General features: G+C 71.5%; 54 protein-coding genes and 1 pseudogene (1 of these 55 only partly in view). 24 read left to right on the plus strand and 31 right to left on the minus strand.

Annotation, left to right across the window (positions count from 1 at the left end; all coding sequences use genetic code 11):
* Both AB0A90_RS29040 and AB0A90_RS29045 read left to right on the plus strand, forming a co-directional pair.
* Positions 1–240, plus strand: a 240-nt coding sequence (locus tag AB0A90_RS29040; protein ID WP_357254123.1) for a hypothetical protein, incomplete at its 5' end; no start/stop codon positions are given.
* A 9-nt stretch (positions 241–249) separates the two neighbouring features.
* Positions 250–1,524: a cupin domain-containing protein gene (locus AB0A90_RS29045; protein ID WP_357254125.1), complete on the plus strand. Its 1,275-nt coding sequence runs from the start codon at positions 250–252 to the stop codon at positions 1,522–1,524.
* A gap of 219 nt (positions 1,525–1,743) precedes the next feature.
* Here the strand turns inward: AB0A90_RS29045 and AB0A90_RS29050 are convergent, their stop codons facing one another.
* From AB0A90_RS29050 to AB0A90_RS29070, 5 genes are all read right to left on the minus strand, one after another.
* Positions 1,744–2,406, minus strand: a complete 663-nt coding sequence (locus AB0A90_RS29050) for a hypothetical protein (RefSeq protein WP_357254127.1) — start codon at positions 2,404–2,406, stop codon at positions 1,744–1,746.
* Positions 2,403–5,078, minus strand: a complete 2,676-nt coding sequence (locus tag AB0A90_RS29055; RefSeq protein WP_357254129.1) for an FtsK/SpoIIIE domain-containing protein — start codon at positions 5,076–5,078, stop codon at positions 2,403–2,405. The genes AB0A90_RS29050 and AB0A90_RS29055 overlap by 4 nt, the downstream gene beginning before the upstream one ends.
* Positions 5,071–6,189: a hypothetical protein gene (locus AB0A90_RS29060; protein ID WP_357254131.1), complete on the minus strand. Its 1,119-nt coding sequence runs from the start codon at positions 6,187–6,189 to the stop codon at positions 5,071–5,073. Before AB0A90_RS29060 ends, AB0A90_RS29055 begins: the two co-directional genes overlap by 8 nt.
* A 6-nt stretch (positions 6,190–6,195) precedes the next feature.
* Positions 6,196–6,456: a hypothetical protein gene (locus AB0A90_RS29065; RefSeq protein ID WP_030504016.1), complete on the minus strand. Its 261-nt coding sequence runs from the start codon at positions 6,454–6,456 to the stop codon at positions 6,196–6,198.
* Positions 6,457–6,608: 152 nt separating this feature from the next.
* The gene (locus AB0A90_RS29070) at positions 6,609–6,989 is read right to left on the minus strand and encodes a hypothetical protein (RefSeq protein WP_357254133.1); all 381 of its coding nucleotides are present in this window, start codon (positions 6,987–6,989) and stop codon (positions 6,609–6,611) included.
* A 141-nt stretch (positions 6,990–7,130) separates the two neighbouring features.
* Between AB0A90_RS29070 and AB0A90_RS29075 the strand changes: the two genes are divergently transcribed.
* Genes AB0A90_RS29075 through AB0A90_RS29085 form a run of 3 tightly spaced genes read left to right on the plus strand, consistent with a single transcriptional unit; the run spans position 7,131 to position 10,239 of the window.
* On the plus strand, positions 7,131–9,689 hold the full coding sequence (locus AB0A90_RS29075; protein WP_357254135.1) for an ATP-dependent Clp protease ATP-binding subunit: 2,559 nt from the start codon (positions 7,131–7,133) through the stop codon (positions 9,687–9,689).
* Positions 9,686–9,889: a hypothetical protein gene (locus tag AB0A90_RS29080; RefSeq protein ID WP_357254137.1), complete on the plus strand. Its 204-nt coding sequence runs from the start codon at positions 9,686–9,688 to the stop codon at positions 9,887–9,889. The genes AB0A90_RS29075 and AB0A90_RS29080 overlap by 4 nt, the downstream gene beginning before the upstream one ends.
* On the plus strand, positions 9,889–10,239 hold the full coding sequence (locus AB0A90_RS29085) for a DUF3140 domain-containing protein (RefSeq protein WP_357254139.1): 351 nt from the start codon (positions 9,889–9,891) through the stop codon (positions 10,237–10,239). The genes AB0A90_RS29080 and AB0A90_RS29085 overlap by 1 nt, the downstream gene beginning before the upstream one ends.
* Before the next feature lie 58 nt (positions 10,240–10,297).
* Here the strand turns inward: AB0A90_RS29085 and AB0A90_RS29090 are convergent, their stop codons facing one another.
* The 3 genes from AB0A90_RS29090 to AB0A90_RS29100 form a co-directional block, all read right to left on the minus strand.
* Positions 10,298–10,543, minus strand: coding sequence for a hypothetical protein (locus AB0A90_RS29090; RefSeq protein ID WP_357254141.1), 246 nt, complete (start codon positions 10,541–10,543; stop codon positions 10,298–10,300).
* A gap of 58 nt (positions 10,544–10,601) precedes the next feature.
* On the minus strand, positions 10,602–11,582 hold the full coding sequence (locus tag AB0A90_RS29095; RefSeq protein ID WP_357254143.1) for a LysR family transcriptional regulator: 981 nt from the start codon (positions 11,580–11,582) through the stop codon (positions 10,602–10,604).
* An 85-nt stretch (positions 11,583–11,667) separates the two neighbouring features.
* A complete protein-coding gene (locus AB0A90_RS29100) occupies positions 11,668–12,276 on the minus strand; it encodes a hemerythrin domain-containing protein (RefSeq protein ID WP_357254145.1) in 609 nt (202 codons plus the stop codon).
* 183 nt (positions 12,277–12,459) lie between these two features.
* On the opposite strand from AB0A90_RS29100, the gene AB0A90_RS29105 reads away from it, so the two are divergent.
* Both AB0A90_RS29105 and AB0A90_RS29110 read left to right on the plus strand, forming a co-directional pair.
* Positions 12,460–13,788: a M20/M25/M40 family metallo-hydrolase gene (locus tag AB0A90_RS29105; RefSeq protein ID WP_357254147.1), complete on the plus strand. Its 1,329-nt coding sequence runs from the start codon at positions 12,460–12,462 to the stop codon at positions 13,786–13,788.
* Positions 13,789–13,845: 57 nt separating this feature from the next.
* Positions 13,846–14,508 carry a hypothetical protein gene (locus tag AB0A90_RS29110; protein ID WP_357254149.1) on the plus strand — a complete coding sequence of 221 codons (663 nt, stop codon included), beginning with the start codon at positions 13,846–13,848 and terminating at the stop codon, positions 14,506–14,508.
* 55 nt (positions 14,509–14,563) lie between these two features.
* On the opposite strand, the gene AB0A90_RS29115 is transcribed toward AB0A90_RS29110, so the two are convergent.
* Positions 14,564–14,755 (minus strand): DUF5703 family protein, encoded by a 192-nt coding sequence (locus AB0A90_RS29115; RefSeq protein WP_013734349.1) that lies wholly within the window; start codon positions 14,753–14,755, stop codon positions 14,564–14,566.
* A 189-nt stretch (positions 14,756–14,944) separates the two neighbouring features.
* On the opposite strand from AB0A90_RS29115, the gene AB0A90_RS29120 reads away from it, so the two are divergent.
* On the plus strand, positions 14,945–15,100 hold the full coding sequence (locus tag AB0A90_RS29120) for a hypothetical protein (RefSeq protein ID WP_357254151.1): 156 nt from the start codon (positions 14,945–14,947) through the stop codon (positions 15,098–15,100).
* A complete protein-coding gene (locus tag AB0A90_RS29125) occupies positions 15,100–16,005 on the plus strand; it encodes a hypothetical protein (protein WP_357254153.1) in 906 nt (301 codons plus the stop codon). The genes AB0A90_RS29120 and AB0A90_RS29125 overlap by 1 nt, the downstream gene beginning before the upstream one ends.
* A gap of 172 nt (positions 16,006–16,177) precedes the next feature.
* Here AB0A90_RS29125 and AB0A90_RS29130 read toward each other — a convergent pair whose 3' ends face one another.
* On the minus strand, positions 16,178–17,149 hold the full coding sequence (locus AB0A90_RS29130) for an aldo/keto reductase (RefSeq protein WP_357254155.1): 972 nt from the start codon (positions 17,147–17,149) through the stop codon (positions 16,178–16,180).
* A gap of 185 nt (positions 17,150–17,334) precedes the next feature.
* On the opposite strand from AB0A90_RS29130, the gene AB0A90_RS29135 reads away from it, so the two are divergent.
* From AB0A90_RS29135 to mshC, 6 genes are all read left to right on the plus strand, one after another.
* Entirely contained in the window at positions 17,335–18,387 is a 1,053-nt protein-coding gene (locus AB0A90_RS29135) for an LLM class F420-dependent oxidoreductase (RefSeq protein WP_357254157.1), read from the plus strand.
* The gene (locus AB0A90_RS29140) at positions 18,384–19,220 is read left to right on the plus strand and encodes an undecaprenyl-diphosphate phosphatase (RefSeq protein WP_357254159.1); all 837 of its coding nucleotides are present in this window, start codon (positions 18,384–18,386) and stop codon (positions 19,218–19,220) included. Before AB0A90_RS29135 ends, AB0A90_RS29140 begins: the two co-directional genes overlap by 4 nt.
* Positions 19,221–19,325: 105 nt before the next feature.
* Positions 19,326–20,039, plus strand: coding sequence for an MSMEG_4193 family putative phosphomutase (locus tag AB0A90_RS29145; protein WP_357254161.1), 714 nt, complete (start codon positions 19,326–19,328; stop codon positions 20,037–20,039).
* A gap of 157 nt (positions 20,040–20,196) precedes the next feature.
* On the plus strand, positions 20,197–20,787 hold the full coding sequence (locus AB0A90_RS29150) for a DUF3090 domain-containing protein (RefSeq protein ID WP_357254163.1): 591 nt from the start codon (positions 20,197–20,199) through the stop codon (positions 20,785–20,787).
* On the plus strand, positions 20,784–21,602 hold the full coding sequence (locus AB0A90_RS29155; protein WP_357254165.1) for an SCO1664 family protein: 819 nt from the start codon (positions 20,784–20,786) through the stop codon (positions 21,600–21,602). Before AB0A90_RS29150 ends, AB0A90_RS29155 begins: the two co-directional genes overlap by 4 nt.
* A 66-nt stretch (positions 21,603–21,668) precedes the next feature.
* On the plus strand, positions 21,669–22,907 hold the full coding sequence (gene mshC, locus AB0A90_RS29160; RefSeq protein ID WP_357254167.1) for a cysteine--1-D-myo-inosityl 2-amino-2-deoxy-alpha-D-glucopyranoside ligase: 1,239 nt from the start codon (positions 21,669–21,671) through the stop codon (positions 22,905–22,907).
* 204 nt (positions 22,908–23,111) lie between these two features.
* On the opposite strand, the gene AB0A90_RS29165 is transcribed toward mshC, so the two are convergent.
* The 5 genes from AB0A90_RS29165 to AB0A90_RS29185 all read right to left on the minus strand — a co-directional run bounded on the left by AB0A90_RS29165 (position 23,112) and on the right by AB0A90_RS29185 (position 27,602).
* Positions 23,112–24,317, minus strand: a complete 1,206-nt coding sequence (locus AB0A90_RS29165) for an acetylhydrolase (RefSeq protein ID WP_357254169.1) — start codon at positions 24,315–24,317, stop codon at positions 23,112–23,114.
* 220 nt (positions 24,318–24,537) lie between these two features.
* Positions 24,538–24,870, minus strand: a complete 333-nt coding sequence (locus AB0A90_RS29170) for a transcriptional regulator (RefSeq protein WP_357254171.1) — start codon at positions 24,868–24,870, stop codon at positions 24,538–24,540.
* Entirely contained in the window at positions 24,867–25,601 is a 735-nt protein-coding gene (locus tag AB0A90_RS29175; RefSeq protein ID WP_357254173.1) for a hypothetical protein, read from the minus strand. The genes AB0A90_RS29170 and AB0A90_RS29175 overlap by 4 nt, the downstream gene beginning before the upstream one ends.
* A 217-nt stretch (positions 25,602–25,818) precedes the next feature.
* Complete coding sequence (locus tag AB0A90_RS29180) at positions 25,819–26,610, minus strand: GntR family transcriptional regulator (RefSeq protein ID WP_357254175.1); 792 nt, start codon at positions 26,608–26,610, stop codon at positions 25,819–25,821.
* A gap of 122 nt (positions 26,611–26,732) precedes the next feature.
* Positions 26,733–27,602: a PAC2 family protein gene (locus AB0A90_RS29185; protein WP_357254177.1), complete on the minus strand. Its 870-nt coding sequence runs from the start codon at positions 27,600–27,602 to the stop codon at positions 26,733–26,735.
* Positions 27,603–27,864: 262 nt separating this feature from the next.
* On the opposite strand from AB0A90_RS29185, the gene metH reads away from it, so the two are divergent.
* Positions 27,865–31,380 (plus strand): methionine synthase, encoded by a 3,516-nt coding sequence (gene metH, locus AB0A90_RS29190; protein WP_357254179.1) that lies wholly within the window; start codon positions 27,865–27,867, stop codon positions 31,378–31,380.
* A 54-nt stretch (positions 31,381–31,434) separates the two neighbouring features.
* Here the strand turns inward: metH and AB0A90_RS29195 are convergent, their stop codons facing one another.
* The 3 genes from AB0A90_RS29195 to AB0A90_RS29205 all read right to left on the minus strand — a co-directional run bounded on the left by AB0A90_RS29195 (position 31,435) and on the right by AB0A90_RS29205 (position 33,428).
* On the minus strand, positions 31,435–31,857 hold the full coding sequence (locus AB0A90_RS29195; protein WP_357254181.1) for a hypothetical protein: 423 nt from the start codon (positions 31,855–31,857) through the stop codon (positions 31,435–31,437).
* A 199-nt stretch (positions 31,858–32,056) separates the two neighbouring features.
* Positions 32,057–32,386, minus strand: a complete 330-nt coding sequence (locus tag AB0A90_RS29200) for a hypothetical protein (protein ID WP_357254183.1) — start codon at positions 32,384–32,386, stop codon at positions 32,057–32,059.
* A gap of 181 nt (positions 32,387–32,567) precedes the next feature.
* Positions 32,568–33,428 (minus strand): class I SAM-dependent methyltransferase, encoded by an 861-nt coding sequence (locus AB0A90_RS29205; protein ID WP_357254185.1) that lies wholly within the window; start codon positions 33,426–33,428, stop codon positions 32,568–32,570.
* Between the two features lie 327 nt (positions 33,429–33,755).
* Here AB0A90_RS29205 and AB0A90_RS29210 point away from each other — a divergent pair, with 327 nt between their 5' ends.
* The gene (locus AB0A90_RS29210) at positions 33,756–36,245 is read left to right on the plus strand and encodes a helix-turn-helix domain-containing protein (RefSeq protein WP_357254187.1); all 2,490 of its coding nucleotides are present in this window, start codon (positions 33,756–33,758) and stop codon (positions 36,243–36,245) included.
* A 61-nt stretch (positions 36,246–36,306) separates the two neighbouring features.
* Here the strand turns inward: AB0A90_RS29210 and AB0A90_RS29215 are convergent, their stop codons facing one another.
* The 4 genes from AB0A90_RS29215 to AB0A90_RS29230 all read right to left on the minus strand — a co-directional run bounded on the left by AB0A90_RS29215 (position 36,307) and on the right by AB0A90_RS29230 (position 40,879).
* Complete coding sequence (locus tag AB0A90_RS29215; RefSeq protein ID WP_357254189.1) at positions 36,307–37,815, minus strand: cellulose binding domain-containing protein; 1,509 nt, start codon at positions 37,813–37,815, stop codon at positions 36,307–36,309.
* A 221-nt stretch (positions 37,816–38,036) separates the two neighbouring features.
* Positions 38,037–39,413 carry a hypothetical protein gene (locus AB0A90_RS29220; RefSeq protein ID WP_357254190.1) on the minus strand — a complete coding sequence of 459 codons (1,377 nt, stop codon included), beginning with the start codon at positions 39,411–39,413 and terminating at the stop codon, positions 38,037–38,039.
* Positions 39,414–39,677: 264 nt separating this feature from the next.
* On the minus strand, positions 39,678–40,550 hold the full coding sequence (locus AB0A90_RS29225) for a PhzF family phenazine biosynthesis protein (RefSeq protein ID WP_357254192.1): 873 nt from the start codon (positions 40,548–40,550) through the stop codon (positions 39,678–39,680).
* 20 nt (positions 40,551–40,570) lie between these two features.
* Positions 40,571–40,879 (minus strand): helix-turn-helix domain-containing protein, encoded by a 309-nt coding sequence (locus AB0A90_RS29230; protein WP_357254194.1) that lies wholly within the window; start codon positions 40,877–40,879, stop codon positions 40,571–40,573.
* A 149-nt stretch (positions 40,880–41,028) separates the two neighbouring features.
* Here AB0A90_RS29230 and AB0A90_RS29235 point away from each other — a divergent pair, with 149 nt between their 5' ends.
* Together AB0A90_RS29235 and AB0A90_RS29240 are read left to right on the plus strand one after the other, a co-directional pair.
* Positions 41,029–42,060 (plus strand): nitronate monooxygenase, encoded by a 1,032-nt coding sequence (locus AB0A90_RS29235; RefSeq protein ID WP_357254196.1) that lies wholly within the window; start codon positions 41,029–41,031, stop codon positions 42,058–42,060.
* Positions 42,057–42,725: an HAD-IA family hydrolase gene (locus AB0A90_RS29240; protein WP_357254198.1), complete on the plus strand. Its 669-nt coding sequence runs from the start codon at positions 42,057–42,059 to the stop codon at positions 42,723–42,725. The genes AB0A90_RS29235 and AB0A90_RS29240 overlap by 4 nt, the downstream gene beginning before the upstream one ends.
* Before the next feature lie 94 nt (positions 42,726–42,819).
* Here the strand turns inward: AB0A90_RS29240 and AB0A90_RS29245 are convergent, their stop codons facing one another.
* Positions 42,820–43,572, minus strand: coding sequence for an ATP-grasp domain-containing protein (locus AB0A90_RS29245; RefSeq protein WP_357254200.1), 753 nt, complete (start codon positions 43,570–43,572; stop codon positions 42,820–42,822).
* Positions 43,573–43,680: 108 nt separating this feature from the next.
* Between AB0A90_RS29245 and AB0A90_RS29250 the strand changes: the two genes are divergently transcribed.
* Positions 43,681–43,944, plus strand: a complete 264-nt coding sequence (locus tag AB0A90_RS29250; RefSeq protein ID WP_357254201.1) for a hypothetical protein — start codon at positions 43,681–43,683, stop codon at positions 43,942–43,944.
* Between the two features lie 43 nt (positions 43,945–43,987).
* Here AB0A90_RS29250 and AB0A90_RS29255 read toward each other — a convergent pair whose 3' ends face one another.
* The 3 genes from AB0A90_RS29255 to AB0A90_RS29265 form a co-directional block, all read right to left on the minus strand.
* Positions 43,988–44,404: a hypothetical protein gene (locus tag AB0A90_RS29255; protein ID WP_357254203.1), complete on the minus strand. Its 417-nt coding sequence runs from the start codon at positions 44,402–44,404 to the stop codon at positions 43,988–43,990.
* Positions 44,405–44,527: 123 nt separating this feature from the next.
* Positions 44,528–45,403, minus strand: a complete 876-nt coding sequence (locus AB0A90_RS29260; protein ID WP_357254205.1) for an alpha/beta hydrolase — start codon at positions 45,401–45,403, stop codon at positions 44,528–44,530.
* A gap of 195 nt (positions 45,404–45,598) precedes the next feature.
* A complete protein-coding gene (locus AB0A90_RS29265; RefSeq protein WP_357254206.1) occupies positions 45,599–47,053 on the minus strand; it encodes an MFS transporter in 1,455 nt (484 codons plus the stop codon).
* 122 nt (positions 47,054–47,175) lie between these two features.
* On the opposite strand from AB0A90_RS29265, the gene AB0A90_RS29270 reads away from it, so the two are divergent.
* Positions 47,176–47,823, plus strand: coding sequence for a TetR family transcriptional regulator (locus AB0A90_RS29270; RefSeq protein ID WP_357254208.1), 648 nt, complete (start codon positions 47,176–47,178; stop codon positions 47,821–47,823).
* Between the two features lie 91 nt (positions 47,824–47,914).
* Positions 47,915–48,355, plus strand: coding sequence for a VOC family protein (locus AB0A90_RS29275; protein WP_357254210.1), 441 nt, complete (start codon positions 47,915–47,917; stop codon positions 48,353–48,355).
* A gap of 18 nt (positions 48,356–48,373) precedes the next feature.
* On the opposite strand, the gene AB0A90_RS29280 is transcribed toward AB0A90_RS29275, so the two are convergent.
* Positions 48,374–48,868, minus strand: a complete 495-nt coding sequence (locus AB0A90_RS29280; RefSeq protein WP_357254212.1) for a GNAT family N-acetyltransferase — start codon at positions 48,866–48,868, stop codon at positions 48,374–48,376.
* A gap of 218 nt (positions 48,869–49,086) precedes the next feature.
* On the opposite strand from AB0A90_RS29280, the gene AB0A90_RS29285 reads away from it, so the two are divergent.
* Together AB0A90_RS29285 and AB0A90_RS29290 are read left to right on the plus strand one after the other, a co-directional pair.
* Positions 49,087–49,290 (plus strand): hypothetical protein, encoded by a 204-nt coding sequence (locus AB0A90_RS29285; RefSeq protein WP_357254214.1) that lies wholly within the window; start codon positions 49,087–49,089, stop codon positions 49,288–49,290.
* Between the two features lie 57 nt (positions 49,291–49,347).
* The gene (locus tag AB0A90_RS29290; RefSeq protein WP_357254216.1) at positions 49,348–49,842 is read left to right on the plus strand and encodes a GNAT family N-acetyltransferase; all 495 of its coding nucleotides are present in this window, start codon (positions 49,348–49,350) and stop codon (positions 49,840–49,842) included.
* On the opposite strand, the gene AB0A90_RS29295 is transcribed toward AB0A90_RS29290, so the two are convergent.
* From AB0A90_RS29295 to AB0A90_RS29310, 4 genes and pseudogenes are all read right to left on the minus strand, one after another.
* The gene (locus tag AB0A90_RS29295; protein WP_357254218.1) at positions 49,839–50,747 is read right to left on the minus strand and encodes an NAD-dependent epimerase/dehydratase family protein; all 909 of its coding nucleotides are present in this window, start codon (positions 50,745–50,747) and stop codon (positions 49,839–49,841) included. The two genes, AB0A90_RS29290 and AB0A90_RS29295, sit on opposite strands and share 4 nt — an antisense overlap.
* A 214-nt stretch (positions 50,748–50,961) precedes the next feature.
* A complete protein-coding gene (locus AB0A90_RS29300; protein WP_357254220.1) occupies positions 50,962–53,790 on the minus strand; it encodes a PQQ-dependent sugar dehydrogenase in 2,829 nt (942 codons plus the stop codon).
* A 588-nt stretch (positions 53,791–54,378) separates the two neighbouring features.
* Positions 54,379–55,146 (minus strand): annotated as a pseudogene (locus AB0A90_RS29305) (ThuA domain-containing protein); the annotation flags it as partial.
* Positions 55,147–55,546: 400 nt separating this feature from the next.
* On the minus strand, positions 55,547–56,060 hold the 3' portion of the coding sequence (locus AB0A90_RS29310) for an alpha/beta hydrolase (protein ID WP_357254222.1). Its footprint extends 215 nt past the window's final position; only the last 514 of its 729 coding nucleotides appear in the window; its start codon lies beyond the right edge, outside the window — the gene reads right to left on this strand; it ends in the stop codon at positions 55,547–55,549.

Genomic DNA, 56,060 nt, shown 5'->3' on the forward strand with positions numbered 1-56,060 from the left:
GGCGCGACCCCCGGTCACCAGGACGGTGGCGCGGACGGTGGCGCGGAGGGCCCGGCCGACGGTGGCGCGACCCCCGGTCACCAGGACGGTGGCGCGGACGGTGGCGCGGAGGGCCCGGCCGACGGTGGCGCGACCCCCGGTCACCAGGACGGTGGCGCCGATGGTGGCGCGGAGGGTCCCGCCGACGGCGGTGCGACGCCGGGTCACCAGGACGGTGGCGCCGACGGCAGCGCGCGGTAGCGGCACACCATGACGCACCTCGATCCGCCGGGCGGCCACGGCCGCCCGGCGGTTCCGTCCGCATCCGCCGCCGCGGCGCTGGCCCGTTGCGTCTCGGTCGAACCGGCCAAGTTCGCCGCCGCGCACTGGGGACACACGCCGCTGCTGTCCCGCGCCGCCGAGCTGCCCGACCCGGCCGGCTTCACCGACCTGCTCAGCCCCGCCGACGCCGACGAGCTGCTGAGCCGGCGCGGTCTGCGTACCCCGTTCCTGCGGGTCGCCAGGGACGGCCAGTTGGTGCCGGCGGCGCGCTGGACCGGCGGCGGCGGTGCCGGCGCCGAGATCGGCGACCAGGTGCTCGACGAGCGGGTCCTGGAGCAGTACGCCGCTGGCGCCACCCTTGTGTTGCAGGGTCTGCACCGGATCTGGCCGCCGCTCGTCGACTTCGCCCGCGACCTGGGCCTCGCGCTCAACCAGCCGTTGCAGATCAACGCCTACCTGACGCCGGCCGGCAGTCAGGGATTCGCCACCCACTACGACACGCACGACGTGTTCGTCCTCCAGGTGGACGGCCGCAAGCACTGGCGGATCCACCCGCCGGTGCTGCCCGACCCGCTGGAGAAGCAGCCGTGGGGTGGCCGGGCCGACGAGGTCGGCGCGACCGCGCAGGGCCCCGCCGCGCTGGACGTGGTGCTCGCCCCCGGCGACGCCCTCTACCTGCCCCGGGGTTGGCTGCACAGCGCGCAGGCACAGGACGCCAGCTCCCTGCACCTGACCGTGGGCATTCGGGCGCTCACCCGGTACGCCCTGGTCGAGGAGCTGCTCGCGCTGGCCGCCGAGGACCAGCGGCTGCGGGCCACCCTGCCGTTCGGCACCGACGTCGCCGACCCGGACGCCATCGAGCCGGAGCTGACCGAGACGGTGGAGGCGCTGCGGGACTGGCTGCTGCGCGCCGACCCGGGCGCGGTCGCCGCGCGACTGCGCCAGCGGGCCTGGCCGGCTGCCCGCCCGGCACCCATCCGACCGCTCGCCCAGGCCGACGCGGTGGCCGCGCTGGACGCCGACGCCCGGGTCACCCTGCGGCCCGGCCTGCGCTGGCAACTGGTGCCGCACGGCTCGGACACGGTGGCGCTGCGGCTGTTCGACCGCACGATCACCCTGCCTGGTGACTGCGAGGCGGCGGCTCGTGTCCTGCTCAGCGGCGCGGTCACCCGGGTCGGTGACCTGCCCGGCCTGCCCGACGACGCCGACCGGGTCACCCTGACCCGCCGCCTGCTCCGCGAGGCCGTCCTGGTCCCGGCCTGACGGCCCGGCCCGCCGTCGCCGGACCGGTGTGGCGCGGCCTGGTGTGGCGCGGCCTGGTCCGGTGTGGCGCGGCGGGTGATCGACTCGGCTTTCTTGAAGTCGCGGGGTCCGGGCGGCGGGGATGGCCCGTCTTTCCGGACCCGAGTCCATCATCGCCGGCCGCGGCGCCCCGTGGAAGACCGCGGCGACGGCCGGCGGACCCCCGCTGGACGACCGCGCTCAGCGGCCGAGCGCCAGCAGCAATGCGGTCGTGACCAACCCCGCGCCGAGCACCACGATGATCGGCCGGGGTCCGAGCACCGCGTGCCGCCGGTCGGCCAGCACCCGCGCCGGCGCCAGCCCGACCAACGGCCCGAACAGGGTCACCACCAGCGCCAGCACCGGCATCCCGACCGCCAGGTCGCCGCCGTACCCGACGCCCAACGCCCGTGCCCCGGCCCCCAGCGCGTACGCGAACACCGCACCGCCCACCCCGCAGAGCGCCAGCAGGGGGTTGACCGAACCCGGCAGCTCACCCGGCTGGCCGGCCCGGTCGAGCAGGTCCCGGGCCCGGGTGAGGAGCGCCAGCGCGTCGGTGGCCCCGCCGCTGTTCGCCGGAGCGGGCGGGCCGCCGAGACGACGGGCGCCGAGGCGGGTACGCACCTGCTGCCACAGGTGCGCCACCTCGGCGTCGACGCGTTCCTGCTGCTCGCGCGCCTCGACGAGTTCCACCTCGGCGTGCTGGACCTGCTCGGCGGCTTCGGCGACGGCCCGCTCGGCAGCCGCGCACTGCCGCTCGTACCAGGTGTGCGCCTCGGCGCGCTGCTCACCCACCCGTGCGGTCAGCTCGGCCAGTCGCCGCAACTGCGCCGCGTACGTCTCGCTGGCCACTGGTTCGTTCATCGCGACGGTCCGTAAGGGATGATCACCTGTCCGGTGCGGTGGACCGCCCGGTCGAAGAAGAGCCCGCGCCACGGGCGGGGATACCAGTCCGGGCCGCCGGTGCCGGGGTAGAGCGAGGAGCCCAGCTCGCCGCCGTGCGCGTCCAGCGCCACCCAGGCGCCGATCTGGTCGGTGCGGGCGGCCGGACCACCGAGGTCGGCGCGCATCCGGGCCACACCCCGCCACCAGGCCAGCACGTGCGTCCGTCGTTCCGGCCCGTCGTGCAGGATCCGGCGTAGCTGTTCCAGGCCGGTGCGCCGGCCAGCGCGGGCGGCCAGCGCGCCGGCCGCCGCGTCGACCGCGAACAGCAGCAGGTAGTGCGGGCTTCCCGGCCCGGTCAGCCCGTCGGCCGTCTCGGCCATCAGCTCGCCCACGGTCTCCTCGTCGTACCAGGCGGCGTCGTCGGCCAGGTCGTCGTAGAGGGCGCGGGCCATCGGGTCGGCGTCCGCGTCGAGGCAGGCGATGGAGAACCGGGCGGTGCCGGGCGGATGTTGGCGGGCCAGTGACCGGGCCGCCGCGTCCAGTACCGCGCACGCCTCGTCCACCCGGGTGCCGAGCACGGCGAGGTTACGCCCCGGGGCGCGCGGCAGGCGCAGCGCCGCCGAGCGGGACTGCACGTCGATGATCTCGCCGAGCAGGGCCACCGGGCTGCGCGGCACGCTCCCGTCCGGGGGTGCGGCGAGCGCCCGGAAGTCCGGGGCGTCCGCCAGCCGGGGGATCGCGTCGCCGTCGAAGAGTCGGGCCGGCGCCGCGTCGGGCGGGCGCATCCGCCACAGCCGGTGCTGCAACCCGCTCCACGTCTCCCAGTCGCTGGCCGACGGGATCCGGGCGACCTCGTTGCCCTCCACCATCCCCGACTCGGCGTTGACGACCGCGTGCCAGCGGGGCAGCGACTGTGCCGCGTCGTTGCGTTCGGCGAGGATCCGCAGCGCCTTGGGCAGCGCGATGCGCAGGGTGAACTGGGCGACGAGCGCGGGCCGCCCCCACAGCGCCTCGATGCCCCGCACGTCCTGCGAGGCGAGCACGAGGTGGATGCCCTGCGACCGGCCGCGCCGGGCCAGGTCCTCCAGCAGGTCGGCCGCCTCCCGGGCGACCACGTCCCGACCGGCCAGCAGCATCTGGAACTCGTCGACCACCGCGACGATCCGCGGCCAGTGCCCGGTCGGGTCGACCGCCCGCAGCTCGGCCAGCTTGGTGACCTCGTGCTTCTTGGCCGCGTCGGCGCGCCGGCGCAGCTCCTCGGCGAGGAACCGCAGCAGCGCCAGGCCGAACTCCCGGTCGGTGTTCACGTTGATGCCGACCAGGCGCATGTGCGGCAACCAGCTCGGGTCACGGCGGCCCTGCGCGAACCGCGCGAAGGACACCCCCTCCTTGAAGTCCAGCAGATAGAACTCCAGCTCGGCGGGGGAGTAGCGGGCGGCGAGCGCGCCGATCCACGCGAAGATCAGGTTGGTCTTGCCGGTGCCGGACGGCCCACCGATAAGCGCGTGCGGCGGGTAGTCGCCCAACGACAGCCGTACCGGTCGACCCTGCGGCCCCTCACCGATCGGGGCGGTCAACCCGTCGGCGGAATCCTCCCGCCACATCAGCTCGGGCGGGGGCAGCAGGTCCGCGAACGGGGTCGGCGGCGGGCCGGCGTTCACCTGGACGGCGATCTCCCGGCACGTCTCGGTGACGAGCGTCGCCGGTGGCGGCGGATCCAGCCGGACCGGCAGCCCGGCCGACCCGCCGATGCGCGCACCGGCGGCCCCGGCGACCACCCGGGTCACCGTCGGGTCCTCCGGCACCGGCACCCCGTGTACCACCAGGTGCACCCCGCAGGCCGCGCCGGCACGGACCACCCGGTCCAGTTGGCCGCGCTCGTGCCGGTTGAGTTCGTCGCCGCCGAGCAGCACCGCCACCCGCCACGGTTCGGGTCGCCGGCCGGTCGCGGCGGCCAGTTCCCGTAGCGAGGCGTACTCACCGGCGAGCACCGTCTCGTTGATCCGGCGGATCTGCTCCACCAGGTCGTCGAGCAGGGGACCCAGCCCACCGGGGCCGACGAAGGTGAGCAGCCCCGCCGTGCCCAGCGGCGCGAACCCGGCCAGGCCGCCGCCGAGCTGCTCCGGGTCGTACCCGACCAGCCGTACCGCCCCGGGGTCGGCGCGGCCGGCGGCCCGCAGCAGCAACGCGGACACCACCGCGTCGCAGCCGGCCCGATCGTCTCCGGAGAGGTGGACGTGGCCGGCGTCGAGCAGCGGCACCAGCGCGGGCACCGGATCGACGCCGTCGATCCGGACCGTGCCGACCCGCAGCGCGCCGGGCGGCTCCGCGCGCCGCGTCGGCGTCGGCGCCCACCCCACCCAGTCGGCCCCCGCGCAGCCGGGCGCCTCCTGCCGGGCCGCCTCGGCGGCGCGCCGGGCCAGCTCGGCGATCCGGGCGGAGTAGCGGGCGTCGATCTCGGCGATGCGGCGGTCCCGCTGGGCGCCCACCCGCTCCGGTACGGCGGCTGCCGCCCGCTGGACGCGGGCCAGCCGTTCCCGCCCGGCGGTCAGTTCCGCCTGGGCGGCGGACAGCCGGGTACGGGTGGCTCCCAGCGCCTCGGCCAGGCTGTCCCGGATTCGCCCGGCCAGCTGACCACGCCGGTCAGCCATCGGAGCTCCGACGCGTCGGCGCGTCCCGCCACGGGCTGCCCGAACGCGGCGGCAACCCACCGGAGCGCTGTCCACCCGCATCCCCCGGCCGCCGAACCGCACCACCAGGACGCGCACCCACGCCGCCGTGCTGACCCGCTCCGCCGTGTTGACCCGCGCGGCCCGCACCGCGTTGCTGGCCCGCGCCGCCCGGTTGGCCCGCGCCGCCCGATTGGCCCGCGCCGCCCGGTTGACCCGCTCCGCGTTGGTCGCCCGCGCCGGCTGGTTGGCCCGCGCCGGAGGGCAGGTCCCGGCCGAGACGGGCGAGCAGCAGCCCGGTCGCCACACCGGCGGTCACCGCGGAGTCGGCGGCGTGCGGCGGCTCCCCGGAGGCACGCGGCGGCGGCATCCGGCACACCCGGGTCAGCAGCGTCTCCAGCACCGGCGGCGGCAGCCCGGGCAGCAGGTCGCGGACCCGCCCGTCCAACTCCCCGCGCAACCGACCGAGGTCGGCGGCGCGCGGCGGATGCCCCAGCAACTCACCGGCCAGCTCGCGCAGCAGCGGCGGCGCCAGCGCCGCCATCCCCAGCCCCACGTCGGCCGGCGCCCGCCGCAGCTCCGTGCGGAGCCGGTCCCGGTCGCCGGAGCGGACACCACCCACCACTCGGCGCAGCAGTTCCTGGGAGTCGTTCACCCGCTCGTCGGGCTCGTCGTCGGCGCCCTCGCGCCCGCCGGTCAGCTCCGCCACCCGCACCGACCACCAGCGGCGCATCCGGACCTGCTCGGTCGGCTCCGGGGCGACCGCGCTGGGACCGGCCGCCGGCGGCGTGTCGTGTCGGGGAGCGCGTTGCTCAGGGCGGGGCGCCGGAGCGCCGTCCGCGCCCAACCCGATCGCCGCCAGATACGCCGAGAGCTGCTCCTGCGCCACCCGTAGCGCGTAGCCGGCGCTCTCGGCGTGCTCGGTCGCGGCGGACAACTCCGGCACCCCCATCGGGTTGGCCGACTCCTGACGGACCCAGCGCAGTCGCTCCGCGGCCAGGCCGAACTTCTCCAACGCCTGTCCGAGCAGGGCCAGCGGGAACTCCTCGCTGGCGGCGCGGACCTGCCCACCGACGTCCTCGATGATGGACATGGCGGCCTACAGGGTCGCGACGTAGAGCTGCGCCTGCTCGACCGCGACAAGTGTCGCGGCGAGACACTCCTCCAGCTCCTGGCTGGCCTGTGTCAGCGACGCCTGGGCCGCCTCCACTGTCTCGTGCCCGCTGCCCTCCAGCGCGCCGGCCAGGGTCTGCTGCGCCTCGGCCAGTTTCTCGCCGGCCGCCTGCACGGCTGTCTGCCCGTCACCGATCTGTTGGAGGGCGACATCGATGGCAGCCTTCAGCTCGGCGACGCTCGCCACGGCGGAACCTCCTGGGGGCGGGGAGATCTCCATTAGAGCCTATCGGCCGCCGCGAAAGAACATCCGCCCTGTCGGTGTTCCTGCCCGCCTGTCCGGAAGGCACCTGGAAGTGCCGGGAGTCCGTTGTGTGGGACTCCCAGTGCGAGAACTTCTCAGTTCTCCCGGAGCCAGCGCGGTCCGTACACCTCCGCGCCCAGGGCCGTGACCCGCTCGCGCAGCTCCCGGTCCGCGGTGACCACCAACCGACGCCGAAGCGGTGCGCCCGCGACCAGGTCGACCACGCTGTCGTCGCCGGAGCCGGGTGCGGAGACCACCCGGACGCCGTCGGTCCCGGGTACGTCCCGCGCGGCACCCTCGACCACCAGCACCACCTCCACCGGTGCCGGCAGTCGGGCCGGCAACCCGATGGTCGCCACCGGCGCGAGCGAGTCGCGCAGACGGGCGGCCGCACCGGCCCGGTCACGCCACCACCCGTTCGGGCGGGAGCCCACCACGTTGGCGCCATCCACGATCAGCAGCGGGGTCTCATCCATCCGGCCAGCCTGCCACCAAACGGCCTGTCCCGACCCGACGCCACTCCCGGGATGCCGGTACGCCGTCTCCCGCGGCGTTTGTCGGGGCGCGCGCCGGGTAGCCCCTGCCGACCGTGCCGCGCCCGACTGCGGAGGACAGACATGATGGGACCCGGTGACACCGGCTCCGACCCGTGGGACGAATTCCTGGCCAGGTACTTCGGTCGGGGCGAGGGAGGACGCCGACCGCCGCACCGGGTCGACATCACCCGACTCATGACCGCGGACGCCCGGGAAATGCTGGCCGACGCGGCCCGACGGGCCGCGCAACGCCACAGCAACGACCTGGACACCGACCACCTGCTCTGGGCGGCGCTGCAACGCGAACCGCTACGTGACCTGGTACGCCGGGCCGGAGCAGACCCGGACACCCTGCTCAACGCGCTCGGCGGCAAGGGCGACGGCGCGCCACGCGGAGAGGTGCCGCCCAACCTGTCGCTGACCCCGGCCGCCAAGCGGGCGCTGCTCGACGCCCACCAACTGTCCCGGGCGATGGGCGCCAACTACATCGGCCCCGAGCACATCCTGATGGCGCTGCCGCTCAACCCGGAGTCGCCGGCCGGTCGGATGCTGGCCGCCGGCCGGATCCAACCCGAGTCGCTGCAGGCCGCCAACGCCGAGCGTGGACCGATGACCGGGCCCAAGCCGGATCGCGGCACGCCCACCCTCGACCAGTACGGGCAGGACCTCACCGAGCTGGCGCGGATGGACCAGATCGACCCGGTGGTGGGACGCGCCGACGAGATCGAGCAGGCCATCGAGATCCTGTCCCGGCGCACCAAGAACAACCCGGTGCTGATCGGGGAGGCCGGCGTCGGCAAGACCGCCATCGTGGAGGGGCTGGCCGAACGGATCTGCGACGGGGACGTGCCGCAGACCCTGCTCGGCAAGCGGGTCGTCCAACTCGACCTGGCGGGCCTGGTCGCCGGCACCCGCTACCGGGGCGACTTCGAGGAACGGCTGAAGAAGGTGATCGACGAGATCCGGGCGCACCGGGACGAGCTGATCATCTTCATGGACGAGATCCACACGCTGGTCGGGGCGGGCGGCGCCGGCAGCGAGGGCGGCATGGACGCGTCCAACATGCTCAAACCCGCCCTCGCCCGCGGCGAGCTGCGGGTGATCGGCGCGACCACCCTCGACGAGTACCGCAAGAGCATCGAGAAGGACGCCGCGCTGGCCCGACGCTTCCAACCGGTGCTGGTGCCCGAGCCCAGCGTCGACGACACCATCGCGATCCTGCGTGGCCTGCGCGACAGGTACGAGGCCCACCACCAGGTGCGCTTCAGCGACGAGGCGCTCGTCGCCGCCGCCGAGCTGTCCGACCGGTACGTCACCGACCGGTTCCTGCCCGACAAGGCCATCGACCTGATCGACCAGGCCGGCGCCCGGGTGCGGTTGCGGACCCGTACGCCCGCCTCCGACGTGCGGGAACTGGAGCAGGAGCTCGACGAGGTACGCCGGGACAAGGAACAGGCCGTCACCGACGAGCAGTACGAGCGCGCGTCCGCCCTGCGGGACCGGATCTCCGAGCTGGAGGGAGACATCCGTCGCGCGAACGGTGACGACGGCTCGTCCGCCTCGCAGGTGCCCGAGGTGGGTCCGCAGGAGATCGCCGAGGTGGTCTCCCGGGCCACCGGCATCCCGGTCAGCCAGCTGACCGAGGAGGAACGCGACCGGCTGCTGCGCCTGGAGGGGCACCTGCACCAGAAGGTGGTCGGCCAGGACGACGCGGTCACCGCCGTCGCCGAGGCCGTCCGTCGCTCCCGGGCCGGGCTGGCCGACCCGGAACGACCGATGGGCAGCTTCCTGTTCCTCGGCCCGACGGGTGTCGGCAAGACCGAGCTGGCCCGTGCCCTGGCCGAGGCGCTGTTCGGCGAGGCGGACCGGATGGTCCGGGTGGACATGAGCGAGTTCCAGGAACGGCACACGGTCAGTCGACTGGTCGGCGCTCCACCCGGATACGTCGGCTACGAGGAGGCCGGTCAGCTCACCGAGGCGGTGCGTCGCCGCCCGTACGCGGTGGTGCTGCTCGACGAGATCGAGAAGGCCCACCCGGACGTGTTCAACATCCTGCTCCAGGTGCTCGACGACGGGCGGCTGACCGACAGTCAGGGTCGCACGGTGAACTTCAAGAACACCGTACTGATCATGACGAGCAACCTCGGTTCGGAGCTGATCACCGGCGCCCAGCGCTCGGTCGGCTTCGGCAGCGGGGACGTGGGCAGCGAGCAGGAGAACGACGAACTGCGGGAGCGACTGATGCGCCGCCTGCAGGAGAACTTCCGCCCGGAGTTCCTCAACCGCATCGACGAGGTCATCATCTTCCGCCGGCTGGAGGCCGAGCAGCTGCGCGACATCACCGCGCTGCTGTTGGAGGAGACCCGCCGCCGCATGCACGCCCAGGACCTCCAGGTGGAGTTCACCACCGCCGGCATCGACTGGCTCGCCGAGCACGGCTACCAGCCGGAGTTCGGCGCCCGTCCGCTGCGTCGGGTCATCCAGCGGGAGGTCGACAACCACCTGTCCCGGATGCTGCTGGAGTCGGCGATCTCACCGGGGCAGAAGGTCACGGTGGACGTCCGCGACGGGGCGCTCACCTTCGACGTGACCGCGGGCGAGCGGGGGTACACCGCCGCCACGACCACCCACCCGCGATGAGCGGGCCGGCGCGACGAGACGAGCACGAGGACCCGCACGAGCCCACGAAAGCCCGGGACGAGGACGACCATCCCGACCCGATCCTGGCGCCGCCCACCGCGAACCCCCGCCGTACGCGGGTGCCCGCGGAGGGCCTGCATCCCAAGACCGACCAGGACGACCCGGAGACGTCCGGGAAACCGCCCGGAGAGGAGACCTGATGGTACGCGAAGCGCGGCTCGACCCCGAGGTGGAAGTCCTCTGGGAGGACTTCCACGCCGAGGTCAACGTCCCGTCGGAGCAACTGCGGACGTGGTTGCTGACCAGAGGTTCCGGGGAGGAGTCGTTCAGCCCGAACCCGAACCTCGACCTGCCCCAGCCGGGCCGGGAGATCCTCAAGGTGCTGAACAAGCGCAAGGTCGACCTCACCCCGGAGGACATCGAGGTGATGCGGGAGGCGGTCGAGCGGATCCGCGAGCTGATGGACGCCAAGCCGTCGCGCGGCAACGCCGACGACACCTGGCGGCACTCGCTGCTCGACCTCGGACACGACCCGCTCGTCGAACTCTGAACGACACCACGCGCGAACGGTGCCGTCCCGGCCGGGGACGGCACCGATCGCGTCTGCGCTACTGGCCCTGGTCCGGTTCCAGGCTGGCGATGGTCAGGCCCGCCGCGTCGGCGGCGGCGTCGCGGTCGGTGCGGGTCTGGTCCTCCCGGGTGAGCAGGTTGGCGTACTCGGTGACGGCGGCCGGGTCGGGCACCTGCGGCAGGCGGCGCAGGAACGCCTCCACCGCACGGGTGGCGGCGGTGTGCGCGGCGGCCGCCTCGCGGAGCAGTTCCCGGTCGTCGGCGGGCGGGTAGAGGTCGGTCATGTCCGCCAGATACCCGGCCCACGGCGGTTCGCACCGCCACCGGCCGGTTACCTCCCGCTCAGCCCGGTCGGACCCCGGTGGGCTGCCGGACGCCGAACGCCGGGTGACGCAGCAGCCAGTCCAGGTACGCGGGATGCGGGGCCAACGAGTCGACGTACGCCGCCTTCGCCGTCTGCACCATCAGGTCGGCCTCCCGGGCGGCGGGGGAGTCCGGATGCCAGCCGAGCAGGAGCCGCCAGCGCAGCGGTACGCCGGCGAGACGGCGGGTGACCAACCCGGCCACCGGGCGGAACGTCGCCTGGCACAGCGCGATCGCCACCCCGGCCTCCACCAGGTCGACGCAGCCGCGGATGTCGGTCTCGTACACCTTGCGGGGGGTGAATCCGGCGCGCGCGCAGGCGGTGGCGAAGCAGTCGGCGAAGCAGCCGTCGCCCGGGGCGGCCACCCACTGCTCGTGCCGCAGGTCCGCCAGGCGCACCTCGTCGTGCGCGGCGAGGGGGTGCGTCTCGGGCAGCAGCACCAGCACCGGGTCGATGGCCACCTCCTGCCAGCTCAACCCGAACCCCGCCGACGGGCTGGCGTCGCCGCACACCCCGGTGAGGGCGAAGTCCAGTCGGCCGCCCGCCACCAACTGCGCCAGCTCGTCCACCGACCAGGAGGCGAGCGTGGTGATCTGGGCCGGCGGCTGCTCGGCCGCCAGACGGTGCACCATCCGGCCCAGGATCGGGCTGTTCACCCCACCGAACCGGTAGCACGGCGGCGCGTCGCCGGCCCCGGCCAGCCGGGCCGCCTCGTCCTGCAACCCCTTCATCGCCGGCAGCAGCACCCGAGCCCGAGCCAGCACCAGCTCACCGAGAGCGGTGGGCCGGGCGCCGCGCCGGTCCCGGTCGAACAGCGGGCCGCCCAGGGTCCGCTCGATGCGCTGGAGCTGGGCGGTCAGCGCCGGCTGGGCCAGGCCGAGCGCCGACGCCGCCTTCGTCACACTCCCCGTCTCCGCGATCGCGCAGACCACCCGCAGGTGACGCAGCTCCAGGTTCATACCGTGACGGTAGGACTACACGTCAGTCGGCGGAATAGCCCGAGCGGATCGGTGATAATGAATGCACCTGGGATCGCCGCCGCCGTCAGTCCCGCGGCGACTCCGGCAGGTCCGCCAGGTACGTCGGCCGGCGGGTCACCGCGTCGAGCACCTTGTCCACCACCCCGACCGCCGGCTCCACGATCCGGTTCCACGGAGGGGTGGCCGGAGTGCCCGGGTGCGGCCGGGTCGGCGCGGCCTCCTCGGCGATCTCCAGCCGGTTGCCCAGCCGGATCAGCTCCTCCTGGGTCGCGACCGCGCGCAGCTCGGTGACGAGCGCACCCACCCCGTCGACGTGGTGGCGGACCCGCTCGGCGATCTCGGCCAACGCCTCGTCGGTCGCGCCCTTCAGGGCGCTGAGCAGACTGGCGTCGGCGTTGATCTCGGCGTCCACCCGCTCGGCGGCCGCCGGCAGCGCGGCGCGTACCGCCGGCAGCAGGTACTGCTCCTCGGCGGAGAGGTGCCGCGACAACGCGGCGGTGAGCACCGGCAGCCCTTCCCGCGGTGTGGCGTCCGGGCCGGTCAGCTGGTCCAGCAGCGCCACCAGTTGACGGTGCTCCCGATCGACGATGTCGGCGATGTTGCGGCCACCGGGTCGGTAGCCCTCCTCGGGTGCGGGTGCGGGCGGCAGCGGCGGCAGGGGAACGGCGGACATGGTGCCCTCCTCGACTGGCGGGCGGAAGCTCCGGCAGGGATGTGCGGTCGTGGGCGGCGGTACCCGAACCCGCTCCCGGCGAAACCGGGCCCGTCGATGCGCCGGCGCGTGGCCACCGGTGTGCCGGCCCGCGTGCACCGGTGCGCCGCCCGGCCGACCGGGGCCGGCTGGTATGAAGAGGCGATGACGAGCGATGCGGCCTCCACCCGACCCGACCCCAGCGCGGAGGTCGTGGACCTCTGCCGCGACCTGCTGCGCATCGACACCACCAACACGGGGGACAACGACACGAGCGTCGGCGAGCGCCGCGCCGCCGAGTACGTGGCGGAGAAGCTCGCCGAGGTGGGCGTGGAGTCCGTCCTGCACGAGGCCGCGCCGGGCCGGGCGAACGTGGTGGCCCGCATCCCCGGCACCGACCCGAGCCGGGGCGCGCTGCTGGTGCACGGCCACCTGGATGTGGTGCCCGCCGACGCCGACGAGTGGTCGGTGCACCCGTTCTCCGGCGAGCTGCGCGACGGTTACCTCTGGGGCCGCGGCGCGATCGACATGAAGGACTTCGACGCGATGGTGCTCGCCGTGGTGCGGCACTGGCAGCGCACCGGCGTACGGCCACCGCGGGACATCGTGCTCGCGTACACCGCCGACGAGGAGGCGGGCAGCGACTACGGCGCGCGTTTCCTGGTGGAGAACCACCAGGACCTCTTCGACGGCTGCACGGAGGCGATCGGGGAGGTCGGCGGTTTCTCCTACTCGGTCAACGACAGCCAGCGGCTCTACCTGATCGAGACCGCCGAGAAGGGCATCGACTGGCTGCGGCTGCACGCCAAGGGTCGCCCCGGGCACGGCTCGATGGTGCACGACGACAACGCGGTCACCGCGCTCGCCGAGGCGGTCGCCCGGATCGGCCGGCACCGCTTCCCGGTGGTGGTCACCGACACCGTGCGGGCCTTCCTGGAGGAGGTCTCCGACCTGCTCGGCGTCGAGCTCGACCCGGAGGACCCGGAGACGGCCATCGCGAAACTCGGCCCGATCGCCAACATCATCGGGGCGACCATCCGCAACACCGCCAACCCGACCCGGCTCGACGCCGGCTACAAGGACAACGTCATCCCCGGCCGGGCCACCGCCACGATCGACTGCCGCAGCCTGCCCGGCCAGTCCGAGCTGCTGGAGCGGCAGCTGCGGGAGCTCGTCGGCCCGGACATCGCGATCGAGTACATCCAGCGGCAGCCCGCGCTGGAGACCACCTTCGACGGCGACCTCGTCGAGGCCATGTCGGCGGCGCTGCGCGCCGAGGACCCGGGGGCGCGTCCGGTCCCGTACATGCTCTCCGGCGGCACCGACGCCAAGGCGTTCTCCCAGCTCGGCATCCGCTGCTTCGGTTTCGCACCGCTGCGGCTGCCCGCCGACCTGAACTTCTCGGCGTTGTTCCACGGCATCGACGAGCGCGTTCCGGTCGACGGACTACAGTTCGGCGTGCGGGTTCTCGACCGGTTCCTCCGCACCTGCTAGCCGCGCCCGGCGCTGCATCCGGCGCGCGACCTCCCCAACGTGAAGGGACTGCCCCACATGACCGACCAGCACGGTGAGCTGGACGCCGCTCTCGAGCGGGTGATCGAAGCGGCCCGCCACCACCTGGCCGCCGTACGCGCCGCGCAGGGCCGCGTCGACGACGACGACGTCTGGCAGGCGTACGTGGCGTTGAACAACGCCTCCTTCGCGTACGACGAGCGGTTGCTCGACGCCTTCGGCGAGGTGACGCCGTGGGATGTCGACTCGATCGACCCGGACGAGGCCGACGAGCGCTTCGGCGGCCCGGAGGGTTCCGAGGCCAGCGACCCGCACCCCCGGGTGATCTCGGTGCGGCAGCGTCGCGACTACCGGGTGCCGAGCGTCGCCGCGCTGCTGCGGGTGGCCGAGGCGGCCCGCCGCGAGGGCACCCCGGAGGACGACGAGCCGGCGCCGGTGGAGGGCGTCGGCGAGGCGGTGCTGGAGTTGCTGCAGAGCGGCGACGGCTCGCTCGGCGCGCTGGACGTCCCCGAGCTGGAGCCCCTCGACGGGGTGGTGATGGTCAGCGAGGTGGGCACGCCGGTCGATCTGGAGTCGTTCGACGACGATGACGCGGTCGGTCCGTTCCAGCCGGCGGTCGACGACCGACTGGTCGGCCGGCTCGACGAGCACCCGTTCGTGGAGCTCGACGACGATCACGACCACGCCGGGCACCAGCACTAGGGCGCACCAAGGCCGTTCGACGCCCGGGGTCCACGTGGCCCCGGGCGTCCGGCCGTCAGTACGACAGGCCCGGCTGCGGCTGGTTGACCCGCCGCCGCCGCAGCACCACCTGCCGCGTGCCGTCCCGGTACAACCGCACCCGGGCCAACTCCCATCCGGAGAACTCCGCCTGGATCGCCAACTGCGCCGCCGCGGTCAACCGGTCGACGTTCGGCGGCAGCCGCAGTGGCGCGTATTCGTAGTCCATGCCATCCATGCTGCCCAGCCCAGCGGCTGTTCGCCACCCCCTTGGGGGTGACCAACGACGCTGCCGTGGGGTGGTTCGTGCCGACCTGTGCGCCCCTGCCCCGTGCAGCGTGCTGTCCGTGCCACGGGGTGGTGCCGGGTGGCCGGGAATCGTATCGTCGGTGCGCTCGACTCGTGGGGGAGGAACGGCATGCCACCGGATATCGACGTCGACGTGCGGGCGGTCCGTCGACTGGAGACCGCCGCCCGCCGCCTCGACAGCTCGCTCGCCGCGGTCGAGGCGGACTGGATCAACCAGCGTGTCTTCGGGCAACCGCCGGCGGGCCGGTCGCGAGGGGACGCGTGATGTCGGAGGAGCGGGGCCGGCTGGGTCGGTTCACCGACGCGGTGCTCGGCGGCGCGCGGGCGGCCCGGGACAAGGCCCGTGAGCTGCGCGACGAGTTCCGCACGAGCGACGAACCCGAACGGGCCCTCGTCGCGCCACTGCTGCCCGGGCAGGAGCTGCGGTACGTGGGGCTCGGCCCGGTCGGCGCCCCGCAGACCCACAAGGCCGGGCGGCAGCTCGCCGGTGTGATGGCCGACGAGTTCGTCGACTCGCTCGACCCGAAGGTGCTGTTCGGGTTGCTCAACATCGTCAACCCGGTGGTCTGGGTGGACGCGGTGCTGACGCCGGTCCGGCTGGCGGCGGGCCTGCTGCTGCTGCCCGCCAAGGCCGCTGCCGTCGCGGCCGGTGTGCCGGAGGCGGCCGAACCGGAGCCGGTCCCACCACCGCAGCGGGCGCAGCGGGATCCCATCCCGCTCACCGAGGAACAGGAGGCGTTCCGCGCCCTGTTCCGGCTCAGCCTGTACCGCCCGCTGGCCGACCAGCTCGCCGAGATCGCCTACCGCCGCCGGTACGTCTTCAGCGGCGACCTCGCCACCCTCGCCGGCAGCCTGCTGCTCTTCCTGGAGCGGTACAACGGCACCCCGCTGGCGGTGACCGACACCCATCTGCACCTGCTGCGGATGGGTCCCCGCCCGGACGCCGACCGCCCCGACCGGCGCCAACCGCGGGTCCTGTGGAGTGTGCGACGTGACCGGGTGGCCCGGATCGACTCGGAGCGCGGCGCGGCCGGGTTCGTGCAGCTGACCTCCACGTTCGTCTTCGACGACGACTCGTGGATCCGACTCACCCAGCCCGCGGTCCGCGACGACCAGTCGCGCTTCCTGACCGCGATCCACGACCTCCCCGGGCAGCGCCCGTCGCCCTGACGCCCTGCCCCGGCATGCACCTGCCGCCGTGCCGCGCCCAAGATCGCGCCGTGCCCAGGATCCCGCTCGATCCACGATGTAGTGGCTACGTCGTCGTCGTGGGATGCCACCGCATCCAGGATCGAGCACGATCTTGCCGAGTGCCGCAACCGGGGGCGAGGAACAGCGCCGGTCAGCCGTCGCGTTCGGGGTAGCCCAACGGCACCGCCGAGACGTCGTCCAGCGCGGTGGTGATCTCCTCCGGCAGGGTGATCCGTTCCACGGGCAGCGCGCCGAGCAGTTGGCCGACCGTGCGTGCGCCGAGGATCGGCGCGGTCACCCCAGGCCGGTCCCGGATCCACGCCAATGCCACCTCCAGCGGTGACACCCCCAGGCCGCCAGCCGCGGTGGCCACCGCCTCCACGATGCTGGAGCAGCGCGGCTCCAGGTACGTCGAGACGAACCGCTCGAAGTGCGGCGACGCGGCTCGGGAGTCCGCGGGACGGCCGTGCCGGTACTTGCCGGTCAGCACGCCCCGACCCAGCGGTGACCAGGGCAGCAGGCCGAGGCCGAGCGCGTCGCACGCGGGCAGCACCTCCCGCTCCACGCCCCGCTCCAGCAGCGAGTACTCCACCTGGGTGGCGACCACGGGTGCCCGCCCCGGCCAGGCGGTCTGCCAGGCGGCGGCGCGTGCGGTCTGCCAGCCGGAGAAGTTCGACACGCCGACGTAGCGAACCTTGCCGCTGGCCACCGCGTGGTCCAACGCCGCGAGGGTCTCCTCCAGCGGGGTGTCCGGGTCGTACCCGTGCACCTGGAACAGGTCGACGTGGTCGGTGCCGAGGCGGCGCAGCGACGCGTCCAACGTCCGCAGCAGGTGCCCCCGGGAGCCGTCGCGACGTCGACCACTGCCCGGGCGCAGCCCCGCCTTGGTGGCGATCAGCAGCTCGTCGCGGGGCACGAGGGTGCCCAGCAGCGACCCGATCACCGACTCGGCGTCGCCGTCGCCGTACACGTCGGCGGTGTCGATCAGGTTGCCGCCCGCGTCCAGGTAACTCTTCAGCTGGGCGGCCGCGTCGTCGGCGTCGGTGTCCCGGCCCCAGGTCATGGTGCCGAGCGCGAGCCGGGAAACCGCCAGCCCGCTTCGGCCGAGCGGTCGCTGTTGCATGGGTGAACCTTATTTCGAACCTGCCGCCACGGATATCCTCGCTCCCGTATCTCTGCCGGTTCTGCCGGTTCCGCCGCCGTGGGCTGCCCCGATGGAGGGGGAGCGAAGGTGTCGAGCCGGTGATCGAGTCCGTTTTCGGCATTGCGTAACCTGGTGCGACCTGTGCCACGGATGGGGGAGGACCAGTGCGACTCGGGCTCAGTCTCGGATACCAGACAGCGTGGAGCACACCGGCCGACCACCTGGCCCTCGCCCAGGAGGCGGACCGGCTGGGCTACTCGGTGGTGTGGGCGGCGGAGGCCTACGGCTCCGACTCGCCCAGCATGCTCGCCTGGATGGCCGGCCAGACCGAACGGATCGACGTCGGCGCCGCGGTGATGCAGATCCCCGCCCGTACGCCGGCCGCCACCGCCATGACCGCCGCCACCATCGACGCGCTCTCCGGTGGCCGGTTCCGGCTCGGCCTGGGTGTCTCCGGTCCGCAGGTGTCGGAGGGCTGGCACGGTGTGCGCTTCGCCAAGCCCCTCGCGCGGACCCGCGAGTTCGTCGACATCGTGAAGCTGGCCATCGCCCGCAAGGAGGTGGCCTACGACGGGCAGCACTACAAGCTGCCGCTGCCGGACGGCCCGGGTAAGGCCCTGCGGTTGGGTTTCCATCCACCCCGCGAGCACATACCGATCTACCTGGCGGCGGTCGGCCCGAAGAACCTGGAGCTGGCGGGTGAGATCGCCGACGGCTGGCTGGCCGTGTTCTACGCCCCGGAGTTCGCCGAGGAGCAGCTCGCCTCGGTCCGCGCCGGTCGGGCGAAGGTCGGCAAGGAGTTGGCCGGGTTCGACGTGGTGCCCTCGGTGCCCGTGGTGATCGGCGACGACGTGGCCTCCTGCGCCGAGCTGGTCCGCTGGTACGCGGCGCTGTACGTGGGCGGCATGGGCAGCCGCGAGCAGAACTTCTACAACCAGCTCGCCACCCGGATGGGGTACGGCGACGCCGCCCGCGACGTGCAGGACCTGTACCTGGCCAAGCGGCAGCGCGACGCCGCCGCGGCCGTACCCATGGAGTTCATCGACCGCACCTCACTGCTCGGCCCGAAGGAGCGCGTCGCCGAGCGGATGCGGGAGTACGCTGCCGCCGGCGTCACCACGCTGTCGGTGAGCCTGTTCGTCGCCGACCGGGACAGCGGTGTGCAGACCCTGCGTACCGTCGCCGAGGCACTGGAGCTTTCGGGAGTCGGCGAGTGACCTGGGTTGAGGCCATCGTCCTGGGCATCGTCCAGGGACTGACCGAGTTTCTTCCGGTCAGCTCGTCGGGGCATCTGCGGATCACCTCGGCGATCTTCTTCGACCGGGACGCCGGCGCGTCGTTCACCGCGGTCACCCAGCTCGGCACCGAGGCGGCCGTGCTGATCTACTTCGCCAAGGACATCTGGCGGATCACCCGGACCTGGCTGGTGGGCATCCGGGACACGTCGGTCCGCTCCAGCCTCGACTACCGGATGGGCTGGTACGTGATCGTCGGCTCGATTCCGATCGGGTTGTTCGGTTTCCTGTTCAAGGACCAGATCAAGACCGCGGGGCGCAACCTGTGGGTCGTGGCGACCACGCTCATCGTGTTCGCCTTCGTGCTGGCGTTCGCGGAGTACTGGGGGCGGCAGACCCGCACCCTGGAGAACTTCCGGATGAAGGACGGCATCGTGATGGGCTTCGCCCAGGCGATGGCGCTGGTCCCCGGGGTGTCCCGCTCCGGTGGCACGCTCACCGCCGGCCTGCTGCTCAACCTCACCCGGGAGGCGGCGGCACGGTACTCGTTCCTGCTGGCCATCCCGGCGGTGGTGATGTCCGGCGTGTTCAGCCTCGGGGACGTCTTCGAGCCGTCCGCCCCGGGCACCTCCGTGCCGACGGTGGCCCAGACGATCGTGGCCACCCTCATCGCCTTCGGCATCGGGTACGCGGCCATCGCCTGGTTGCTGCGCTACGTCGCCCACCACACCCTGTACGTCTTCGTGCTGTACCGGGTGGCGCTGGGCACGCTGGTCCTGGCGCTGCTGCTGACCGGCGCGATCGACGCCACCTGAGCGACGCGCCGACGACGGCCCCCGACCCCGCCCGTGCGCGGAGTCGGGGGCCGCGGTCGTCCTCCCGCCGCCCACGACGGCCCGGCACGGGGTCCAGGTCATAGGGTGGTCTCCGTGGCGACCCTTCTGCTCTTGCGACACGGCCGAACCACGGCGAACGCCGATGGCGGCCTCGCCGGCCGCCAACCGGTCGAGCTGGACGACACCGGACGCGCCCAGGCCACCGCGGTCGGCGAGCGACTGCGGGCGGTGCCACTGGCCGCCGTGGTGACCAGCCCGCTCATCCGGTGCCGGCAGACCCTGGAGTTGGCGCTCCCGCAGGCCACCCCGGTGGTCGAGGACGGGCTGATCGAGTGCGACTACGGCAGTTGGGAGGGGCAGCCGCTGAAGAAGCTCGCCAAGGAGCCACTCTGGCCGGTTGTCCAGCAGCACCCCAGCGCGGCGGTCTTCCCGGGTGGGGAGGCGATGGCGGCGATGGCGGCGCGTGCCGTGGCGGCGGTGCGCTCCTGGGACGCCCGGGTGAGCGCCGAACACGGGCCGGAGGCGGTCTGGCTGGCGTGTAGCCACGGCGACGTGATCAAGGCCATCGTGGCGGACGCGCTCGGCGTACACCTGGATGCCTTTCAGCGGATCGTGGCCGACCCGGCGTCGGTGACGGCGATCCGGTTCACGCCGCTGCGTCCGTTTCTGGTGCGGCTCAACGACACCGGCGGCGACCTGGCGGCGCTGGTGCCGCCGCCGGCCAAGCGGCGTCGGCGCGCGAGCCGCGTGGCCGACTCGGACGCGGCCGTCGGCGGCGGCGCGGGCGTGTCGCGGTGAGGCACGTCACGACACCGCCCCCGGTCGGGGCGTTCTGGCACGCCGAAGAGGCCGCCACGCCCGGGTGTAACCCCTGGCACACCGGGCGCGCCGCACCTCGGGCGATTCGGGTCGGTGGGGTGCGCGGTGCCCTGGCGGGCCGGATAGGGTCGTGGGTATGACCCACCAGGTGCACGCCTTCGAACCGCCGGAGCGGTTCGTCGCCGGGACTGTCGGGCCGCCGGGGGAGCGCGCGTTCTTCCTGCAGGCCCGCGGCGGCGGCAGGCTGGTCAGCGTCGCGCTGGAAAAGGTTCAGGTGTCCCTGCTCGCCGAGAAGCTGGAGGAGCTGCTCACCGAGGCGCAACGTCGCTTCGGGGTGGACCTGCCCGAGCTGGCCCCGGTGATCGGCGACAACGAGCCACTGGACACGCCCGTCGACGAGGAGTTCCGCGTCGGCACCCTCGGGCTGGCCTTCGACGTGGACACCGCGACCGTGGTGATCGAGGCGATCGCCGCGGGCGAGGTGGAGCCCGAGGTCGAGTTGGGCGACGAGGACGACGAGGACCCCGACGACGACGATGTCGAGGACGACGAGCCGGACGAGGACCTCGACCGGCTCCGGGTCCGGCTCACCCCGCAGGCGACCCGTCAGTTCATCGAGCGGGCCCGGCGAGTGGTCAACGCGGGTCGGCCTCCGTGCCCGCTCTGCGGCCAACCGTTGGACCCCGCCGGGCACCTCTGCCCGCGGCACAACGGTTATCACCGGTGACCTCGTCCGGCCTCCAGCCTCGCCAGGACGGCGACGCGGCGCTGCGGCTGCTGCGAGACGGCACGCTCGACCTGGAGGGTCGGCTGGTCGACGCGTCGAACACCACGTTGCGCGGCATCCTGACCCTGGACGGGGCCACCGCCCGCTGCGTCTACAAACCGGTACGCGGTGAGCGTCCGCTCTGGGACTTCCCCGACGGCACGCTGGCCGGGCGGGAGGTCTCGGCGTATCTGGTCTCCCGGGCCACCGGCTGGGGCCTGGTGCCGCCCACGGTGCTGCGCGACGGCCCGTTCGGCCCCGGCTCCTGCCAGCTGTGGATCGACGAGCCGGAGGACGCCGACCCACTTGTGGGTTTCCTGCCGGCCGGGGAGCTGCCGCCACGCTGGTTCCCGATCGCCGCGGCCCGTGACGACGACGGCACGGCGTACGCCCTCGCGCACGCCGACGACCCACGGCTGGCACGTCTCGCGGTGCTCGACGCGGTGATCAACAACGCGGACCGTAAGGGCGCTCACGTGCTGGTCGGCGCCGACGACCGGATCTACGGCGTGGACCACGGGGTGAGCTTCCACGTGGAGGACAAGCTGCGCACGGTGCTCTGGGGCTGGGCCGGCAAGCAGTTGCCCCCGGATGCCGTGGAGATGCTCGACGGGCTCGCCGGGCAGGTCGCCGGGGCGCTCGGCGCGGAGTTGGCCGACCACCTCACCATCAGCGAGGTGACCGAGATGGCCGCCCGGGTCGACAGGTTGCGCGAGACCGGCCGCTTCCCGCAGCCACCGGAGGACTGGCCGGCGATTCCCTGGCCGCCCATGTGAGCCGCTGTCATCTTGATCACCCGTGGGGCGCTCCGGCGGCGTCGCCGGGCTGGCTAGGCTGATCCCATGGAGTCTTGGGCGGGACACGAGGTGCCACGGCTGCCGGGCAGGGGCGAGCCACTGGCGTTGTACGACTCGGCGCGGCAGGGTGTCCACCCGAGCGAGCCGGCGGACGCGGGCAGCATGTACGTCTGCGGCATCACCCCGTACGACGCCACGCACCTCGGTCACGCCGCCACCATGATCACGTTCGACCTCGTGCAGCGGATGTGGCGCGACGCCGGCCGTCCGGTGCGCTACGTGCAGAACGTCACCGACATCGACGACCCGCTGCTGGAACGCGCCGCCCGCGACGGCGAGGACTGGGTGGTCCTGGCGATGCGCGAGACGGCGCTGTTCCGCGAGGACATGGAGGCGCTGCGGATCATCCCGCCGGCGCACTACGTGGGCGCGGTCGAGTCGATCCCGGACATCGCCGACAAGGTCGAGGTGCTGGTCAAGGACGGCGCCGCGTACCGGCTCGACGACGGCACCGGCGACGTCTACTTCGACATCTCCGCCACCGGCCGGTTCGGCTACGAGTCCAACCTGACCCGCGAGCAGATGCTGGAGATCTTCCCGGAGCGCGGCGGCGACCCCGACCGGGCCGGCAAGCGCGACCCCCTGGACCCGCTGCTGTGGCGCGGCGCCCGCGAGGGCGAGCCGTCCTGGCCGGGCGGCGACCTGGGGCCGGGCCGCCCCGGTTGGCACATCGAGTGCGCGGTCATCGCGCTCAACCTGCTCGGTGACCGGATCGACGTGCAGGGCGGCGGCAACGACCTGCTGTTCCCGCACCACGAGGCGTCCGCCGCGCACGCCGAGCGGCTCACCGGTCAGGCGCCGTTCGCCGAGCACTACGTGCACGCCGGGATGATCGGTCTGGACGGCGAGAAGATGTCCAAGTCCCGCGGCAACCTGGTCTTCGTGTCCCGGCTGCGCGCCGACAGGGTGGACCCGATGGCGATCCGGCTGGCGTTGATCTCCGGGCACTACCGCAGCGACCGCACCTGGACCGACGAGCTGCTCACGGCCGCGCAGGAGCGCCTGGACCGCTGGCGGCGGGCCGCCGCCGCGCCCGCCGGGCCGTCCGGGGCCGAGCTGCTGGCCGGGGTACGCGAGCGCCTCGCCGACGACCTGGACACCCCGGGAGCCCTGGCCGCAGCCGACCGCTGGGCCGACGCGACCCTGGCGGGCGCCGCCGACGACGCGGACGCCCCGGCCCTCTTCGCGAAGACGGTGGACGCCCTCCTGGGCATCCGCCTCTAGCCCCCCTCCCACCCCACCCCGCCCCACCCCCCACCCGCGGCGATCATGGACTTGTGGTGCCCGAAACGCGATGCCAAGCACCTTTTGCGAGGCACCACAACTCCATGATCGGCGGGGCACCGGCCTCCGGGCGGACGGCCGCGTGCCGGGTCGATCAAGCGGCTCAGCCCAGGACCGGTCCGGGGGCGGGCCCGGACGGCCGGGCTACGGAATGAACGTCACCTCCGGGAAGGACCGGCTCGGGCCGCTCAGGAGGTGGCCGCCCCGGTGCCGTAGGTGCCTGTCGAAGAACGCCAGCGGGTACGCCTGCCCGATGCGGACCGCGCGGGCGGGGTCGAGATTGCCGATCAAGCGCACGAGTTCCTCGTCGCTCATCCCGATGAGCCGCGCCAGTTGCGGTAGGAGCCACTGGTTGTCGCCGTAGGACGAGTGGACCGCTTCGGCGGCCTGGACGTTGAGTCGCCATCCGCGTAGGTGGGTGAAGAACTCGGCGACGGCGGGCTCCGCGGCCCGGTTGTACTCGGCCGTCATCAGCATGAACGGCCGGTACAGGTCGGCGGTGGGCAGCGGCTGCGACACCATCGGGCCGTCCAGGCTCAGCCCCGCCCGGATCCGCCGGTCGGTGCCCATGGTCAGGGCCGTCGCGGTACCGCCCTTCGACCAGCCGAACATGCCGATCCGGCTCAGGTCGAGGGCGGCGCCCAGCCCGGCCGGCAGCGGAGTGTGGTCCACGTCGGGGTTGCGCCCGGCGGCGAGGTCGGCGATCTGGTCGAGGACGAATCGAACGTCTCGGGTGTAGGTCCACGGGGTCGAGTCGAAGTCGTCCTCCTGGACGGTGACCCGACCGTCGGGGAACTCGCTGACCCCGTCGTACGTGTGATCCACCGTGACCACCGCGTAGCCGTGGCTGGCGAGTTCCTGCACCACGATGGTGGTGTCCGAACGGTGGCTGCCCGAGCCGTGCGAGTACAGCACCACCGGCAACCGCCGGCCCGGCTGCCGCACCGGGGCGCCCTCGTGCCCGGCCGTCAACGGCGCCAGCGCGGCGTCGGGGTCGAACCCGGCGGAGTCCAGCAGCACGCGCATCGAGGCGGGGGTCATCCAGGGCGCACGCGGGAACCGGTGCACGTCCCGGGCGGGGTACCAGACGCTGACCATCAGCTCCCGGTACCGGCCCGGGCCGGCCAGCGGATCCGGCTGCGAACGGTCGACCAGGTGCAGCGACACCGTTCCCACGCGGTACGGCCCGGTCGGCCGGGGGAGAGTGAGCCGGACCGGGCCCGAATCGGCGGTTGCCGCAGTGGCGCGACCGGCGATGCCCATCGGTACGCCGGCCCCGACCGCCAGCGCGGCTCCGACAAGGCCACGGCGCGTGATCCCCCGCGCACCACCAGGTTTCACGGTTGGCATTGATCCTCCCCTGGGTTGCTCGACGCCGCAACGGAGTGCTCCGGCCATCGATATATTCGCAGTGTATACACCGAGGGTGTAGTTGCAACGGCGTCAGCGCTCTTCGATGGTGAAGACATCGGTGCCCCGATGGTGGAGACGCCGGGGCTGCCCGTGGCTGGGCGGGACGGACCCCCGTGCGGCACCGGATCCGGTCCGCGCACGTCGGCTGGCCGTCAGGTCACCGGTCGGCGGTCGGCGCCGTCTCCGCTTGTTCGACCTGCTGGATGAGTTGCTTGAGATGGGTGATCTCATCGCGCAGGGCTGCCTGACCGGCGGCGGTGAGAGTCACCCAGGTGCGCGGGCGCTTGCCCTCGTAGCCCTTCTCGACCTCAATCAGCTCGGCCTTCTCCAGGACGGTCAGGTGCTGCCCGAGGTTTCCCGCGGTCAGCTGCAGGGTGGTGCGCAGGAAGCCGAACTCGACCTGGCGGGCCTGGTGCGCGATGGCCAGGATGCCCAGTCGGACGCGCTGGTGGACCACGTCGTCGAGGCCGTTGGTGGGATGGTCGGTCATCGCCCCGGAACCTCAGCGGTCGGCCGGATCAGAGCGAAGGCGGCACTGCCGAGCAGCAGCAGCGCCGCCGGGACGAGCAGGTACGGCAGGAAGAACCACGGCGAGGTCGAATGGATGACCTGGCCGCCCTGCACCATCACGATCGCCAGGTAGGCGAGGCTGTACGCCAGCAGCGCCCAGTTGCGTTCGACCCACGCGAGCACCAGCAGCGCCAACGCGATGACCGCTATGGGACTGGCCAGCCCATTGACGAGCCACGCCGCCGGCCCGACCTCGATCTCGACGGGGTCGGTGGAGAAGGGGTCGGCGGGGACGGAAATGAGCGGGTGGAACGTCAGCCAGATCGACACGGCTGCCATCAGAACGGCCAACGTGACGCCGACGACGACGTAGGGGCGGATCGGGGTGCCCACGCCACGCCGTCGGGACTGTCTGACGTAGAAGCCTGCGATCGCCGCGTAGGCGAGCACCAGCGCGACTGTCCAGTACCCGAGCTGTGCGGGGTTGGGAGCCATGCAGGCCGTGTGCTGCGGGCGGGATCGGCAGGTGCCGAACAGGTCGAGGTAGGGGGCGTACCGGTAGACGGGTATCGCGACCAGGGTGATCACCGCGAAGACCAGCAGTGGAAACCAGGTGCCGCGCTGGGCGACACGGACCTGGTGTGTCAGGTCGCGCACGGCCGCCAACAGCTCGTGAGGCCCGTCCGCCTGAGGAGCAGACTCGTATGTCATGCAGTCAGCTTTGCATTACAGATCTATCCGCGCAAGAGAGCCTGACCGTGTTTCACGGGTGCCGACTGTGACCGCGCCGCTTACTGCGAACGCAAGCCAGGTGGAACGCGGGTTCAACAGGCGGGGTGGCCACCGACTACCGAGTCGCCCGCGACCGCGTCGTGGCGCTGGACTGGCTACGCGCCATGCCCGGCGGACCTGAGCGGCGAGCCGGAACCTAGCCCAGGACCAGGCCAGGGTCGGGATCGGCCTCGGGGGTGGGGGCAGGAATCTTGTACTCCTCGGTCAGGGTGGTCATCGGGCCGGGCCAGGTGGCCTGCGCCACCTCGATCGGCTTGCGGTGCGCGTCGTACGCGACGTGCAGCAGGTGCAGCACCGGGGTGTCCGGCCGGATCTGGAGGGTCTCGGCCTCCTCCCGGCTGGGCTGGCGGGCGCTGATCGTGTCGGTGGCCGAGACGTACCGCCGCCCGGTGGCTTCCTCGGCCTCCTGGTAGAGCGGGCGGCCGAACGCCTCGGTGCGCTCCAGCGAGGTGCCGGCGGTGTCGCGGGGCAGGAACCAGGAGGCGCCCACCTCGACGGGGGAGTCGTCGGTGCGGACGAGGTGCCGACGGCAGAGCAGGCTGGTGCCGTCCGACACGCCGAAGGCGTCGGCCACCTCGGCGGGGGCGGGGGCGTGCCCGACGGAGACGAGTTGTTGACGGTATCGGGCGGCCAGGTCGGTGTGGTAGCCGCGGAAGCCGCCGTACCGGCCTCGGGAGAGCCGGTTGAGTCGGCGGCGGGTGCCCCGGACGTACGTACCGGAGCCGGGTTTGGTGATCAGGATGCCCTCGACCCGCAGCTGGTCGACGGCGCGTTGCACGGTCTGCTTGGCGACCCCGAACATCTCGGCGATGGCCGGAATGGATGGCAGCCGCTCGCCGGGCCCCCAGTCGCCGCGGCGGACCTGGGCCTTGAGCTGCGCGGCGATCTGTCGGTGCGGGAACTCGGCGGCCCCGGGGTTGATCTGCACACCCAACCTCCTTGATCACATCTAGGTTCCTAGGATGCCGTAGAGGGTGTGACGGCGCCACCCCGGACACGCCAAAACGGACCCCCGAACCACGAAGGTCCGAGGGTCCGCAGCGAGCAGTGTTACCAGGAGCCGGCGGTGGGGCCGGCCGAACCGCCCCGACGACGCAGGTACTTCTCGAACTCCTGGGCGATCTCGTCACCGGTCAGCGGGGTGATGCCCTCGTCGCCGACCCGTTCCTCCAGCTCGCGGACGTACTCGCCGAGCTCGGCATCCTGCTCGGCGGCGCTCCGCACCCGCTGCTCCCACTCGGCGGACTCCTCGGCCAGGTCGGCCATCGGCACGGGCAGGTCGACGACCTCCTCCACCCGGTGCAGCAGGGCGAGGGTGGCCTTGGGGCACGGCGGGTTGTTGGCGTAGTGCGGCACGTGCACCCAGAACGAGACGGCATCCACGTCGGCGCGGGTGCAGGCGTCGTGCAGCACGCCGACGATCCCGGTCGGCCCGTCGTAGCGGGTGGGGGTGAGCTGGTAGCGCTCGGCGGCCTGCGCGTCGGACGCGCTGCCGCTGATCGGCAGCGGCCGGGTGTACGGAACATCGGCCAGCAGCGCCCCGAGCAGCACCACCCGTTCCACCTCGAGGCTGTGGCAGATCTCCAGCACCTGCTCGCAGAACGTCCGCCAGCGCATGCTCGGCTCGATGCCGCGGATCAGCACCACGTCACGGTCGGTGCCCTCCGGGCTGGCCACCATGAACCGGGTCGTCGGCCACTCCACCCGGCGGGTCTCCCCGTCGGCCATGGTGATGGTGGGCCGGCTGACCTGGAAGTCGTAGAAGTCCTCCGGATCCAACTCGGCGATCTGCCGGGCGTTCCAGACCTGCTCGAGGTGTTCGACGGCGGCGGTGGACGCGTCGGCGGCGTCATTCCAGCCCTCGAACGCGGCGATGGCCACCGGGGACCGCAGCACCGGCAGTCCGTCGAACTCGGTCACGCCGTCACCTCACCCTGCTCGTCGCGGCCGGCGCCGGGATGGCGCCCGGTCGTCAGACCGTGGGGCACGGCGGCGTCGCTGTTGTCCTTCACGTCCGTCAGCCTACGTCCCGGGCGGAGGTACGGCCTGTCGGCCGCGCCGGTCGGCCGCTTCCAGGCCCGGTCAGACAGGAACGGACCGGACAGCGTGATCCCGCTGACACAATGTGGGATCGCCCGTTGACGGCCAGTGGGCGGGGCGGACGCCGCACTAACCTGGACGGGTGCGGACTTCGTTGATGGATGTGCTGGCCGACCGGATTCTCATCGCCGACGGGGCGATGGGCACGATGCTGCAGGCCGCGGACCTCACGCTCGACGACTTCGACGGCCTCGAAGGGTGCAACGAGATCCTCAACGTCACCCGACCGGACGTGGTGCGTGGGGTGCACGACGCCTACCTGGCGGCCGGCGCGGACTGCGTGGAGACCAACACCTTCGGCGCCAACCTCGCCAACCTCGCCGAGTACGACATCCCGCAACGCATTCGTGAGCTGTCCGAGGCGGGCGCCCGGATCGCGCGGGAGGCCGCCGACGCGGCCAGCACTCCGCAGCGGCCCCGCTTCGTGCTCGGCTCGATCGGGCCGGGCACCAAGCTCCCCACCCTCGGGCACGCCCCCTACGCGACCCTGCGCGACGCGTACCAGGAGAACGCCGCCGGTCTGATCGTCGGTGGCGCGGATGCGCTGATCATCGAGACCTGCCAGGATCTGCTCCAGGTCAAGGCCGCCGTGGTCGGGTCCAAGCGGGCGATGGCCGAGCTGGGCCAGTCGGTACCGATCATCTGTCACGTGGCCGTGGAGACCACCGGCACGATGCTTGTCGGCAGTGAGATCGGTGCGGCCCTGGCGGCGATCGAGCCGCTCGGCGTGGACCTGATCGGGCTCAACTGCTCGACCGGCCCGGCCGAGATGAGCGAGCACCTGCGCTACCTGTCGCAGCACTCCCGCATCCCGCTGTCGGTGATGCCGAACGCCGGCCTGCCGGTGCTGACCGCCGACGGGGCGTACTTCCCGTTGACTCCCGTGGAGCTGGCCGAGGCCCTGGAGCGGTTCATCAACGAGTACGGCGTGGGGCTGATCGGCGGCTGCTGCGGCACCACCCCGGAGCACATCCGCGTGCTGGCCGAGCGGCTGCACGGCGTCTCCGCCCCGCCCCGGGAGCCCCGGCACGAGGCCGGGGTCTCGTCGGTCTACCACCCGGTGCCGTTCGCCCAGGACGCGTCGGTGCTGATGGTGGGGGAGCGGACCAACGCCAACGGCTCGAAGGCGTTCCGGGAGTCGATGCTCGCCGGCGACTGGCGCGCCTGCGTGGAGATCGCCCGCAGTCAGGCCCGCGACGGCTCACACCTGCTCGACCTGTGCGTGGACTACGTCGGCCGCGACGGCACGCAGGACATGCGCGAGTTGGCCGGCCGGTTCGCCACGGCGTCGACCCTGCCGATCATGTTGGACTCCACGGAGCCGGCGGTGATCGAGGCCGGGCTGGAGATGCTCGGCGGCCGGTGCGTGGTCAACTCGGTGAATTTCGAGGACGGCGACGGTCCGGAGTCCCGCTACGGGCGGGTGATGCCGGTGATCCGGGAGCACGGTGCCGCCGTGGTGGTGATGTGCATCGACGAGGAGGGGCAGGCGCGCACCGCGGCGGACAAGGTCCGCATCGCCTCGCGCACCATCGACGACCTGACCGGCCGGTGGGGGATGGACCTGTCCGACATCCTCATCGACACGCTGACCTTCCCGATCGCCACCGGGCAGGAGGAGACCCGCCGCGACGGTCTGGAGACCATCGAGGCGATCCGGCAAATCGCCGGGCGTTACGCGGGGATCAACTTCACCCTCGGCATCTCGAACATCTCGTTCGGGCTCAACCCGGCGGCCCGGCAGGTGCTCAACTCGGTGTTCCTGCACGAGTGCGTGCAGGCCGGTCTGACGTCGGCGATCGTGCACGCCAGCAAGATCCTGCCGATGTCGAAGATCCCCGACGAGCAGCGCGAGGTCGCCCTGGACATGGTCTACGACCGGCGCCGCGAGGGGTACGACCCGTTGCAGCGCTTCCTGGAGCTCTTCGAGGGCGTCGACGTGACGAGTGCCCGGGCGAGCCGGGCGCAGGAGTTGGCGGCGCTGCCGTTGGACGAGCGGCTCAAGCGGCGGATCATCGACGGTGAGCGTAACGGCCTGGAGGCCGACCTGGACGAGGCGATGGCCGGCGGCCGGTCCCCACTGTCGATCATCAACGACATCCTGCTGGACGGCATGAAGGTGGTCGGTGAGCTGTTCGGCTCCGGCCAGATGCAGCTGCCGTTCGTGCTCCAGTCCGCCGAGGTGATGAAGACCGCCGTGGCGTACCTGGAGCCGCACATGGAGACCATCGAGGACGGCGGCAAGGGTCGCATCGTGCTCGCCACCGTGCGCGGCGACGTGCACGACATCGGCAAGAACCTGGTCGACATCATCCTGTCCAACAACGGCTACGAGGTCGTCAACATCGGCATCAAGCAGCCGATCAACGCCATCCTGGACGCCGCCGAGCAGCACCGCGCCGACGCGATCGGCATGTCCGGGCTGCTGGTCAAGAGCACCGTCATCATGAAGGAAAACCTGGCCGAGATGGCCACGCGCGGGGTCGCGGAGCGTTGGCCCGTCCTGCTGGGCGGCGCGGCCTTGACCCGCGCGTACGTCGAGGACGACCTGCGGGCGATGTTCCCCGGGCAGGTGCACTACGCGCGCGACGCCTTCGAGGGACTGTCCCTGATGGACAAGGTGATGACCGCCAAGCGCGGCGGCGCCCCGGTCATCGACCCGGAGCGGGAGGCGGCCCTCGCGGCGCGGCGGGCCCGCCGGGAACGGCAACGGTCCATGGTGACCGAGTCCCTGCCCGAGCTGCACGACTCCTCGACCCGCTCCGACGTGGCCGCCGACGTGGTCGTGCCCACCCCGCCGTTCTTCGGCACGCGGGTGGTCAAGGGCGTGCCGATGGCCGAGTACGCGGCGCTGCTCGACGAGCGGGCCACCTTCCGCGGGCAGTGGGGGTTGAACGGCGCCCGCGGCGGCAACGGTCCGTCCTACGAGGAGTTGGTGGAGACCGAGGGTCGGCCGCGCCTGCGGTACTGGCTGGACCGGCTGATCGCCGACCAGGTCCTTGAGGCAGCCGTGGTGTACGGCTACTTCCCCGCGTACTCCGAGGGCAACGACCTGGTGGTGCTCGACGAGAACGGGCACGCGGAGCGCGCCCGGTTCTCGTTCCCCCGGCAGCGCCAGGAGCGTCGACTCTGCCTGGCGGACTTCTTCAAGCCCAAGGGCGACCAGCTCGACGTGGTCGCGCTGCAACTGGTCACCGTGGGTCAGCCGGTCAGCGAGTACGCGGCGAAGCTGTTCGCCCGCAACGAGTACCGCGACTACCTGGAGGTGCACGGGCTGTCCGTGCAGCTCACCGAGGCGCTCGCCGAGTACTGGCACCGGCGCATCCGGTCCGAGTTGACGCTGCCCGACGGCCGTCCGCTGACCTCCGACGACCCGGCGGACCTGGCGGGGCTCCTGCGCAACGACTACCGGGGCTGCCGGTACGCGTTCGGCTACCCGGCCTGCCCCGATCTGGAGGAGCGGGCGAAGATCGTGGACCTGCTCGGGTCGGAGCGGATCGGTGTGGAGTTGTCCGAGGAGTTCCAGTTGATGCCGGAGCAGGCCACCGACGCGATCGTGGTCCACCACCCGGAGGCCAGCTACTTCAACGCCAAGTGACCGGCAACGTCGCTGACCTGCATTTACGTCGTCCCGAGGACCCTTGGACCATGATCATGCCGCAGGGGCGTCCGGGTCGCCCTCGGCGGCCTGGTCCGTAGCGAAGGCCGTAGCCTCCGCACCCGGCTCGTCCTCGACGATAGGCTCGGCCCAAGCCGCGTGGCCGAACTCCCAGGTGTGCGTGATGCCGTTTAGTTCGCCCATGCACAGGTTGACGGCCGCATCGATCAGGTGTTGCCCTGCCGGCACGATGGTGACGTGCTGCCGGACGCGCTTCGCGTGGCGGATGCGATACTTCAGGCCTTCGATGTGTACGACTGCGCACTCGTCACCTGGCTCGTCCACCGAGGTCGACTGCACCGTCAGGGACCAGCCTTCCTTGGTGGCTTTGTAGAGCCATACCTCCAAGGCGCGTTGCTTACCGTCGCGCTCTGACACCCCGGCGATGATCAAGACCGGGTCGGTTCGGTTGTCCATGTGTGTCCTCTGCCGACGGGCTGAGAGTGCACCTTAACGGGTTCGTGGTGGTGTGGACCTTGAACCGGGCGACCGCCTGCGGAGTGGTGCCGGGAATCTCGGTAAGGACCGGGGCGCCGCCACCAACACTCGGTGGAGGGTCACGCAGGCCCAAGACCGGCCAGCCGGCTGCCGGCGGTGTGGACGCTCTTATTGTTTGTCAAGGTGTCGTGGGCGGCTGGCTGAGCCCGTAGAGCTCGTTGAGGTCGAGCAGATGGTGGCCGAGCACTGAGGCTGCTCGGAGGTCGAGCACGAGCGCCATGTACACGTTCGGGGTTCCGGACGCGATGAGGACGTGCTGGTAGATGCCGTCGGGCATGTGCCAGACGTTCGTCACCTCCTCCCGGCTGAAGTCGTGGTCGGCGAAGTGGTCATGGGGGATGGCGTCGTAGTAGGGCCAGAAGTCGAAGGGAGGCGGCTCATCGACGTCGACTGGTGTTGGCGGTGTCCCAATCGTGGCGGTGAACTCATCTGCCGTCAGTAGTCGCATCGGGCCATGGTGCCCGCTCTGTCTGTCGAAGTGCGAGATCGGTGAAGGCCGTCTCCCGCGCGATGTAGGAGCTGGCAGGGATGGGGGCGACGAGAAAGGGCGAGCCAGCGCCGGGCGAGGCTGCGCGGCGCGACCGGCAGCCAAACCGGCGAGCCGGAGCGGATAATCCTGCACCTGGACCTCAGGGCCGCAGCGCGCGGAGGAACGCTATGGCTTCAGTGCGGCGGGTAGGCGTCCTGGCAGCTGCCAGGGCAGCCATGTGTGCGTCGAGGCGCTCGCGCTCGTCGTTGGTCAGCGCGGCGGCGATGGCTTCGCCATACGTCGGGACCAGGGGGTTGGGGGCGACCCGCTTGAGCGCGTCCCAGTCGTTGATCGGCTCGGCGGGTACGTCGAGCTGGGCGCGGTAGTCCAGCTCGACCGCCTCGAAGCCCGAAGTCTCTGCCCAGGTCATGAGGTCGCGCTCGTCGAAGTCGACCATCGGTTGTATGCGTCCCCGGTACACGTCGCAGACCTTGGCGACCAGGTCGTCGACGGGGGAGCCGCCCGAGCCGAACAGTTCGTCGGGGCGGTGTTGCAGTTGGAAGCGGTTGATGGGCTCGAAGAGGGAGAGCCTTCCGCCTGGCCGCAGCACTCGAAAGAACTCCGCGAACGCGCTGGCTTTGCGGTCGGAGTAGATGAGTACTGACCGGGTGGTGACGACGTCGACGGAGGCGTCCGCAACGCCGGCAAGGTCCTCGGCCGGCGATTGTACGAAGCTGCACCGCTCATCGCCGTCGGCGATCCGCCGGCACTGGTCGAGCAGGTCCTGCGACACGTCGCTGAAGATGACGCGGCCGTCCGGGCCGAGACGGTCGAGCGCGCCAAAGCCGATTAGGCCGGTTCCGCATCCGACGTCGAGGAGGACGTCATCGGGTTTCAGATCGGCTCGGTCGAGGACGCCGTCGCGGAACCACGCCAGGTCTGGGGCGTGTCGGGCGCGCAGGGTGGCGCTTCCGCCGTCTCGGCGCGTCAACAACCACTGTGCCCACCTGTCGGTCGTCATCGGGTCACGATAGTGCCGGCGCGAGCACCGCACCGGCCGTGACTAACACCTGAGGTCGTCTGACAGGCCGCCGGACCAGGAAATCCGGCACCAACGTTCCGGACCGACCAGGGTTGGACGGCTGAGATCGGAATTGCTATGCGCCCTGACTCGGGAGATCCGTTGGCGTGAAACATGGCCGGCCGATCGCACCCTGGATTCCGGTGACTTGTCGAGGATTCGTCATGGCGATACTCACACTCGGTGCACAGTGGTCCGTAACTCGTCACGCACGTGCAAGCATCAACGCACGTTACGTAACTGTGGGCGTTGGGTGGTTGGGGGATCATGCCCAAGAGTCAGGTGCGACGTGACCAGTTCGGGGGCCTCCTCAAAACCCTCCGCTTGGAGCGGCGGCTGACCCAGGAGGAGCTTGCCGAGGCGGCCGGTTCCAGTGTCCGCGGCATCCGGGAGATGGAGCGCGGCCGGGTGCGCAGCCCGCAACGACGGACGGTGGTGCTGCTCGCCGATGCCCTGCGGCTGGCCGGGGCGGACCGCGACCGTTTCGTCGCCCTGGCCCGGGTCGAGCGGCAGCCGCACGACCGAACGCCGGTGCCGGACGACCGCGTCGTGGTGCCGGACGACCGCTTCACGGTGCCGGACGACCGCGCGGAGGTGCCGCACGATCGCTCGCCGGTGCCGCACGAGCGCCCGGCGGTGGTCGTACCCGGGGAACTGCCCGCCGCCGTGCCGGACCTGGCCGGCCGGGCGGAGATCCTGGAACGGCTTGCGGCGTTGGCCGCGGACGTCAGCGCGGAGCGGCCGGACGCCGCCTCGGTGGTGGTGCTGCACGGGCCGCCGGGGATCGGCAAGACCAGCCTCGCCGTCGCCGCCGGGCATCGACTCAGCCCGGCCTTCGCCGGCGGACAGCTCTTCGTCGACCTGCAGGGCGCCTCGCCGGACGGCCCGGTCGACTCGGCCGAGGCGCTGGCCGGGCTGCTGCGGTCGCTCGGGGTGCCGGACAGCCGGGTGCCGGTGTCGCCGGCCGAGCGGGGTGGTCTGTTCCGCACCCTCACCCGGGACCGGCAGCTGCTGGTGGTCCTGGACAACGCCGCGAGCGAGGCACAGGTACGTCCGCTGCTGCCGGCCGGGCGGGGATGCCTGGCGCTGGTCACCTGCCGGCGTCCACTGACGGGTCTTGCCGGTGCGGTCCGCCTGCCGCTCGACCTGCTCGCCCCGGCTGCCGGTCGACTGTTGCTCGCGGCGATCGTCGGTGCCGACCGGATCGCCGCCGAGCCGGCCGCGGCCGACCAGGTCGTCAAACTCTGCGGCCGGCTGCCGCTGGCCGTCCGGATCGCCGGCAACCGCCTCGCCAGCCGACCACAATGGTCGGTCGGTTGGCTGGTGGACCTGCTCCACGACCAGCGTCGGCGGCTGACCGTGCTGACCGCTGGAGACCTGGGTGTCCGGTCCGCGTTCGAGGTCTCCTACCGGCAACTGGACCCGATGGCCGCGCGGGTGTTCCGGCGGACCTCGCTGATTCCCGGGACCGACTTCGAACCCGCGCTGGTCGCCGCCGTGGCCGGCACCGACGAGGAGACCGCGGCGGCGGCTCTGGAGGAGCTGGTCGAGGCCGGTGTCCTCCTGAGCATGGGGGACCGGTACCAGTTCCACGACCTGGTCCGGCTCTACGCCCAGGAACGCCTCGACGCCGAGGAACCACAGGCCGGCCGGACGGCGGCGCACGACCAGATGGTCGGCTGGCTGCTGCGGCGTACCCGGCAGGCGGGCTTGATGTTCGAACCGGTCGCCTGTCGGGGCGACTCCCCGTTCGACGACGACCGGGAGGCGGCGTCCTGGCTGGATCGGGAGTCCGGCAACTGGCTGGCGGCGCTGCGCGACGCGGCCCGGCGCGGTCGGCACGTCGACGTGGTCGCGGTCACCAGGGCTCTGCACTGGTACTCGGACGCCAACAGTCACCGGCATTCCTGGGACGAGATCTTCTCGCTGGGAGTTGCCGCGGCGCGGGCCGCCGGCAGCCCCCGCGACGAGGCCGTACTGCTGAACTTCCTGGGCTGGGCCCGCTACTTCTGCCGGGACCGCAACACCGACGGGCTGGACGCCCTGTCCCGGGCGCTGGAACTGGCCCGGCGGATCGGGGACCGCCGGGAGGAGGCGTGGGCGCTTACCTACACCGCCGCGATCTTCATTCGGACCGGCCGTGGCGGGTGGGCCGTCGACCACTGCCGCCGGGCCGTGGGCCTGTTCCGCGAGATCGGGTACGCCCTCGGCGAGCACAGCGCGGCGAGCGCGCTGGGCGGAGCGTTGGCCGCGCTCGGCCGGTTCGCCGAGGCGGCCGAGTTGCACCGAGACGTGTTGGCGTTCTACGTCCGGGGCAACGGTCTCAGCCCTACCGGCGCGGCGGTGGCCCGGGCCGGCGCGATGATGAGTCTCGGCGCGGATCTGGCCGGGATGGGCCGTTGGCGCAGCGCCGCCGACGAGTACGCCCGCGCCCGGCGGGTGTTCAACAGGTGCGGTGCGACGTTCAGCGAGGCCATCGCCATCCATCGCTACGGGCTCGCGCTTCAGGCGTTGGGCGAGGTCGACGCGGCGGCCGAGGCGCTGCGGGCGGCCTTGGCCCTGTATGCCGCGCTGTGCTGCCCGTGGTGGGAGGCGCAGACCCTGTCCGCGCTCGCGGCGCTGGCCGGCTCGGCCCCGGGCCGGGCCGCCGACGTCCGCCTGCTGCGCCAGCGGGCGCTCGACCGGTGCGGCGAACTGGACGCCCCGGAGGTGCGGACCCTGCGCGCCACCCTGCGACGCGAACTGGCCGAGTCCTGATCCCAAAGACGGACCGGGCCCCGCCGACGGTGCGGCGGGGCCCGGTGTGCACGGACAGGGGTCAGTTGCAGGTGGTGCCGTTGAGGGTGAACGGCACCGGGGTGGCGGGAGAGCCGTTCGCGGTGAAGCCGAAGTTGACGGCGCCGCCGGTCGGGATGCTGGCGTTGTGGTTCTCGTTGGTGACGGTCACCGCCGAGCCGGTCTGCTGGAAGATGCCGTTCCAGTGGCCCTGGACGAGTTGTCCACCCGGGAAGGCGAAGCCCAGCGACCAGCCGTTGGCGGCCGGGCCGTCGTTGTAGACGGTGACGCTGGCGCTGTAGCCGGTGCCCCACGAGTTGGTGACGACGAAGGAGACCCGGCAGGTGCTGGCGATCGTCGTCGCCGGCACGATGTTGCCGTAGTCGTCGCGGGCGGTGGCGAAGTCCTGGAAGCCGAAGCCCACGCCCAGAGACCGGGTGGTGGTGCCGGCGGCGAGCACGGTGCCGTCGGCGTTGACGGAGTAGACCGGGCCGCCACTGTCGCCGCCCCGTGCGGCCTCCTCGCCGTCGAGCTGGGTGGCCTCGACGAGGTCCTCGATGTCGTCGTAGTGGAAGTCGACCCGCAGGTTGCAGACCGGACCGCCGATCGCACCCGCGGTGGTGTTGCCGGACTGGCACAGCAGTTGGCCGGGGAAGACCTCGGTCCACCTGATCACCTGGGCGCGGACTTCGTCCTGCTGACCGCCGACGTAGAGGTGGCCGCCGGGCGTCGACGTCGAAATGATCATCGTGTCGTGGTCGTCATTGCTGTCGACCGCATAGCCGACCAGAGTGCCGGTGCCGGTGGACAAGCCGACGTGCCAGGGTGAGCCGATGGCACCGCAGTGTTCGGCGGTGAGGAGGTAACCGGCGTTGGTGTCCGCGTCGCGTACGCCGAAGCCTGCGGTGCACCAGGGTACGGTGACCCCGATGCTCGCCCCGCCGTCGAACGGCGCGGCATCGTTGGCCCGCGACCGTTCGACCATCTGGTCGCGTTCGACGAGGCTGGTACGGACGCCGGTGACCGGCAGCTTCGGCAGCTTGGCGCTCAGAGTGTGGTCAACGGCGATCTCGATGCCGGTGCCGTCGGTGCGCAGCCTGACCGAGTGACTGGCGTCCGTCGGGTCGCCCTCCACCACCGGTGTGAGTTTGGCGGCCGCCTTGCGCAGGTCGGCGCGGGAGTAGGTGGCGTTGGCCACCTCGACCGGCGCGGTGCGGCGGGCGGCGGTGACGGCTGCGGCGATGTCGGCGGGCGGCGCACCCTTCCACCACACGGTGACGTGGTCGTCGACCAGGCCGATGCCCGCGTAACCGCGTGCCGGCGAGCGTTCCACAGCGGTGCGGATGACATTGGCCGCGTCGACAAGTGGGGCCTGGGCGACCATCTTGTCCAGGGTCTGTGCCGGGATGATGTCCAGGAGGGACGTGGCGGCCCCGGCGGCCCCCGGTTGGCCGGACTCCGCGTACACGGAGGTGGGACCGGTGAGCGACGTCGCGCCGACCAGTGCCCCGACGACCACCGTACGGGTGATCGCTTTCCGAAGTGATGTCATGCCGCTGAGTCAAGCAACGTCCGCTGCCGGTAGACAGGCAGGACGCCCGGCAGGAGTCAACATGCCGGCGGTCCTGCCGGGCAGCCGTCAATGGTCTGCCTCCCACAGCGTGCTCGGCGTGCACGGATCGGTGCTCGGGCTGGTCGCGGCTGATGTGCTGGGTTTGTGCATCCTCAGGTGGGCTCGGTCTGTTGAAAGGCGCAGACTCTCACGCGGTTCGTCTACGAGCGGTTGAAGGTACGCGTCAGGGCTCCGGCCACTGCGGTGAACAGGATCCAGCCCATCGCCGTCAGGACGTACGCCAGCCATTGCGCCCGCCCGCCGATGCCGAACGCGCGTTCCTGCCCGAAGTTGACGATTGGGATGAGCAGGTCCAGGGTGTAGACGAGTGGGTTGAAAGCCGTGCCGCCTGCCCCACTCGCCGGCGGGTTCAGGCTGAAGATGGTGGTACCGAGCGCGGTGAGCACGAGCAGCCACAGCGCCGCCCACGTCGGGCGGTAGCCGTATCCGACCAATCCGTCCTGCAGCAGGCCCCACGCCGCGCCTGCCGGGGACAGTTGCCGCCGGCGGCGTCGCTGCCTGACCAGCAGTACGGTGCGCGCGTCGGCCTCGTGCCCGATCTGCCGAAGGAACCTGGCCAGGTGTTCGTACGGCTGCGGCCGGTATCCGGCCGGATCCCGGTCCAGCCAGTTCAGCCGTTCTCCAGTTGTGCCGGCCGGTTCCAGCGCGGTGTACGTGGCGCCGTCCAGCAGTAGCTGGGCTGGCCAGCGGTCCGGGTCGTCGCGGAGCACGTCGACTCGGGCGTGCCGTAGGTCTACCGCGCCGTCGATGCGCTCAGGCAGCAGGGACAACTGCCCGGCCCGCAGGCCCCACGCGCCGAGGGCCACGCCACCGGGGTTCATCAGGACCGCGTCGGTCAGGTTGATTTCTCCCGACACCTCGGCACGGCGCAGCCGAAGTTCGCCGTCGACCCGCAGCCCTTGGTGGCCGTGCATTGTGCCCCCGACGCGCATGCCGGCCAGTTCAACATTGCCGGTGGCGGCGGTGCCCTGCAGATAGAGATGCCGGCCCACGTGGACCGCGTCGCCGAACACTGCGGCCGTCCGGTCGCCGAAGAGTTCCTCCGGACGCCGGTCGGCGGCCAGTCGTGCCCAGTCGAGGTCCAGGTCACCGCTGACGTGCAGGCCGTAGACGACGAGCGCGCCGGTGAAGGTGCATTTCACGAAGCTGAGGGTGCCCTGGACAGTCGCCGCGAACGCGTCGAGACCCGGCAGTGTGCTGCCCTCGAAGGACACGCCGCGGAGGCGCGCGAATGACAGCAACGGCACCGCATCGAATGTGCAGCCGATGAGGTCGATCGCAGGCTCGATCTCGGCTTGGGCGAGGTCGAGGCAGCCAACTACGTCGGCGCCACACAGGTGCAGCGCCGCGCGGTGGCCTGGTTCGGCTTCACGAGCGCCGAGGAGCAAAGACCGGATCACCGTGGCGCGTACCGTGCGAGGAGTGTCACCGGTCAGCACTACCCGCGTGCCACGCGGAAAGGCGTCCCACAGTCGCTGCTCCGTCGGGGACAACGCGCCGAGTTCTGGGGGGATCACTTCCGGAACCCTTCCGTGCGGGCATGGCTCAGGCAAGAGGGACCGACGAAAGATGTGTGGATAGCCGCGCCTCCTGTACGACGGCGGGTCGCGGACCCTGACTGGTAGAGGCATCAACACAACGCCTCCCTTGAATCCCGATCTGCGGGAACTCATCGTGGCGTTGCGAGCCGAACTGGAAGCAGACCAGCAGGCGACCTTCCTCGCCGGCTACGTCTTTCGGATGTCGCACAGGCGACGACGGGTGGTGGAGGGTTCTCGCCGTCACCCGAAACTCATCGGACTCACTCGATGGTCCACCCCTCTGGATCGGATGGTGGCCATTCCGCCGACCCGGACGGAAATGCCTTCCGTGGTGGCGGTTGCGGTGGCGAAGACCGACGAGGGGCGACCTGCGGTGTGTCCTTGCTCGACGTCGATGCTGCGGTGGCCGTGGGTCGCGAACAGATGCGCGGCGAGGCATCCGGTGCTGTTGGCGTTGACGACGTCCTCGCCGACTCCGATCGCCGGCGCGAACATGCGCGCGGACGCCGCCCTGCGGGTTGGGGAGAGCAGGTAGACGAAGCAGCCGAGATAGCCGAGACGACGGCAGTCGGCGGCGAGTCGGCGCAGGTCAGGGCGCATCGCGAGCAGGGTCGGCAGCGTTCTGACCGGTACCAGCAGGCGTGGCGTTCCCGGTGAGGCGACGCACGGGGCGTCGTCGGAGGCCATGTCGTTCGATGTGATGCCCAGTGCACCGAGGATGCTGTCGAGTCCTGCGGCTGTGCCGCCCTGAAGCTCCACCGTGCCCTGGTCGAACCAGACCTCAATGCCGTCGTCGCGCTGGATCGCGGTGGTGTCGAAGGTGCGGCCACCGGTCCGCTGACGTACGCGATGTTCCCGGATCCGGCGACGGTGCAGCAGGAACGCCTGGGCGGCGATTGTGCCGTGCCCGCAGTTGGTGAGCTCACCGTGCGCGGTGAAGAACCGTACCGTGGGCGTGGTTTCCGCGTCGGCGTCGACGAACGCCGCGTGCGAGGTGCCGGCGCGCCGGACGATCGCGCGCCGACTGCTGTCGCTGAGCGTGCTGTCATCGATCAGCACGGCGGTGGGGCTGCCACCTTCCCGGCGGCGAGTGCAGGCGTCGACGATCGTCACGTCGTTGCCGTTGCTTTCGGTCATGTCGGGGTTTCCTCCTCGGTGGCCGGGTCGCCGTCGGCGAGGGCGCCGGCCCAGTCGTCCGACCAGCGCACGAGGGGACGCAGGGCACGGTAGGCGCCCTGTCCGAGCTGGGTGAGGGCATAGGCGGCGTCCGGTTCCTGCATGACGAGGCGTGCCTCGATCAGCTCGGTCAGCCGCTGCCGCAGGACGCTTGACGACATGTTGTCGCAGTGGTGCTGCAGTGCGCGGAAGCCGAGTGCGCCGCGCTGCAACTCCCAGACGATGCGCAGGCTCCATCGACGTCCGAAGAGGTCGAGTGCCGCCATCAAGGGGCGCCCGGTGTTCGACCCACGAACCGGGGTTCCCGGTCTCGGCACTGCCATTGGCTCGTCCCACTTCTCCTGGTGCTTCTTTTTCCGATACGCTACCTCCTCGCCAGTGATTCGGTTTCCGAAGCGCAGGGGGTCGGGCACACATGACGTCCAGGTTGCGTACCGCTTTGTGTGAGCGGTTGGGTATCGACGTGCCGGTGGTGCAGGCGCCGATAGGTTCCGCGGCGGCGCCCGAACTGGCTGCCGCAGTGGCCGAAGCCGGTGGCCTCGGCATGCTGGCGTCGACCTGGCAGAGTCCCGAACGCGCGCGCCTCGGCATCCGCAATGTTCGGCAGCGGACGGCGCGGCCGTTCGGGGTGAATCTGGTGCTGGACTTTCCCGTCATCGACACGCTGGCGGTGTGCCTGGACGAGGCTGTGCCGGTCATCTCCACCTTCTGGGGTGATCCAGAACCCGTCAGCCACCGGATCCGTGCTGCCGGTGCAGTGCACATGCACACGGTCGGCAGCGTGCGGGAGGCTGTGCACGCCGCCGGCTGCGGCGTCGACGTCATCGTGGCGCAGGGCTGGGAGGCCGGCGGTCATGTTCGTGGGAAGACCGCCACCATGGTTCTGGTGCCAGCCGTCGTCGACGCGGTGCACCCGATTCCGGTCATGGCCGCCGGCGGAATCAGCGACGGCCGCGGCCTCGCCGCCGTCCTGGCCCTGGGCGCACAGGGCGCATGGATGGGAACTCGTTTCCTGGCGACCACCGAAGCCTTCACCCACCAGCTGTATCGGCAACACCTCCTCGCTGCCACCGCCGAGGACGCCGTCCACACCCACTGCTTCGATGGCGGATGGCCCGACGCCGTGCACCGCGCACTGCGGAATCCGACCCTGCGACGGTGGGAACTGGCCGGTTCACCCCCAGCGCCGGAGCGTCCGGGCGAAGGCGACGTCGTAGCCGTCGACGCCGCAGGCCAGGCCCATTACCGGTACGGGGATCTGATGCCCCTACCCGGCATGACCGGCGCCCTGGCGGACATGGCCCTCTACGCCGGCCAATCGGTCGAGCTCGTCCGGGACGTCCGGCCAGCAGGCCGGCTCATCCACGAACTCACGGCGCAGACCGTCGACGTCATCGAGCAGATGTGCCGCGCGATGCAGGCGGCAGACGGGACTTCGTACCCATGACCTCCCTCGCTCGCGTCGGCGCAGACGCCGACCGCGGCGCTGCCGTGTTGTTCGACGTCGACGGCGTTCTGGTCGACTCCTACGCCACGTATCGCCGGATCTGGGACCGCTGGGCGCTGCACCACAGCCTGGACCCGGAGACCGTCTGGACTCACACCCACGGCCGCCGCCCGATCGACACCATCGCAGTCGTCGCTCCACACCTCGACACCGAAGCCGAATACCAGGTGGTACGCGACTTCATGGCCGACGAAGGTGACGCCTTCCCGGTGTACCCCGACGCCCCGAGCGTGCTGACGGCCATCCGGGATCGGCGGTGGGGTGTGGTGACCTCGGGCCGAGCCCCCACCGTGCGGCAACGACTGCGAGCAGGCGGTCTACCTGACCCCCCGGTCCTTGTGGACAGCACGCAGGTCGCCCTCGGAAAACCAGACCCGGAAGGCTACCTCCGCGCAGCCGACCTTCTGCGAACCCCGCCGGAGCGCTGCCTGGTCATCGAGGACGCCCCAGCCGGAATCGAAGCAGCTCGTGCGGCGCGGATGACCGTGATCGCACTGACCACCACCCACTCCGCCGCCCAGCTCACCGGCGCACACCACATCACCAAGACGCTCGGCGACGCGATGCCACGCATCGAGAGTTGGCTCAGCACACCGGTGTCATGACCAGTGCTCCACGCACTCGTGACGGTGGGCGAGACCGGTCGGTTGCGGTCGTCTCCACTGGAGGTGATCTCGCCGGTCACCGCCCCATGCGCCCCTACGGCTGGGACGGCCGGATGAACTGCCGATCATGGTCACTGACCGTGCTCCGGGGGCCGGCAGCACGCAGGACGACGTCGAGCACCAGGTCCGGGTCGGCGGCGTAGGACCCGCTGGCCCAGGCCGCGTTCGGCTCGATCACGGCCCAACGGCCGTCGATGACGCCCACGTCGACCACGATGGCGGTGGGGAGTGTGTGGCCGAATCCGGCCGCCAGGTCAGCGCCGAAGGCGAGCGCACCGGCTGTTGCGGGGCCGAGGCGCAGCCGCGCCTGCTCGGCGTACTGACTGGCGGCATGGACTGCGCCGTCGAGCAGGTACAGCCGGTACTCGGCGGTGAAGTCGACGATGTCGCTGACGAGTACGGGAGTCTGTCGGTCGACGGCGTCGGGGCCGGGCAGGCGGGAACCGTCCGTATAGATCATGGCCCGGATGGTCTTGTCGTTCGGTGACTTGACGAATGCGGGTCGGCGGAGTTCGTACGCTTCGTCGATCGGGACCAGGGTGATCTCCCGGAGCGTGACGTCCCGGGGCAGCCCGGCGAGCCAACCGTGTGGGGCCTCCAGCGGGGCGATCCCGAGCAGCGGGGCGACGGCGTCGGCGAAGGTCGGCCCGGCGTGCAGGTGGTCGGCGTGCACACCGGCGGGCACCTCGAAGGTCGAGAGCTGCACGGTGGGCAGCCCTCGCCGATGGGCGGTATCGCGCAACCGCTGAGCCGATGCGGTCAGTCGCGGCGGCAGGACGAGTGTCACGCACGAGGATCTTGCCGCATCGGGTGCCGCTGCCACAGCCGTTATCCGTGGCTGGTCGCCGTCGCGCTGCCGGGGCTGGCCCGGTTTCGCGTGCGAGGATCTGTGGCCATGGGCCTGGCGGACGCTCTCGCTGATTGGACCGACGTGGACGGCGCCCAGTACGCCTTGGGCAGGGCTGTGGGTCTGTTTGTCGATCACACGTTCTTGCAGGTCAAGTGGGTGTTCTGGTCGGACAGTCCGGTTGGTGCGGCACTCTACGACATGCTGCACGCGTTGGTGCGCGCTGGCGTTCTGGACCATCGTGACGAGCCCGACCACCAGTTTCGATGGAAGACGGCGACACCGCCCGATGGCCGGACGGCTGCGCCATGACCCGGCGCCCCGGACGGCCGCGGCGGCCCGGCCCGTCGACCCGTCAGCGGCGTGCCTGCTGTTTCTTGTGGCCAGCCTGGGTCACGGCTGCGTAGCTGACGCCTCCGACGAGGGAACCGAGCCCGGCGAAGAGGATGCCGCTCCAGGACTGGGGTAGCCACCCCTTCAGTGTCGCCGCGGTAGCCAACGCCACCGGTACCGCGGTGATCCACGCGGTGACGATGGCCCGGCCCGAGCGCCGGTCGTCCTGGTGGTGCAGGAAGCCCAACGCGCTGAGGATCGCGAGAAGACCATCATCATCGTAGATCCATGACAGCGCCAGGACGAGGAGGGCTCCGATGGCCAGGCCGACCGACGAGCGCCGGAGAGCCTCGCGTACGGAAACCCCGTCCCGCCGAGACGCGTCTGTCCGACCTGCCGGGTCATCGGGTCCGTTCGGCACCGATGACTGCTCGTCCACCGAACGATTGTCGCAACGCCCGACCAACGGTCGGGTGCTGTCAGGTGAACACCTGCGGTGCGCGCTCGGTCCGACCGTGCGCATCCGGTCGACGTCGATGATCCCGCCGCACCACGCGGCAGCTCAGGCGTTGTCGAGCACGAACGTCCGGATGAGGTCGGCGCATTCGGCCGCGTGTGTCTCCAACAGGAAGTGCCCACCGTCGTAGATGTGCGCGTCCATCCGTTCGAGAGCACGGTGGTAGGCGAGGACCTCCTCGACGTCGAAGAACGGGTCGTGCCGTCCCCAGAGGACGAGCGCCGGCGGCTGGTGGGCGCTGTGGTAGTCGGCCAGCTCGGCGAAGCGGGCGACGTGGTTGGCGTAGTCGGTGAACAACGCGAACTGGGCGTCGATGTTGCCGGGTCGTCGCATGCGCTCCCAGTCGAGGTGCCACGACTCGGGAGGTTGCCAGGCACGCACGTCCTCGGGCAGCCCGGCGAGGTACTGGTCCCGGGTGCCGGCGAAGGTCAGCCAGTCCGGCAGCGCGGCGCGCCGCTGGTCGGTCGGGTCGGCCCAGTACGCCTTGGCGTCGTCCCACTGCTCGCCGAGACCGTCGGAGTGCGCGTTGCCGCTCTGCACGATGAGGCCGCGGATGCGATCCGGGGCGCGGGTGGCCAGGTGGTATCCCACCGGTGCGCCGAAGTCGTGCAGGTAGACGAAGAAGCGCTCGACGCCGAGCTGGTCGAGCAGGTTCTCGATCGTCCGGGAGAGGTTCTCGAAGGTGTAGTCGTACTCGTCGACGGTGGGCGACGAGGACATGCCGAAGCCGGGGAGATCGGGTGCGATCACGTGCGCGACGTCGGCCAGCGTGGGCATCACCTCGCGGAAGGTGTGCGACGAGCTCGGGAACCCGTGCAGCAGAAGTACGGCCGGCTGCCCGGTCCGCCCCGCCTCGCGGAAGAACACCTCCAGGCCGTCGACGTCGGCCTGTCGGTGGCGGATCTTCTGGATGGCCTGCATCGCGTCCTCCTCCCACCGCGGTCGGCGCGGGCCCACCGGGTGTCCGCCGCGCAGCACCGGCAGCGGGGTCCATTGTTCCCTGCCCGGCCTGGCCGCGCTGGCATTGTCGGTCCAACCCGCCCGTCAGACCGGGCCGCTCGATGACGATTGCCCGGCGTGGTCGCCCGCGTCGGTGTCGATGGGGGCGGCTCGCCGTCACCGGGTCCGGCCGCCGGCCGGCGACGCGACCGTGAACAGCACGGTGAGCAGGGCCAGGACCGCGATGCCGGTGCTGACCTGGAATGCGCTGCGCATGCCGTCGGCGATGAGCGACGCGGTGGGTGCGGCGCCCGTGACCTGCGGGGTGTCACCGACGACCGAGGTGTACACCGTGGACAGGACCGCCACCCCGAGTGTCGCACCGGCCATCATGATCGCTTGAAGTAGCCCGGACGCGGCCCCGGCGTTCTCGGGGTCCACCGTCGACATGACGGTGACGTTGAGCGCAACGGCCACGAGGCCGAGGCCCGCGCCGGCGAGCAGCAGTGGCCCGAACAGGCCGGCGAGGTAACCGGTGGTGGCGGTGATCGTGGTCAGCCAGGCGGTGGCGATCAGGAGTACGACGACACCCGTGGCGGCCGTCGTCTTCGCGCTGTATCTGCCCAGTGGCCTGGCCGCGTTCCGGGCGGTGACCAGCAGCCCGGCCGCCATCGGCAGGAAGGCGAGGCCGGCCTGTAGCGGGCTGAAGCCGGACACCTCCTGCACGAAGAGGATGAGGAGGAACTGCATGCTCAGGGTCACCATGGGCACCAGCAGTAGGCCCAGGTAGGCCCCCGCGCGGGAACGGTCGGCGAACACGCCGAGCGGCATGATCGGCTGCGGTGCCGTTCGTTCGATCACGACGAACGCGATCAACGACAGGACGCCAACGCTCAGTCCGACCAGGGTGAGCGGGTCGTTCCAGCCGTGTTCGGCGGTGCGCACCAGCCCGAACACGACGCCGACCATGCCGACCAGGGAGGTCGCCGCCCCGGGAAGGTCGAGACGGCCGGCCGTCCGTGGTGACTCGTCGACGAATCGGCGCGCGAAGAGCAGCACGAACAGGCCGACCGGAACGTTGACGAACAGCACCCAGCGCCAGGAGGCCAGGGTGACGATGACGCCGCCGAGGATCAGGCCGAGAGTCATCGCCGACGCGGTCGTCGACGAGTAGATGCCGAGCGCTCTGGTCTGTGCGGCGCCCCGAAAGCTGATGACCAGCAGGGCGAGGGTGCTCGGCCCGGCGAGTGCCGCGCCGACGCCTTGCAGCGTCCGCATGGCGACCAGCCACTCCGCGCTCTGGGCCAGGCCGCCGAGCAGGGACGCCACGGTGAACAGCGCGATGCCGACCAGGAACACCCGGCGTCGACCGAGGATGTCGCCGGCTCGACCACCGAGCAGCAACAGGCCGCCGAAGGCGAGGAGGAAGGCGTTGACCACCCAGGAGAGGCCGGCGGTGGAGAAGCCCAGGCCGTCTCTGATCACCGGAAGCGCGACGTTGATGACGGTGCCGTCGAGCATCAGCATGACCTCGCAGGACACCAGGATCGTCAGGGTCAGCGTGGCCGCCCGGCCGGTCCTCGGGGCCGACGACCGGGTGGTGTCCGCGGTGCGGGGCGGTGAACTCGACACGGATCCTCCTGCTTGAATAGCGTGGAGACGAGTGAGCCAATAGTGAACGCTTCCGTCTACTATATGGGCCGCGGTGTGACCGTGACAAGCTGTCTCCGCGCGCGGAGGCAGAGAGGTGACCGATGACGACTCCGACCGCAGGGGCGGACCAGGCGGCCCGGGTCCAGGGGCGGCGACGGGGTGCGGATCTCGAGCGCGCGATCTTCGAAGCGGTGATCGACCAGCTCGGCACCGTCGGCTACGCCAAGCTCAGCATGGAGGGCGTGGCGGCGGCGGCCCGCACCGGCAAGGCCGCCCTCTACCGCCGCTGGGACAACCGGGACGAACTCATCCGCGACGCCCTGGGCACCCTGCTGCCGGGGCCGCCCGACGTGCCGGAGTCGACCTCCCTGCGTGCGGGTCTGCTGATGCTGCTGCAGTACTTCGACTCGGCACTGTTCGGGTCCAGGGGCGCCGCGTTCCAGGCGGTCGCCGCCGGGAGCGGCAACGACGTGACGATGCTGCGTGCCCTCTTCCAGGCTCGGGTGACCGACCCGTGCCAGGAGCAGATCCTGGCGCTGCTGCGCCGGGACGTGCCGACCGGCGGCGCGTCGACGATTGACGAGGCGCAGGCGAGGGTGTTCGCCACGGTCGGGCCCGCGATGCTGACGTACAACTGCGTCAACGGGCAGGACAGGAGCACCGACCAGCAGATCGAGTCCATCGTGGATGCCGTGCTCCTGCCGCTGGCACACGCGCACCGGTCATCGGTTGGGCAGAAGCCCGGATAACCCGACGGTCCGGGACGTCGAGAACGGCCGGGCGGTTCCGTCCCAGTCGTGAGCGGCCACCATGGCCGCACCAAGGAGAGGCAGGCCCGGCATGGCGATCCAGCGGATGGACAACGTCCTCATCGTTGTCGACGATCTTGACGCGGTCATCGCGTTCTTCGTCGAACTCGGCATGGAGTTGGAGGGCAGGGGTCCGGTCGAGGGGCGCTGGGTGGAGCAGGTGATCGGGCTCGACGACGTTCGGCAGGAGGTCGCGATGCTGCGGACCCCGGACGGCCACGGCAAGGTCGAGCTGGCGATGTTCCACACGCCGTCGGCGGTCCGGGCCGAGCCGGCGGATGCGCCCGCGAACACCCTGGGCATTCGTCGGATCATGTTCGCCGTCGACGACGTCGAGGACGTCATCGCCCGCCTGCGTCCGCACGGGGCCGAACTCGTCGGTGAGTTGGCGCAGTACGAGAACAGCTACCGGCTCTGCTACGTCCGTGGCCCGGAGGGCATCATCGTCGGCCTGGCCGAACAGCTCGGTTGAGGGCCAGCGCCGCGAGGGTCAGGCGCGAATGTCGGTGACCATCGTGTCCGCGTTCTCGAACGACTCGATCGTGCGGAACCCTTCGGCGGCGTAGAGCTTCGCCGCGAAGTTCGCACGCTCCACACTCAGTGACACCCGAGGGATGCCGCGCGCGCGTGCGGCATCCCGGGCAGCGCGCAGCAGCATCCGGCCCACCCCCCGACCCCGCCACGACTCCACCACGCCGATGGTCAGCTCCGGCACGTCGTCGCTCACATACCCGTAGCCCGGGTCCGCGGCGGTCAGGTGCCGCAGCCAGGCCGCGCCGACGGGCTGACCGGCGGGCTCCACCGCGACCACCCCGACGTCGTCCGGCCGCATCCACCCGGTGACGTAGTGCGCCAGCGCGGGGTCGGCCAGGATCCGTTCGCGAGACCAGTCGCGCTCCGGCAGCCAGTTCACGGCCTCCACCAGCATGTCGACCAGGAACGCGAGATCGGACGGAGTGGCGGCGCGGATATCGACGTTCTGCACCGCCACACCCTGCCACAGGCCCAGACCCGGCCGCCATTGACGAGAAAGTGACTCGCCGAGGTGGGCGGTCGTAGTACCAACTGATGAGGTCTTCTTCATTCCCGGTGTCGATGGCACGGCCGTATGTCGGCGCCAGAGTGGACGCAGTGTCGCCTCGCTGGCCGCGGCCGTCATCGACGGGTCGAGGTCCGGACAACCACATCGAGAGAGGGCAGTACGTGAGCGGGAACGAAGAGCAGAGGAGCACGTGGGCGCCCTGGTGGGTCTACCTGTGTGTCATTCTCGGCGGCAACTACGTGAAGCAGTACCTGGTTCGGGACCTGCCCGTGGTGGTCAACGCCGCCATCACCATCGTGCTCGTGGGCACGCTCTTCGTGGTCATCACGGCGGTCTACCGTGGTGTCCGACGCGTCGACCGTTAGCGGCGCGGCGCGTGCCCGCGCGGTGGCGGCTTCCGGCTTCCTCGTTACGCTCGGGGCATGTTCCGTGCGGCTCGGCCTGATGACTTCGCGCAGATCATCCGCCTCTACCGGCAACTGAACCCGGACGATCCGGTGCTCGACGACGGATCCGACGAGCAGGTCTTCCACCAGATCGTGGACACACCGGGGCTGCGTCTGTTCGTCCTCGAACTGGACGGGGTCGTCGTCGCCACGACGTACCTCAACGTGATCCCCAACCTCAGCCGGTCGGCCTCGCCGTACGCCGTGGTCGAGAACGTGGTCGTCGAGGAGTCGCGGCGCGGCACCGGGCTCGGCCGGCAGATCATGGCCGGCACCCTCCAGGCCGCCTGGGACGCGGGCTGCTACAAGGCGATGCTGATGACGGGGTCGCGTACCCCGGCGACGCACGCCTTCTACCGCGCCTGCGGGTTCGCGCCCGACGTCAAGACCGCGTACCTGGCGCGACCACCGGCATCCGAGAGCCAGGCGCGCGGTCCAGCGCGGGCGGGCCGCGCTGGTGAGACAGCCTAGACGGGGAAGGTCTCGCGCAGCGCGGGGTCCAGTGACCGGCCGGTCGTCGGCTCGACGAACAGCTCGGCGAGCAGAAGGCCCGCGAGGTGGGTCACGTTGATGCCCGACTCCTTGCCCCCGAGGCCCTGCAACGCGCCGCCGAGTCGGAACGCGGCCTTCGCCACGCCGGCCGGCAGTCGGCCCACCCGGCGACGTCGGCCGACCGCCTCGGCGATACGCCCGATCATGTCGTCCCAGGTCAGGTTCTCGTCGGCGACCGGAATGTCCGCGCCGCTGGCCTGCTCCAAGGCGTCCGCCGCGATCTCGGCGACGCTGCGCACCGCGACCGCGGCGCTTCCGCCGGTCGGCACCACCAGCGGGGTACGCGACCGCGCCCACCGGTCCAGCGGCCCGGCCCAGTTCGGCAGCCGGTCACCGGCCCGACCGAAGACGAAGGGCAGTTCGAGAACGGCGACCGGCAGATCCGGGCCGGCGGCCGCCCGCCCCTCCCGGGCCTGCTCGACACGGCAGCGGATGTACGTGTGCCGCTCGGCGAGCCGCCACTGCGGATGCAGCCGGTCGAAATAGGTGTAGTAGGAGCCCATCACGACCCCGCGGGTGAGGCCCTCCAGGCGGGCGGCGGTGCACAGGCGTACCACCGGTTCGACGTTGTCGCGGCGGAACTCCGGGTAGATCGGCTTGCGCAGCGGCCGCTGCTCGTCGGTGCGGGTGGCGTACACGACGCCGTCGTGACCGGCGAGCAACGGCCGCAGGTCCTCGATCGAGGCGGACCCGACATCGAGGCGGTGATCGACCCCCGGCTGGGCGGTCCGCGCCACCGTGGTGGTGGCATGGCCGCGCTCGCGCAGCACGTCCACGACATGAGCGCCGATCAGGCCACTGCCACCCACCACGAGAATCCGCACGGTGCATCGTCCACTCTGGACCCGGGTGCTTGTCAAGCCACCGTGGCCCCCCGGTCCGTTGCGCCGGCTGCACCGCCGCGGCGAACGCCCACCCAGCAGCCGCTCAACCCACCTCTCTTAGCCCAAAAAGAACCGGGGCGGACGGTTTTCACCGTCCGCCCCGGACTCCCGCCGTTCGGCAGCCCCGGCCGCCGACCAGGCCGGGCACCGCCGGCTAGCTGGTCAGGATGAACCTCTCCCACGACCCGACCGACGTACGGTTGGCGATCAACGCGCCCGCCCCGGCGTTCTCGGCGGCCACGATCTGGTTGTTGGCCAGCGCCCGCAGGCCGACCGTGCCGTCCGAGTTGTTGATGATCGTGAAGGTCTCCCACGGCCCGACCGTCGTGCGGCTCGCGATCAACGGACTGGCGCCGGCGTTGTCGGCGCACACGTACAGCCCGTTGGCGCGCGAGCGCAGGGCGATGTTGCCGTTGCCGGCGTCCACCCGGTCGAACTGCTCGGTCGTCGAGACGCTGGCCTTGTTGGCGATCAGCGGGTTGGTGCCGACGGCCGATACGTACTGGTTGTTGACCTGCGCCCGCAGCGTGATACCTCCGCTGGGGGTGGTGGTGCCGGTGGTGAAGGTGAACGCGTCTACATCGAACAGGTAGCCGGACCCGCCCTTGAACACCAGGTACAGCGCGGTCGACGCGCTCGGCGGGTTGCTGATCGTGCCGGACGACTCGACGAAGGTCTCCCAGTTACCGGTCACCGGCACCGTGACGGTGCCCAGCAGGGTGCCGGTGGCCGACCCGGCCCGGACCTCGATGGTGCCACCGGCGCCGGCCGACGACGCCCGGACGGTGATGCGGTTGGCGTTGGACAGGTTGTACGGCTGGTACGAGATCCAGTCGTTGTTCTCGATGAACCCGGCGGTGCGGCCACCCTCGGCGCTGGTGTGGTCGGTCGCCTGGACACCGGACTGGGCGCTGAAGTGCTCACCCTGACGGTGCTTCGGCTGCAGGGTCTTGATGCTGTGCGTGGTGAGCCCACCGTTGTCGGTGTAGGCGGCGTCGAAGACTCCGTAGATGTTGGCCGCGGAGTCGTGCTCCCCGTCCGTCGGGACGGTGATGGCGCCGCTGCAACCGGTCTTCGAGGTGATCTGGTGCGCGTGGCTGTCGTGGCCCAGCGCGTAGGTCAGGCTCACCTTCGAGCAGTCGATCGTGCCGTCCTGCGGGTCGCTCACCGAGATCTGGTACGACACGGTGTCACCGAAGCTGAACAGCTGCCCGTCGGCCGGCGTGGTCAGCGTCACCGTCGGCGCGGTGTTCCCCACGGTGATGACCAGGCTCGCCGTGCCGGACAGGCCGGTCGGGTCGGTGACCTTCAGGGTGGGGGAGAAGGTGCCGTTCGTGGTGTACGTCTTCGTCGGGTTGGCCGCCGTCGACGTGGTGCCGTCGCCGAACGTCCACAGGTAGCTCAGCGCCCCACCCTCCGGGTCGGAGGAACCGGCCGACGAGAAGTTGACGGTCAGCGGGTTCGACCCCGAGGTGGGGTTGGCCGAGGCGACCGCGATCGGGTTGCGGTTGCCGCCGCCGATGTACTCGATCCGGAAGAGCGCCTGGTTGTTCGAGCCGGTGCCGTAGTCCAGCACGTAGAGCGCGCCGTCCGGGCCGAAGGCCATGTCCATGACCTGGGTGCCGCTCCACGGGAAGCTGGAGATCTCCCCGCGCGAGCCGTCGGAGTTGACCTTGATCGGCTTGATCCACCGGCGGCCGTACTCGCCGGCGAAGAACTGGCCGTCCAGCGACTGCGGGAACTTGATGCTGGAGTTGAGCGAGGCGTTGTACCGGTACACCGGGCCGCCCATCGGCGACTCCGAGCCGCTGCCGAACTCCGAGGGCGACCCGGAGTCGCCGGCGTACTTGATCCAGGCCGGCTTAGCCGCGGGCAGGGTGCCGAGGCCGGTGTTGCGGAACGAGTTGTTGGTCGGCCCGCCCGTGCAGTTGTACTTGGACTGCGACGGCCCGGACGGGAACGTGTATTCGTTGTACGTTTCGGTGCTGCTGTTGCTGCCGGTGCAGTACGGCCAACCGAAGTTGCCCGGTGCCGCGATGCGGTTGAACTCGACCTGACCGGAGGGGCCGCGGCTGGAGTTCGTGGACCCGGAGTCGGGGCCGTAGTCGCCCAGGTAGACGACGCCGGTGGCCTTGTCGACGCTCATCCGGAACGGGTTACGCAGACCCATCGCGTAGATCTCCGGGCGGGTGTTCGCCGTGCCGGGGGCGAACAGGTTGCCCGACGGGATGGTGTACGTGCCGTCCGCCTGCGGCTTGATCCGCAGCACCTTGCCCCGCAGGTCGTTGGTGTTGCCCGCCGAGCGCTGGGCGTCGAACTGCGGGTTGCGGTTGGTCCGCTCGTCGAGGGGCGCGTAGCCGGACGACTCGAACGGGTTGGTGTCGTCGCCGGTGGTCAGGTACAGGTTGCCGGCGGCGTCGAAGTCCAGGTCACCGCCGACGTGGCAGCACTGCCCACGGTCGTTGGCGACCTGGAGCACGATCTTCTCGGTGCTCAGGTTGAGCGTGTCGTCGCTGTTGAGGGTGAACCGGGACAGCCGCAGGTGCCCCTTCCACCGGTCCCAGTCCGACTGCGAGCCGGTGGTCGGGGCATCCCCGGACGGGGTGCTCAACGTGGGCGAGTAGTACAGGTAGATCCACCGGTTGGTGGCGAAGTTGGGGTCGACGGCGACGCCCTGCAACCCCTCCTCGTCGTGCGTGTAGACCGACAGGGTGCCGGAGGTCTTGGTGTTGCCGTTCACGTCGGTGACCCGCAGGACACCGTTGCGGGCGGTGTGCAGCACCGAACGGTTGGGCAGCACGGCCAGGGACATGGCCTCACCCAGCTCGGCGGAGCCGGTGGCGAGTTTGACCTGCTGGTAATCGGAGGCGGGGATGACCACCGCCTGCGCGGTGGAGGGAGCGGCCACGGCCAGGGTCACGCTCGCGACGGTGGTGACCGCCGCGATGAGTGCCCGGGACCAGCGCCGGGGGTTCGAAAGCATGATCGTCCTTTCTCGACGACCAGGGCCGGGGCGTGCGGGGGCGCACCACGGCCAGGTGGGGGTGGTGAAGAGCGCGTCGAGACGCGATCAGTTGGTGGTGACGAGGTCGAACTTCTCCCACTGACCGATGGAGGTCCGGTTGGCGATCAGCGGAGAGCCACCACCGTTGTCAGCCGCGACGTAACGGTTGTTCACCGTGGCCCGCAGGCTCACCGTGCCGTCGGAGTTACGGACGAGCTGGAACGTCTCCCAGGCGCCGGCGCTGCCCCGGTTGGCGATCAGCGCGGAGGCTCCGGCGTTCTCCGCCGCGACGAACTGCCCGTTGCTCTTGGCACGCAGTGCGACGTTGCCGTTGGCCAGGCTGACCACGTCGAACCGCTCGCTGGTCCCGACGGAGGTCTTGTTGGCGATCAGCGCGGTGGTGGCGTTGGGCGCGCTGACGTACTGGTTGTTGGCGCGGGCCCGCAGGGTGGAACCGACGGCCGCGGGCGGCGGGGTGGTCGGCGGGGCCGTCGTCGGCGGCGCGGTGGTCGGCGGCGCGGTGGTCGGCGGGGCGGTGGTCGGCGGCGGGGTGGTCGGCGACGTCCCCGGCGAGCAGTTGGCGCTCACGGAACCCGCGGCGACCTGCAGGCCGCCGAGCAGCATCCGGGTGAAGTTCGGGTCGGTGTACGACGCCTCGGTGTGCCCGAGGCCCGTGTACCACGCCCGTCCGCTGCCGACCGTCTTGCACCAGGTGATCGGGTGGTCGCCGCGCATGTTGCCGCCGCTGTAGGACGACTCGTCGAGGCTGGCGAGGACCCGCACGGTGGACCGGGGGTTGGTGCGGTAGTTGTACCACTCGTCGGAGCGCGACCAGGTGCTCGGCAGGTGCGCGGTCGACGGGTTGGTGCGGTCCTCGATCTTCACGGTCGCCGTCTGGATCGCCGGGTGCGAGTCGAAGTACGCCCCGACCAGCGCGCCGTACCACGGCCAGCTGTACTCGGTGTCGGCGGCGGCGTGCACGCCGACGTACCCGCCACCACCGGCGATGTACGACTCGAACGCCGTCTGCTGGCTGGAGTTGAGGACGTCACCGGTCGTCGACATGAAGACCACCGCCTGGTACTGGGCCAGGTTGGAGGTGGTGAACTGGCCGGCATCCTCGGTCGCGGTCACGCTGAAGCCGTTGGCGGAGCCGAGCTGCTGGATCGCGGCGATGCCGTTGGGGATGGCCGAGTGGCGGAAGCCGGCGGTCTTGCTGAACACCAGGACCTTGGTCAGCGGTGCGGCCGAGGCCTGCGTGGGCAGGGTTATCAGGCCGGCCACCAGCACGGCCAGGCCGGTGATGAGAGCCAACAGACGGGGACGGGAACGCATGGTCTTGCTCCTCTGCTGAGCGTCGACCTCAGGCTGTGCACGGGGGCAGGCCGGGGCCGCAGTGGCGGTGGTGCGGAAGCCGGGCCGCCGATGCTCGGCTGAGGTGGTGCGGGGGGTGGTGGGGTGAATGGGGGACGGAGCGCTGCGCCAGTCGGCCGACTCGACCGACACTGTGGACGATCAATTGTATCGACTGGCATCGCTGACGCAGTAAACCTCCGATGTCTGGCCCTCGTCAAGCCCACGTGCTCCGGCCCGGGGGTCCGGCTCCGTGGGCGGCGTGGGCGGCGCGACACGACGCGTGGCCGGCGGCAGGTCCACCCGCCAAGACGAGAATTTCGCGCCGATCAGGGCGCGGCGCTGCCGGTTTGCCCCGTCGACCCCGGTGCGCGTCGGGCGGTTAACCCCGCTCGTCCGACGCGCCACCGCGAGCGCCCCGGGTCGCCATGAGGATGAGGTCGGCGATCGTCTCCGGGTGGGTGACCATGGCAAGATGTGACGATTCGACCTCGATCGTCGTCGCGTCCATCCGGTCGGCCAGGAATCGTTCCAGCTCCGGCGCGGTCGTGCGGTCCTGCGTGGAGATCGAGTAGTAGCAGGGTCGGTTCCGCCAGGCGGCCGTCGTCGTGCGGCCCTGGAACAGGTCCCCGGCGATCGGCCCCTGCACCGCGTAGAGGGCGCGGGCGCGGGCCTCCTCCACCCCGCCGGCGAAGTCGGTCAGAAAAGCACTCTCGCTGAGCTGGGCGTACCCGTCGTGGTGCACGAGACCGGCGTTCGCCGGCGGCGTGGGGTACTTCGCCGCGAGCGCGGTGAAGTCCTCGCCGGCGTCCGGCGCGCGGGCCGCCACGTACACCAGGGCGCTGACCCGGGGATGGTTACCGGCGTCGCTGATGACCGTGCCGGCCCAGGAGTGG

Source organism: Micromonospora sp. NPDC049204 (genome assembly GCF_040647935.1).
In the GTDB taxonomy this organism is placed as follows: Bacteria; Actinomycetota; Actinomycetes; order Mycobacteriales; family Micromonosporaceae; genus Micromonospora.

Coding starts and splice junctions, on each gene's coding strand:
- AB0A90_RS29175 (WP_357254173.1), bottom strand. CDS start 25,601: ATGACATACGAGTCTGCTCCTCAGGCGGACGGGCCTCACGAGCTGTTG.
- AB0A90_RS29170 (WP_357254171.1), bottom strand. CDS start 24,870: ATGACCGACCATCCCACCAACGGCCTCGACGACGTGGTCCACCAGCGC.
- AB0A90_RS29215 (WP_357254189.1), bottom strand. CDS start 37,815: ATGACATCACTTCGGAAAGCGATCACCCGTACGGTGGTCGTCGGGGCA.
- AB0A90_RS29090 (WP_357254141.1), bottom strand. CDS start 10,543: ATGACCGACCTCTACCCGCCCGCCGACGACCGGGAACTGCTCCGCGAG.
- AB0A90_RS29275 (WP_357254210.1), top strand. CDS start 47,915: ATGGCGATCCAGCGGATGGACAACGTCCTCATCGTTGTCGACGATCTT.
- AB0A90_RS29290 (WP_357254216.1), top strand. CDS start 49,348: ATGTTCCGTGCGGCTCGGCCTGATGACTTCGCGCAGATCATCCGCCTC.
- AB0A90_RS29130 (WP_357254155.1), bottom strand. CDS start 17,149: ATGCAACAGCGACCGCTCGGCCGAAGCGGGCTGGCGGTTTCCCGGCTC.
- AB0A90_RS29050 (WP_357254127.1), bottom strand. CDS start 2,406: ATGAACGAACCAGTGGCCAGCGAGACGTACGCGGCGCAGTTGCGGCGA.
- AB0A90_RS29200 (WP_357254183.1), bottom strand. CDS start 32,386: ATGCGACTACTGACGGCAGATGAGTTCACCGCCACGATTGGGACACCG.
- AB0A90_RS29235 (WP_357254196.1), top strand. CDS start 41,029: ATGACGTCCAGGTTGCGTACCGCTTTGTGTGAGCGGTTGGGTATCGAC.
- AB0A90_RS29300 (WP_357254220.1), bottom strand. CDS start 53,790: ATGCTTTCGAACCCCCGGCGCTGGTCCCGGGCACTCATCGCGGCGGTC.
- AB0A90_RS29150 (WP_357254163.1), top strand. CDS start 20,197: ATGACCCACCAGGTGCACGCCTTCGAACCGCCGGAGCGGTTCGTCGCC.
- AB0A90_RS29240 (WP_357254198.1), top strand. CDS start 42,057: ATGACCTCCCTCGCTCGCGTCGGCGCAGACGCCGACCGCGGCGCTGCC.
- AB0A90_RS29230 (WP_357254194.1), bottom strand. CDS start 40,879: ATGGCGGCACTCGACCTCTTCGGACGTCGATGGAGCCTGCGCATCGTC.
- AB0A90_RS29075 (WP_357254135.1), top strand. CDS start 7,131: ATGATGGGACCCGGTGACACCGGCTCCGACCCGTGGGACGAATTCCTG.
- AB0A90_RS29055 (WP_357254129.1), bottom strand. CDS start 5,078: ATGGCTGACCGGCGTGGTCAGCTGGCCGGGCGAATCCGGGACAGCCTG.
- AB0A90_RS29095 (WP_357254143.1), bottom strand. CDS start 11,582: ATGAACCTGGAGCTGCGTCACCTGCGGGTGGTCTGCGCGATCGCGGAG.
- AB0A90_RS29105 (WP_357254147.1), top strand. CDS start 12,460: ATGACGAGCGATGCGGCCTCCACCCGACCCGACCCCAGCGCGGAGGTC.
- AB0A90_RS29115 (WP_013734349.1), bottom strand. CDS start 14,755: ATGGACTACGAATACGCGCCACTGCGGCTGCCGCCGAACGTCGACCGG.
- AB0A90_RS29125 (WP_357254153.1), top strand. CDS start 15,100: ATGTCGGAGGAGCGGGGCCGGCTGGGTCGGTTCACCGACGCGGTGCTC.
- AB0A90_RS29045 (WP_357254125.1), top strand. CDS start 250: ATGACGCACCTCGATCCGCCGGGCGGCCACGGCCGCCCGGCGGTTCCG.
- AB0A90_RS29100 (WP_357254145.1), bottom strand. CDS start 12,276: ATGTCCGCCGTTCCCCTGCCGCCGCTGCCGCCCGCACCCGCACCCGAG.
- AB0A90_RS29085 (WP_357254139.1), top strand. CDS start 9,889: ATGGTACGCGAAGCGCGGCTCGACCCCGAGGTGGAAGTCCTCTGGGAG.
- AB0A90_RS29110 (WP_357254149.1), top strand. CDS start 13,846: ATGACCGACCAGCACGGTGAGCTGGACGCCGCTCTCGAGCGGGTGATC.
- AB0A90_RS29080 (WP_357254137.1), top strand. CDS start 9,686: ATGAGCGGGCCGGCGCGACGAGACGAGCACGAGGACCCGCACGAGCCC.
- AB0A90_RS29195 (WP_357254181.1), bottom strand. CDS start 31,857: ATGGACAACCGAACCGACCCGGTCTTGATCATCGCCGGGGTGTCAGAG.
- AB0A90_RS29205 (WP_357254185.1), bottom strand. CDS start 33,428: ATGACGACCGACAGGTGGGCACAGTGGTTGTTGACGCGCCGAGACGGC.
- AB0A90_RS29070 (WP_357254133.1), bottom strand. CDS start 6,989: ATGGATGAGACCCCGCTGCTGATCGTGGATGGCGCCAACGTGGTGGGC.
- AB0A90_RS29260 (WP_357254205.1), bottom strand. CDS start 45,403: ATGCAGGCCATCCAGAAGATCCGCCACCGACAGGCCGACGTCGACGGC.
- AB0A90_RS29270 (WP_357254208.1), top strand. CDS start 47,176: ATGACGACTCCGACCGCAGGGGCGGACCAGGCGGCCCGGGTCCAGGGG.
- mshC (WP_357254167.1), top strand. CDS start 21,669: ATGGAGTCTTGGGCGGGACACGAGGTGCCACGGCTGCCGGGCAGGGGC.
- AB0A90_RS29060 (WP_357254131.1), bottom strand. CDS start 6,189: ATGTCCATCATCGAGGACGTCGGTGGGCAGGTCCGCGCCGCCAGCGAG.
- AB0A90_RS29250 (WP_357254201.1), top strand. CDS start 43,681: ATGGGCCTGGCGGACGCTCTCGCTGATTGGACCGACGTGGACGGCGCC.
- AB0A90_RS29120 (WP_357254151.1), top strand. CDS start 14,945: ATGCCACCGGATATCGACGTCGACGTGCGGGCGGTCCGTCGACTGGAG.
- AB0A90_RS29165 (WP_357254169.1), bottom strand. CDS start 24,317: ATGCCAACCGTGAAACCTGGTGGTGCGCGGGGGATCACGCGCCGTGGC.
- AB0A90_RS29210 (WP_357254187.1), top strand. CDS start 33,756: ATGCCCAAGAGTCAGGTGCGACGTGACCAGTTCGGGGGCCTCCTCAAA.